The sequence below is a fragment of the Nonomuraea sp. NPDC050547 genome, assembly GCF_044457345.1.
Taxonomy (GTDB): Bacteria; Actinomycetota; Actinomycetes; order Streptosporangiales; family Streptosporangiaceae; genus Nonomuraea.
On the sequence record NZ_JBITGW010000016.1, the window covers coordinates 1 to 56,148 of the forward strand.

The following is a 56,148-nucleotide window of genomic DNA, read 5'->3' on the forward strand; positions in this document are numbered from 1 at the left end:
AGTTCTCAAGAAACGGACGCGTTTTCCAGCGGCTCATTTCGTTGTGTCTTAATTCTTTCAGCCGGTCCGCTTGGTGTCAAATTGACACTCGCGGGCTGACCTGCGGGAATTTCGACCACCCCGTCTCCGGGGCAACCCCTCTAACTTACTCGCTCCGAGACCGACAAGCAAATCGATCATCAGAACCAGCGCGTTGCAAGGGGATACCGACTCAGCACACGCCAGAGCCACCCGAGAGAGGTGGTTGGTTGCGCCGCACTGCGTCGGCTTTAGAAGATTAGCAGCGCCCCAGACCACTCGGGACACCTTCCGCAACACAGAACGATCACAGCCGAACATAGACTCCCCCCGTGAGCAGGAACACGCCGCCGACGGCGAAGAGGATCCCGACTGAGCGTCTCCATCACGGCGACACCGTGATCGACGAATACGCGTGGCTGACCGACAAGGAAGATCCCGACACGGTCTCCTATCTGGAAGCCGAGAACGCGTATCTCAAACAGGAGACCGCTCACCTGGCCGACCTCCAGGAGCAGGTTTTCCAAGAGATCAAGGGCAGGACCCAGGAAACCGACCTGTCCGTGCCCAGTCGTAAGGGCGCGTGGTGGTATTTCACCCGTACCGAGGAGGGCAAGCAATACGCCGTCTCCTCCCGGGTCCCCGCCACCGGCGACGAACCTCCGGAGATCCAGCCGGGCAAGGTTCTCGACCACGAGCAGGTGCTGCTGGACGGCAACGCGCTGGCCGGCGACAGCCCGTTCTTCTCGGTCGGCACCAGCGCGGTCTCCCCCGACGGCACGATGCTGGCCTACTCCACCGACTACAAGGGCGCCGAGCGCTTCACCCTGCGCTTCAAGAACCTGACCACCGGCGAGACACTCCCCGACGAGATCGAGGACATCTTCTACGGCGGCGCCTGGTCCGCCGACGGCTCGACGTTCTTCTACACCCGGGTCGACGACGCCTGGCGCCCCCACCAGGTCTACCGCCACACCCTCGGCACCCATGACGACGTCCTGGTGTACGAGGAGTCCGACGAGCGGTTCTGGGTCGGCATCGGCCTGACCCGCAGCGAGCGCTACCTGGTCCTGGGCGCCGGCAGCAAGATCACCAGCGAGGTGCGCCTCCTGGCCGCCGACGACCCTTCCGGCGAGTTCCAGCTGGTACGCCCCCGCGAGACCGGCGTCGAATACGGCGTCGAGCACGCCGGAGACTTCTTCTACGTGCTGCACAACAAGGCCGCCGAGAACTTCGAGATCGCCACCGCCCCCCTCGGCTCCCCTGGCGACTGGACGCCGCTGATCGAGCACCGCGAGGACACCCGCCTGCTGGAGATCGACGCCTTCGAGAACCACGCCGTGGTGCACTTCCGCCGCGAAGGTCTCACCGGCCTGCGGATCCTGCCCAAGGACGCGGACGCGTACGAGATCGACTTCCCCGAGCCCCTCTACGACGTCGGGCCCGCGGGCAACCCCGAGTTCTCCACCGGCAGGCTCCGGCTGGCCTACACCAGCATGATCACGCCGCCCAGCATCTACGACTACGACCTGGCCACGCACGAGCTGATCCTGCTCAAGCAGCGTCCGGTGCTCGGCGGCTACGACCCGGGCGACTACGAGCAGGTCCGGGAGTGGGCCACGGCCGAGGACGGCACCCGCGTCCCGATCTCGATCGTCAAGCGCAAGGACGCCGCCAAGCCCGCCCCCACCGTCCTGTACGGCTACGGCAGCTACGAGACCTCCATCGACCCGAGCTTCTCCGTGGCCAGGCTGTCCCTGCTCGACCGCGGGTTCGTCTTCGCCATCGCGCACGTGCGCGGCGGCGGCGAGATGGGCCGCCGCTGGTACGAAGAGGGCAAGATGACCCGCAAGAAGAACACCTTCACCGACTTCGTGGCCGCCGCGAAGCACCTGAAGGCGGCGGGCTGGAGCGAACGGGTGGTCGCCAGGGGCGGTTCGGCCGGCGGCCTGCTGATGGGCGCGGTCGCGAACCTGGCTCCGGAGGAGTTCGCGGGCGTGGTGGCCGAGGTGCCGTTCGTGGACGCGCTGAACACGATCCTCGATCCGTCGCTCCCGCTGACCGTGATTGAGTGGGACGAGTGGGGCGATCCGCTGCACAACCCCGATGTCTACGCCTACATGAAGAGCTACACGCCTTACGAGAACGTGGACGGCCGGCCGTACCCGCCGATCCTCGCGATCACGAGCCTGAACGACACGCGCGTCCTCTACCACGAGCCGGCGAAGTGGATCGCCAGGCTGCGGGCGGTCGCGAACGGCGGGCCGTTCCTGCTGAAGACGGAGATGGGCGCCGGGCACGGCGGCCGCAGCGGACGTTACGACGCGTGGCGCGAGGAGGCGTTCGCGCTCTCCTGGATCATCGAGAGGGGCACCGCATGACCTACCAGGCCGACGAGGGCCGGTATCAGGACCGCATGCCGTACAACCGGAGCGGGCGCAGCGGGCTCAAGCTGCCCGCGGTCTCGCTGGGGTTGTGGCACAACTTCGGCGACGACCGTCCGCTGGAGAACTCGCGCTCGATCCTGCGGCGGGCCTTCGACCTGGGCGTGACGCACTTCGACCTGGCCAACAACTACGGCGTGCCGTACGGCTCGGCGGAGCGCAACTTCGGGACGATCTTCGCCCAGGACTTCGCGCGATACCGGGACGAGCTGATCATCTCGACGAAGGCCGGCTACGACATGTGGCCAGGGCCGTATGGGGAGTGGGGCTCGCGCAAGTACGTGCTGGCCAGCCTCGACCAGTCGCTCACCCGCATGGGGCTTGACCATGTCGACGTCTTCTACAGTCACCGGCCCGATCCGGAGACGCCGTTCGAGGAGACGATGGGCGCGCTGGACCACGCGGTGCGGTCGGGGAAGGCGCTGTACGCGGGCATCTCCAACTACTCGGCCGAGCAGACCGCGCAGGCGGCCAGGATCATGCGCGAGCTGGGCACGCCGCTGCTGATCCACCAGCCGTCCTACTCGATGATCAACCGGTGGATCGAGGACGGGCTGCTGGACGCTCTGGAGGACGCGGGGATGGGCTGCATCGTCTACTCGCCGCTGGCCCAGGGGCTGCTGACCGACCGCTACCTGAAGGACGTGCCGGCGGACTCGCGGGCGGCGACCAGCAGGTTCCTGTCGGCCGAGCGGGCGGAGCGCGATCGCGAGCTGGCCCGTGGTCTCAACGGCATCGCCGAGCAGCGCGGCCAGACGCTCGCCCAGATGGCCCTGTCCTGGGCCATGCGCGACCCCCGGGTCACCAGCGTGCTGATCGGCGCGAGCAGCGTGAAGCAGTTGGAGGACAACGTGGCCTGCGTGAACGGCCCAGCCTTCACCGAGGACGAACTGGCCCGGATCGACAAGCTTGTTTAGAGGGCCTCGTGCTTCTGCAGCCACGTGAAGGCCGCCCAGCCGGGGAGGACGGGGAGCCAGAACGTGAGCAGGCGGTAGAGCAGGACGGCGGAGGTGGCCACGGCGCTGTCGACGCCGGCCACCGTGAGGCCGCCCGCGAGCGCGAGTTCGACCGCGCCCAGACCACCCGGTGTGGGCGCGGCCGAGCCGATCGCGTTGGCGGTCAGGAAGACCACGGCGACGGCGGTGAAGGAGATGTCGCCGCCGAACGCGGAGACGCAGGCGTCGAGGCAGGTCACGAACGCGATCGTGATCATCACGGTCCCGGCGAAGCCCTCGAACATCTTCCGAGGCGACTGCAGCACGTCCAGCAGGCGCGGCAGCACGTTCGAGAAGAGTGAGCGCAGCCGCTTGGTGAGCATCCTGCGCAGCGGCGGCACGCCGAGCACGGCCACGATCAGCACCGCGACGGCCAGCATCACCAGGACCAGCCCGCGCGTGGGCGTGAACGAGGTGGCGGTGTTGGACCCGGTGATGTAGGCGAACAGCAGCAGCAGGCTGATGTGCGCGATCAGCATGACGAGCTGCGAGGCGCCCACGCTGGCCACGGCCGAGGCGGGCGGGATGCCGCGCTTCTGCAGGTAGCGGGTGTTGATCGCGACGGCGCCCACCGCGGGCGGCGCGACCAGCTTCACGAACGACGAGGCGAACTGCACCAGCACCGTCCGCCGCAGCGGCAGCGGCTCCGGCACGAACCCGCGCAGCATGAGCGCGGCGGCGATGAAGCTGACGAACGAGGCGGCCAGCGCCAGCAGCGACCAGGCCCAGTTGGCGGTGGTGATGACGGTGACGAGGTTGACCTGGCTGAGCTGGGACAGCAGGAAGTAGGCGGCCAGCGTGCTGGCGATGATCGTGACCAGCGTGCGCGGACGGAACCGCTCCAGCCGGATCTCCTCGATCTTGGCCTGCGGCTTGAGCGCCTCGATCTGCTCCCGGATGGCCGACAGCAGGCCCTTGTCCTTGGCCAGCGCGGACCGTGTCTGGCGGGTCAGCGCGATCTTCTGCAGCAGCGGCATCGCCCCGGCCAGCGCGTCCTCGCCCACGACCCGGGCGGCGGAGGCGACCGAGCGTTCGGCCCCGACGCGCAGCGCGAGATAGGTGAGCAGCTGGACGACGTCGAGCCGCAGCAGCAGGTCGCCGGCGGCGATCTCGCCGCTTCTGGCGTCGGTGAGCACGACCCGGCCGTCGGCGTCGACGTGGATGCTGTCGCCGGTCAGCCGCCGGTGGGCCAGTCGCTGCAGGCGCAGCAGTTCGAGCTGCTCCCAGATCTGGGCGAGCAGGTCGTCGTCGATCTCGGAGTCGGGCAGCGCGTCGAGGGGGCGGGTGCTGAGGTGCTCGTAGGCGAGGAGCGCGGCTTCGGTGCCGACCTCGCTGGTGCCGAGCAGGCGCGGGGTCGAGGCCCCCGCCGCCTGCGCGGCGTAGGCCATGAGCGCCTCGCGTTCCAGCTCCGCGCGCAGCGACCTGATCGCCCTGCGCCTGGTCTCGGAGTTGAGCCTGATGCGCCGCCACAGCCGGTACGGCAGGCCGGCCACCTGCCGGTCACGGTCGAGAACGGTGACGTCGAGGCTGCTGCCGTCGTGCAGCCCGATGGCGTAGCGGCGGCTGCCCTGGTGGTCGTCTTCGATCCGCCGGGCGCTGACCGGCTGGAAGGAGAGCTTGCGCAGGGCGGCGATCACCGCGGTGCCGGGGGGCCTGGTGTTGGGGCTGCCGACGCCGTACAGCGTGCCGTAGCCGATGGCCATGCCGGCCACGATCGTCACCATCGCGCTGGGCAGCGTGAGCTGCTTGCTGGTGAACAGCGAGAGCACGTCGAGCGCGATGACCGTCCAGATCAGCGCCCGCCAGGTGGGTCTGCGTGAGATGCGTACGGCGGTGCTGTAGGCGACCACCGAGGCGAGCAGGGTGTTGAACGGCTCCACCCCCGGCCGGTTGCCGGTGAGCAGTTGCCGCAGGTCGCCGGCGGCGTCGGAGGACATGACCCATTCGCCGATGAGGAACGAGCCGACCAGGCCGATGATCGCCGCGATGAGGCCTTCCGCCACGCGCAGGCCGTCGCGGTGGAAGACGCGCTCGACCGCGAAGGCGACCGGCACGACGAGCACCGCGCCGCCGCCGAGGAAGGCGGCGACCCGGCTGAGCAGGTTGGGGACGAGGTTGGCGCCCTCGGCCACGTCGCCGGCCAGGCCGTTCAGCGTCTGCTTGGCGACCAGTGACAGCAGGACGACCGCGGCGAGCGCGAGCAGGGCGGCGATGAAGCGCAGCAGGTCGGAGGGGCGGCGCAGGCGTTGCGGGAGGAGCGGTTCGACGACGTAGACCTCTGGGTCCCTGTCGCCGGCCTCCGTTTCATGGCGCGGCTCAGCCACGGCCGGTTCCCTCTCCGAGAGGCCCGCCGCGTTGTCGCGTTCTCTGATTTCCGCCACCGTCCGCGATTCTGCACCTTCCAGGCCAGACCGTACGATCTTTGGCCTCTAGTGTCCCCAATCGTCACCTGAGTCAACGCCCCGGGTAAGGACTCGACCAGCGACGACGCGTCTAACCCCGGTGCGCGGCCAACGTTGGCATCCTCAGGCCATGATCACTCATACGATGCTGATCCTGGCCCTAGCCGCGCCGGGCGAACCGCTCGTAGATGCGGTCAAGGTGGACAACGTACTAGGACATCTCCAGGCCTTCCAAGCCATCGCTGACGCACATGGGGGCACCCGGGCAGCCGGCACGCCCGGATACGACGCATCTGCAGCCTATGTGGCCGCGCGGCTACGTGACGCGGGTTACACCGTGCGGCTTCAGCCGTTCGCCTTCGACTTCTACCGGGAGCTGGCGCCGGCGGTGGTGGAGGGCGGCGGGAGGCGCCTCACCGGAGTGACCACATTGAGGTACTCCGGCGGCGGCGACGTGAACGCGGCGCCGCAGGAGGCGGGCGAGGGGTGCTCGGCCCGTGACTTCAAGGGTTTTCGCGCCGGGCGGATCGCGGTGACGCGGCGCGGGACGTGCATGTTCGAGGTGAAGGCGCGCAACGCGGCGGCCGCGGGGGCCAAGGCGCTGATCGTGGTCGACCAGAAGGGTTCCTTCGCGGGGAGCGCGGGGACGCCGCAGCCGATCCCGGTCGTGGGGGTGCCGCCGGAGGCGGGCGCGCAGGTGACCAGGCTGAAGAAGGTCCGGGTCACGACGAAGACCGTGAGCGAGGAGCGCATCACGCACAACGTGCTGGCCGAGACGCGGGGCACGGGCAAGGCGGTGATGGTCGGGGCGCACCTGGACTCGACGCTGGACGGGCCGGGCATCAACGACAACGGCTCGGGCAGCGCGGCGATCCTGGAGATCGCGCTGCGGGCGGCGCGTACGCCGTTGCGGCAGCCGGTGCGGTTCGCCTGGTGGGGCGCGGAGGAGGTGGGCCTGCTCGGGTCCGGCCACTACGTGCGGAGCCTGCCGGAGACCGATCGCAAGAAGATCGAGGCCTACCTGAACCTCGACATGATCGCCTCGCCGAACCACACGTTCGCGATCTTCGACGGCGACGACTCGGAGCGCACGGGCGCGGGCGCGGGGCCGAAGGGCTCGGCCAGGGTGGAGCGGGCGTTCCAGCGGTACTTCCGCGAGCGCGGGCTGCCGTTCCGCGCCGCCGATCTGACGGGCCGTTCGGACTACGGGCCGTTCATGGCGGCCGGGATCGCCTCCGGCGGGCTGTTCACCGGCGGCGAGGAGAAGAAGATGGAGAAGGAAGCCGGTCTGTTCGGCGGTACGGCGGGCCAGCCGCTCGACAAGTGCTACCACCAGGCCTGCGACACGTTGCGCAACGTCAGCGTGAAGGTGCTGGAGGTGACGGCGGACGCGGTCGCGGCGGTCGTCAGCCGCCTGGCCGCATAACAACTCCGGGGCAACATCTTCCCCAATAACCCCCCTTCAGAATACTTTTCACGCTATCGGGGGGATCGTTTCATCTTTACCGAGGAGCCATATGCGTCGTCGCCTGTCCGCAGGCGTGCTGGGTGCGGCCGCGCTCGCACTCGTCACCCCCCTGGCCCTGTCCGCTCCCGCGTACGCCGACCACGGCCGCGATCCCGCCCGCCAGCTCGTCCAGGCCGTCAAGGGCAAGCACGTCGAACGCCACCTGCGGGTGCTCGACCTGATCGCCAAAGCCGGCGGCGGCACCCGCGTCTCCAGCAGCCGCGGCCACGAGCTGTCGCGTGACTACGTGGCCACGCTGCTGCGCGCCGTCGGGTACAAGGTGACGGTCCAGCCGTTCGAGTTCACCTTCGACGGCTACCGGACCAAGCCCGTGCTCGAACGGCTCTCGCCCAGTCCCAAGGCCTACAAGAACGGCTTCTTCAACGACTACGTCGCGATGGGCGACTCCCCCGCCGGCGGCGTCACCGGGCAGATCCAGGCCGTGGACCTGGTGCTGCCGCCGACGCCCCAGCCGTCGTCCACCTCGGGCTGCGAGCCGGCCGACTTCGCCGGCTTCGTCAAGGGCCGCGTGGCGCTGCTGCAGCGCGGCACCTGCAACTTCGGGGTCAAGGCGAAGAACGCGCAGGACGCCGGAGCCAGTGCGGTGATCGTCCTCAACGAGGGCCAGCCCGGACGCACCGACGTGGACCTCAACCCGGCGCTCAGCGACCCGTCGATCACGATCCCGTCCTTCTTCACGAGTTTCGCCGTGGGCTCAGACCTGGCCGCGACGCCCGGGGCCACCGTGAAACTGAACTGGGACCCGCTGGTCGAGCAGCGCACCACCTACAACGTGATCGCCGAGTCGCGCGGCGGCCGGGCCGACAACGTCGTGATGATGGGCGCCCATCTGGACAGCGTGCAGGAGGGGCCGGGCATCAACGACAACGGCTCGGGCTCCGCCGGAGTGCTGGAGGTGGCGCTCCAGATGGCCAGGTTCCAGCCGGTCAACAAGGTGCGGTTCGGGTTCTGGGGCGCGGAGGAGTTCGGGCTGCTGGGGTCGAAGCACTATGTCGAGTCGCTGTCGCAGGAGCAGAAGAACGCGGTCGGGCTCTACCTGAACTACGACATGATCGGCTCGCCGAACTTCGCGTACCACATCTACGACGGTGACGGCGATGCGTTCGGGGTGCCGGGTCCGGCCGGGTCGGCGCAGCTGGAGAAGGACTTCCAGGGGTTCTACGGGGCTCGCGGCCTGCCGTTCAAGCCGAGTGAGTTCGACGGGCGCTCGGACTACAAGGCCTTCATCGACGCCGGGATCGCCGGCGGCGGGTTGTTCACCGGGGCCGAGAAGAAGAAGACCGAGGAAGAGGCCAAGCTCTTCGGCGGTACGGCGGGCGAGCCGTACGACCCGTGCTACCACGGCGAGTGCGACACGATCAAGAACGTCGACGCGACCGCGCTGGACGTGAACTCCGACGCGATCGCGGCCCTGGCCGCCAAGTACACCTACAGCAAGGCGGCGCTGGACGCCATCCACGAACCGGGGGCGCCGCACACGCCGCCCGCGGCGCGGATGGCCGCCACCGTCACCCACGACGGGGTGCCTTCGGCGACGAGCTGACGGTGCGGGAGCGCCTCGGGGGAACCTCCGGGGCGCTCTTTCGTAAGCTGTGCGTTATGTCGGGAAATCTGCAGGTTTTGGGGGCGTGTCCGCTGGACTGCCCCGACACGTGCTCCTGGGTCGTCACCGTCGAGGACGGCGAGGCCGTCAAGATGCGCGGGAATCCCGACCAGCCGTACACGCGGGGCGCCCTTTGCGTGAAGGTCAACCGATATCTGGAGCACACGCGGGCGGCTGACCGGATTCTCCATCCGCTGCGCCGTACCGGGCCCAAGGGGTCGGGGCAGTTCGAGCGGATCAGCTGGGACGAGGCGCTCGACGAGATCGCCACCCGGTTGCGGAGCATCGTCGACGAGCACGGCGGCGAGGCGATCTGGCCCTACAACGGCACCGGGTCGCTCGGCTACGTGCAGGGGTGCGAGGGCGTGGCGGGGCGGCGGTTCTGGAACATGCTCGGCGCCTCCCGGCACTGGCTCAACATCTGCTCCTCCGCGGGCTCCTCCGGGCTGCGGCGCGCCAACGGCACCGCGGGCGGCATGGACCCGGAGAACCTCGCGCGGTCCAAGCTGATCCTGCTCTGGGGCACCAACACGCTGACCAGCGGGCACCACCTGTGGAAGTTCATCCAGGACGCGCGGGCCGACGGCGCGCACGTGGTGGCGATCGACCCGATCAGGACCCGTACCGCCGACCAGGCCGACGAGCACATCGCGATCCGGCCCGGCACCGACGCCGCGCTGGCGCTCGGCCTGCTCAACGTGGTGCTGGCCGAGGGCACACAGGACGAGGAGTACCTGGCCGCACATACCGAGGGCTGGGACGACTTCCGCGAAGAAATCCTGAAACATCCGGTGGAACGTGTGGCCGAGATCACCGGCATTCCCGCCGCGACCGTCCACAGCCTGGGGACGAGGCTCGCCCACACCCGCCCCACCGCGATCCGCGCCACGATGGGCATCCAGCGCCACGCCGGCGGCGGTACGGCCATGCGCACGATCACCGCCATCCCCGGCGTGACCGGCGACTGGCGACACCCGGGCGGCGGCGTGGCGTACTCGACCAGCGACCACGTGCACTTCACCATCGACACCCGCGAGGACCTGCTGGCCCAGCCGGTGCGCACGCTGGCCATGACCCGCCTGGCCGCGGAGCTGCCGTCGGTGAAGTGCCTGTTCGTCTACGGCGCCAACCCGCTCGCCTCGACCTCCGACACCAACAGGATCCGCGGCGAGATGCTGCGCGAGGACCTGTTCACGGTGGTCATGGAGCACTTCCCCACCGACACCGCCGACTACGCCGACATCGTGCTGCCCGCGACCATGCAGACCGAGCACATGGACCTGCACGCCGGCTACGGCCACCTCTACCTGCTGTGGAACGAGCCCGCCGTCCCGCCGCCCGGCGAGTGCCTGTCCACGACGGAGACCTTCCGCCGCCTGGCCGAGCGCATGGGCATGACCGAGCCGTCGTTGTTCGACACGGACCTGGAGCTGGCCGAGCAGCTTCTGTCGAGCGGACATCCGTCGCTGGAGGGCGTCACGCTCGACCGGTTGCGCAAGGAGGGATGGGTGCGGATGAGCTACCCCAAACCCTTCGCGCCCTTCGCCGACGGCTTCCCGACCCGGTCGGGACGGCTGCGCTTCCCGCCGCCCGGCAAGGCCTACGTGCCGCCGAACTCGGCGGGCAAGGACGGGCTGACGCTGATCACCCCGGCCGCGCACACGTTCCTCAACACGATCTTCGGCAACAATCCCGAGCTGCGGAAGAGGTCGAAGGAGCCGGTGGTCCTGGTCAACGCGGCCGACGCGGCGGCGCGCGGGCTGGCCGACGGCCAGCGGGTGCGCGTGCACAACGCCAACGGCGAGTTCCTGGCCGACGTGGAGATCAGCGACCGGGTGGCCGCCGGGGTCGTGGCCTCGCCGAAGGGCCGCTGGCCGAAGTTCTCGCCCGGCGGCTCCGGCCCGAACGCCGTGGTGGACGAGCGCGACGCCGACATGGGCAAGGGCGCCGTCTACCACGACAACATCGTCGAGCTCACGCCGGTGTGAGCGGCAGCTTGAACCCTTCGTGAGACTGGGCGTAGCCGAGGGAGCGGTAGAAGCGGTGCGCTTCCTCGCGCTGCTTGTCCGAGGTGAGCTGCACCATCACGCAGCCGCGTGCCCGGCCCTTGGCGTGGGCCCACTCCATCATCTTGCGGCCCCAGCCCTGGCCGCGCAGGTGGGCGGCGACGCGTACCGCCTCGACCTGGAGGCGGGTGGCGCCGTTGCGGGAGATGCCGGGGATGTAGGTGAGCTGCATCGTGCCGACGATCTCACCCTTCAGCTCGGCCACGATCAGCTCGTTGTTCGGGTCTGCCTGGATGGCGGCGAAGGCGGACTCGTGGGCGGGGCCGTACGTGCCGGTGCGGCGGGCGGCGACCGCGTCGTCGGCGATGAGGGCCACCACGGCGGGGACGTCCTCGGCCCGCGCCTCGCGGAACACCAGCGACAGCACGTACTGGGAGTCCTGGAGCGACGGGTTGGACGGCAGTCCCATGACCTTGCCCGTGGGCACGAAACCCTTGCCCGCGTACAGGGCGCGGGCGGCGGTGTTCACGTCGACGGCCCAGAGCTCGACCTCCTCGGCCTGCCTGCCGCGCGCCCAGGCGATCACCTCGTCCACCAGCCGCGAGCCGACCTTGGCTCCCCTGGCCTCAGGGGCGACCCACATGGACAGCAGGTGCACGTGCTCCGGCCGCTCGGCGAGGCCGTAGACCATGCCGTGGATCGCACCGTCCGCCGTGGCGGCGAAGAACACCGAATCCGGATTCTCCAGGCGTTCGATCCATTTCTCCGCGGGGAAGGCGGCCTCGCGCTCATAGGTGGATCCGAACGCGTCGGGAGAGTCGGCGAGGGCGCGCAGCCGTACCTCGCGCAGGCGCTCGGCGTCGGCCGTGGTCAGGCGTTCAATGGTGAATTCAGGCATGTCCGCATCATGTCAGGGACGGGTCAGGGTCCATCCCCGATGTGAACAAGGGCCGTGAAAGGGCAACCTGAGGCCATGAACGAAATCAGCCGACGCGACGAGATGTCGCTTTCCGGCGCCGCCCTCCGCGGCGCCCCCTGGAAGGCCGCCGTGGTCGGTGGCGGCGCCACCGCCGCCATCGCCTGGGTGTTCTCCGGGTTCGACGACATGGCCTGGGCGCTCGGCCTGGGCATCAACCTGTTCGCGCTGATCGCCGCGATCGGCGCGGTCGCCAAGCCGGACGTGAGTGACCGGGTGACCCGGCAGGCCAGGATGTGGTCGCTCAAGCACCCGTGGAAGTTCGCGCTCCTGCCGGCCGGAATCTCGGCCGTCCTGGACTACCCGGTGCAGTTGGTGCTCGACGGCGAGGGCGTCTTCGGGGCCGCGTGGGGCGCGCTGTGGCACGGTGCGCTGGTCTACCTGATCGCGGCCGTCCTGACGTTCGTCATGCAGGGACGAGCACGATCTTCCCAGTGACCCGCCGCTCCACCAGATCCGCCATGGCCTGCCCCGCCTGCTCCAGTGGCCGCACCTGCGGCGCCACGGGATCGATGCCCGGCATGGCCAGCAGTTCCTCCAGCATCGCCCGGTTCTCCGCCGCATGGGTCATGGACCACGCGCCCCAGTCCAGGCCCATGACGGACCGGCTGCGCAGCAGCACCTGGTTGGCGGGGAGCCGCGGGATCTCCCCGGAGGCGAAGCCCACCACCAGCAGCCGCCCGCGCTCGCGCAGCGCGCGCAGGGCCTGCTCCGACAGCGCGCCGCCGACAGGGTCGACCGCCACGTCCACCCCCCAGGCGCGCGCTGTGACCTTGAGGTCGTCGTAGCCGACGGCCTCGTCCGCCCCGGCCGTGATCGCCACCTCGCGCTTGGCCGCGCTCGACGCCGCCGCCAGTACGTCCGCTCCCAGCGCCTTGGCCACCTGAACCGCCGCCAGCCCGACCCCGCCGCCCGCGCCCAGCACCAGCACGCGCTCGCCCGGCCGCAGCCCCGCCCGCTCCCGCAGCGCGAACAGCGCCGTGCAATGGCTCTGCGCGAAGGCCGCCGCTCGCGCGGCGTCGAGATGATCAGGCAGCGGTACGGCCTGCGCCGCGTGCACCAGCACATGGCTGGCGAACCCGCCGAGACCGGTGATGGCCAGGACCCGCGTGCCGTCGGGAGTGCGCCCCGCCACCTCGTACCCGGGGGTGAACGGCAGCGGCGGCCTGATCTGGTAGCCGCCGCGCACCATGAGCCCATCGACGAAGTTCACCCCGGCCGCCTCGACCTCGATGAGCACCTGCCCGGGGCCCGGGACGGGGTCGGGGGCCTCGACGAGTTCGACGGGCTTGCCGTACTCGGTGCAGACGACCGCCTTCATCGGCGCTCCGCCACGCGCTTGAGGTTCTCCAGCGTCGTGGCCATGTTCGCGGTGTTGTGGCTGACCCGGTCGGGCACGTTGGTGGCCCAGCCGCCGACGACGCGCATGAACGCGCCGCGGGTGTCCCACGTCTTCTGTTCGACCAGGCAGCCCTCGTCGGTCGGTGTCAGGTCGAAGCGCCATACGGCCACGTCGAGCACTCCCCCGGCGCGGACGTGGTAGGCGAAGGCGCGGCCGGGTTCCGCGGCGGTGACCGTGCACCGGGTGGACCAGCGGCGGGCGCCGTTGCGGTTGCCGCCGACGAAGCGCGCGCCTCTTCTGGGCTCCTTGATCTCGCCGACCCAGCGGGCCCTGCGGCACTCGGCGTTCCAGGTGCCGAGGTTGGCGAGGTCGGTGATGAGCTCGTAGACCCGCTGTGCGGGGGCGGCGATCTCGATGCGTGCGGACGCGCTTGGCTCGCTCATGCCGCCAGTCTGGTTGACCGAACTTTATTCGGGCAAGCCTCTCTCGGCCTGGCTTCTGCAGACGTCGAACTCGTTGCCCTCGGGGTCGCGCATGACGACCCAGCCGACGCCGTCCGCGGTGCGGCGGTCGTCGAAGATCGTGGCGCCGAGGCCGAGCAGGCGCTCGACCTCCTGGTCGCGGGTGCGGCCCTCGGTGCCGTTGACGTCGAAGTGGATGCGGTTCTTGATCGTCTTGCCCTCGGGGACCTTGACGAACAGCAGGTAGGGGTCCTGTTTGGTGCGCAGCATCACTTCGTCGTCGCCGGGGACGTCGCCTTCGCCGAGCGGCAGGCCGGTGGCCTCCGACCACCAGACGGCCAGCTCGTAGGGGTTGGCCGCGTCGATGGTGACGGCATGGATCTCAATCATGGGGCCCAGTCAACCGAACACCACCAAAGCCGTCAAGGAGGTTATGCGGCCGTGCGGCAGGGGAACAGACCGCACGGCCGAGCCCGTGAGGGGGGTCAGTGGGCGGCGCCGCCCGCCAGGTTGAGGCCGACGACGCCGATGACGATGAGCGCGATGCTGGCGACCCGTGCGAACGACACGTTGTCCCCCATGGCGAGCATGCCCACGATCGCGGTGCCCACGGCGCCGATGCCGGTCCAGACGGCGTAGGCGGTGCCGACTTCAAGCGATTTGAGGCTGTAGGCCAGCAGGCCGAAGCTCAGGACCGCGAAGCCCAGGAACGAGATGGTCCACCACAGATGCGACAGCCCGTTGCTCATCTTGAGCGACAGGGCCATCACCACCTCGAAGGCGCCGGCGATGATGAGCAGGATCCACGCCATGACGATGCACTCCCTTGCGAACGAGTCGACAATGTCGTGCGTCGTCTTGGCGAACCGGGTACGGCGCGTCTCGTCCGGGAGCTTTGTCGCTCATTTCGTCTAACGGCGGGCGTTCTCCGATGATTCCCACCAGATCGTGACCCAGCGGTCACGCGGCACCGGCCACATGCCGAGCTCCATCGCGGTCTCCGCCACCTCGGGGGCGCGGGCGGGGTCGAGGCAGATGCGGTGGCAGGCGGAGGCGGCCAGTTCCTCCAGCGTGCCGAAGCGTTCCAGCGGCGACTCGCGCTCCTCCACCCGCACGCCGAAGCCCATGGCCGCGGCCAGCGCCACCACGTCTTCCGCGACGGGCCGCACGGGGCGGCGTACGTCGTGGAAGTGCTCCCATAGCGGAGCGAGCCAGCTCATCGGGTGGCGGTGGGTGAGCTCCAGCACGACGCGGTGGCGGGCGTGCGCGTCGAGTTCGCGCAGGAAGCCGGTGAGGTCGGGCACGTTGTAGACGACGTGCGCGGCCACGGCCACGTCGGCGACGGGCACCTCGGGCGCCACGTCGGGCCAGCGGCCCTCGACCCGGATGACCTCGACGCCGAGCTTGTCCGCCTTGGGGCCGAGTGCGGCCAGCATCTCGGGTGAGGTGTCCACGGCGATCACCGCGCTCAGGTGCTCGTGCAGCGGCAGCGAGGCGGCGCCCGCGCCCGCGCCGACGTCCAGGACGGTGCCGCCCTCTGGCAGGGCCTCGGCCAGGCGCGTCATCGTCGGGCCATGGTCGGGCTCGGCCAGCGCGCGGTCGGCGCGCGTGGCGAATCTGGCGGGATGGTGGCCCCACGGATCGGCCGTGGCGTTCTCCAGGATTTCCGGAGGAATGGCCCACGAACCCAGGCGCTCCCGCCACAGGGCGGAGAGCTCTTCGGCGTTCATGCAGACGAGCATGCCACGCATACCAGTGGTTACCCGCGGGTAGCATTTCTAGTAAGGTTACTGGCCAGTAGACTAACGCCGCGGTTCAAGGAGATCAGCAGCCATGGGCCACTACAAGAGCAACGTGCGCGACCTGGAGTTCAACCTCTTCGAGGTGTTCGGCCGCCGTGACATCCTCGGCACCGGGCCCTATGCGGAGGTCGACGAGGACGTCGCCCGGAGCATTCTCGACGAGGTCAACCGACTGTCCACGACCGTCCTTGCCGATTCGTTCGAGGAGGGCGACCGCACCCCGCCGGTCTTCGACCCCGCCACGAGCACCGTGACCGTCTCCGACGGCGTCAAGAAGTCCTACAAGGCGCTCGTGGACGGCGGCTGGGCGCATCTTGACCTGCCGGTCGATCTGGGCGGCCCCGGCATCCCGCGGACCCTCGCGTGGGCCACGGCCGAGATGGTCCTGGGCGCCAACCCGGCGCTGTACATGTACGCCGCCGGCCCCAATTTCGCCTACACCCTGTGGAAGACCGGCACCACCGACCAGAAGCGCTTCGCCGAACTGGCCATCGAGCGCAACTGGGGCGCCACCATGGTGCTCACCGAGCCCGACGCCGGCTCCGACGTCGGCGCGGGCCGCGCCAAGGCGATCCAGCAGCCCGACGGCACCTGGCACATCGAGGGCGTCAAGCGCTTCATCACCAGCGCCGAGCACGACATGTCGGAGAACATCTTCCACCTCGTGCTGGCCCGCCCCGAGGGCCACGGCCCCGGCACCAAGGGCCTGTCGATGTTCCTGGTTCCCAAGTACCACGTGAACCTGGAGACCGGCGAGCTCGGCGAGCGCAACGGCGCCTACGTCACCAACGTCGAGAAGAAGATGGGGCTCAAGGTCTCCACGACCTGCGAGCTCACCTTCGGCGACAAGCACCCGGCCATCGGCACCCTGGTCGGCGACGTGCACGAGGGCATCAAGCAGATGTTCATGGTCATCGAGCACGCCCGCATGATGGTCGGCACCAAGGCCATCGCCACCCTGTCCACCGGCTACCTGAACGCGCTGGAGTACGCCAAGTCCCGCGTCCAGGGCGCCGACCTGACCAAGATGACCGACAAGGCCGCCCCCCGCGTCACCATCACCCACCACCCCGACGTACGCCGCGAGCTCATGCTGCAGAAGGCCTACGCCGAGGGCATGCGCGCGCTGGTCATGTTCACCGCGACCTTCCAGGACGCCATCCAGATCAACCCGGACGACCAGGCCGCGCACGCCATGAACGACCTGCTCCTCCCGATCGTCAAGGGCGTCGGTTCCGAGCGCTCCTACGAGCTGCTCTCCCGCTCGCTGCAGACCCTGGGCGGCTCCGGCTACCTGCAGGACTACCCGATCGAGCAGTACATCAGAGACGCCAAGATCGACTCCCTCTACGAGGGCACCACCGCGATCCAGGGTCTCGACCTGTTCTTCCGCAAGATCCTGCGCAACCAGGGCGCCGCCGTCGGCTCCCTGCTGGCCGACATCAACGCCTTCGCCGCCTCCGAGGCGGGAAACGGCCGCCTGAAGGAGGAGCGCAAGCTCCTCGCCGAGGCCGCGGCCGGGGTCAAGGCCATGGGCGACACGATGGCCGGCTGGGCGCTGGGCTCGCTGGAGGCGCCGGGTGAGCTCTACAAGGTCGGCCTGAACTCCACCAGGTTCCTGCTGGCCCTCGGCGACCTCATCATCGGCTGGCTGCTGCTGCGCCAGTCGGAGGTTGCCCTGGCCCGCCTGTCCGAGGGCGAGGACGCCTTCTACCAGGGCAAGGTCGCCGCCGCCTCCTTCTTCGCCGGCACCGTCCTGCCGAGGATCGCCACCGAGCGGCGCATCCTCGACGCGACCGGGCTGGAGCTGATGGAGCTGCCGGAAGAGGCCTTCTGACCCAGGGGTCCGTGAAGACCGCCCGCCGCATCGGCGGGCGGTCTATTTTCGCTCCATGAGCTCATCGCGGCACGATCACCCCCTGCCCCCGGCCCGTGCGCACGAGGTCTCGGACGGCGTCCACGCCTACGTCCAGCCCGACGGCAGCTGGTGGATCAACAACACCGGCTTCCTCGTCGGCCGGCGCGGCGTGGTCAGCATCGACGCCTGCGCCACGGAACGCCGGACCAGGGCGCTGCGCGACGCGGTCGCGCGGGTGACCGACCGGCCGATCACCACGCTGGTCAACACCCACTACCACGGCGACCACACGTTCGGTAACTACCTCTTCCCCGAGGCCACGATCGTCGGGCACGAGCTGGCCAGGGCGATGATCCTGGCCGAAGGCATCCCCGACTACCGCGCGGCCTGGTCGGCCGAGGTGGAGTGGGGCGAGTTGGAGGCGGTGCCGCCGTTCCTCACCTTCACCGACCAGATCACGCTCCATGTGGATGAGCTGAGATGCGAGGTCAGGCATCCGGGGATGGCGGCGCACACGACGAACGACGTGTACGTGTGGATCCCGGAACGCCGGGTGCTGTTCTCCGGCGACCTGGTGTTCAACGGCGGCACGCCGTTCATGCTGACGGGCTCGGTGGCCGGGACGGTCGAGGTGCTCGACCAGATCAGGGAGCTCGGCGCGGAGACGATCGTCCCGGGGCACGGCGAACCGTGCGGGCCCGAGGTGATCGACCGGGTTCAGGAGTACGCGCGGTTCGTGCTGGCCACGGCCGAACAGGGGCGCGCGGCCGGGCTGACGCCGCTGGAGGCGGCCAGGGAGACCGACCTGGGGCCGTGGGCGGAGCTGCTGGATCCCGAGCGCGTCGTGGGCAACCTCCACCGCGCCTACGCCGAGCTGGACGGCCTGCCCAGAGGCGGACAGATCGACGTCGTGGCCGCCGTCATGGACATGATCACTTACAACGGCGGCCAGCCACTTACCTGCCTCGCGTGACGATCACCCATACTCGGGTATGACCGAGTGCGTACGCGCTCATTCCCTCCGGAGGTCGCCATGGGTGTCGGGGTCAGCATCTTCTTCCTCACGCTTGGCGCGATCCTGAGATTCGCGATCGATCCCAACGTGTTCGGCAGCGCCGTCCGCATGGACGTCATCGGCCTGATCTTCATGATCGTCGGCGGCGTGGGGGTGGTGCTGAGCATCGTGCTCGCGCCCAAGCGGGGCCGTACCTCCGACGACCGGCTGATGCACCGGGAGAACAACCCGCCGGAGGTCTAGAGCTCGACCTGGAGCGCCGCGCGGGCGGCGAGGATCGGCTTGATGCGCTCGGCGATGACGGCCTGGTGCACGGGGTGGTCCCGGTAGACCTCGTAGTCGGCGACCGAGTCGAACTCGGCCACGACCGCGAAGTCGGAGTTGCCCGCGCCCAGGCCGAGGTCGGTGCCGAGGTCGTAGCGGCGCAGCTGCGGGATCGCCGCGGGCAGCGCCGCCAGTCCCTCGGCCACGGCGGCCTTCTGGTCGTCGGTGGCCTCTTCTGACCAGGTCAGCAGCACGATGTGACGGATCATGCCGGTCAGCCTAGGGGCCGATCGACAACCGGTCGACGTTGGGTCCTCCGTTCGCGGTGGTGGCGGTGGCCCTGATCTTGTTGACCCCGGCCTGGAGCTGGACCGGCACCGTCTTCGTCTGCCACGTCGTCCAGGCGCCGGTGCCGGGGAAGTCGGCCGTGGTGCCGTTGACGTTCAGCGGGCGGTTGACCGTGGTGCCGTTGGCGTAGCGGATCACCGCGTTCACGGTGCCCGCGGTGGCGGCGGTGACCGTCCACTCGACGTAGGAGCCGGTGACGTTGTCGTAGTTGACGAACCCGGTTCCCGTGAATCCGGCGTGGTTCGACTCGACCACGCCCTGCGAGATCACCGCGTCCTCCGCCTGGTGGTCGGAGCCCGGCTGCCGCGGGGTCACGATGAGGCGGTCGAGGTTCGGGCCGCCGTTGGCCGTCGTCGAGGTGGCCCGGATCTTGTTGACGCCCGCCTGGAGCTGGATCGGCACCGTCTTGGTCTGCCAGGAGCTCCAGGCGCCGGTGCCGGGGAAGTCGGCCGTGGTGCCGTTGACGTTCAGCGGGCGGTTGACCGTGGTGCCGTTGGCGTAGCGGATCTCCAGGTTGGCCGGGCCCGCGGCGGCGGCGTTCACGGTCCACTCCACGTACGAACCCACCACGTTGTCCAGGTTGACGAAGCCCGTGCCGGTGAAACCGGCGTGGTTCGACTCCACCGCGCCCTGCGAGATCACCGCGTCCTCCGCCTGGTGGTCGGCGGGGCCGCTGCCGGTGGTGGCCTGGACCTCGTTGGAGGGGTCGGAGACGAGACCCGCCGCGTCGCGGGCGCGGACGTCGAAGGTGTACGGCGTGCCCGGCTGGAGCCCGGAGACCGTGGCGGTGGTGCCGGTCACCGAGGGGCCGCCCCGCACGTCGTAGCCGGCGACGCCGACGTTGTCGGTCGCCGGGTCCCAGGCCAGGGAGACCGACGACGAGGTCGCGCCGGTGACGCGCAGGTTCCCCGGCGGGGTGGGCCGCTCGACGTCCGGCGGGCCGGTGGGGACCGTGACCGTGGCGGTGTTCCAGCCCGAGACCCTGGCGTTCGCGCCGGTGCCACTGGCCGTCAGCGTCTTCGACTCGCCGGGCCACAGGCTGATCGCGTTGTCGGACCAGGTGACGGGCAGGACCGGCGTGCCGGCGGCGTCGACCATCCTGACGTCCAGGTAGAGGGCGGGGGCGGCGCCGGTGTTGGTGATCGTGACCGTGTTCGTGGTAGCGGTGACGCTCAGGGAGGTCCTGGGCATCGAGTTGAGGCCGGTCAGGTTGGCGTAGCTGGAGGTCGGCACGTAGTACCAGGTGTTGCCGGACCAGTCGATGACGTCGTCGGAGGTGGACAGCCAGTAGACGTTGCGGTCGATCTCCGCGCCGCCGCGCAGGAGCGTCAGCCGTACCAGGTAGGTGGAGCTGAGGCCGGAGATGGACGGGATCGTGACCGCACTCGCCTTGCCGCCGTCGGCGGGGACGTTCACGGTGGCGGTGCTGGAGTACTTCGCGGTGCCGTCGAGGTTGAAGACGTCGGTCTTGACCTGGAGGTTCTGGGCGGCGGTCGGCGTGGAGTTCACCACGACGACCGAGTCGTCGTCGTAGGAGTACTGGACGTGTAGCGGCTTGTTGGCCTCGCGGGCGCCCCAATAGGAGCCGCCCTGGTCGAGGTAGTAGTCGAACAACTGCCAGTGCAGCGAGGACCAGCCGCTGTTGAGCATCCAGTAGATGACGCCGGTGGAGGGGTTGGTGGAGTCGGTGAAGTTACGGCCGTAGGCCTCGAACTGGGCTCTCACCGCCTCGTACTGGGCCAGTTGCGCCTTCTTCACGTAGTCCTCGCGGCCGGAGGGCACGCCGTATCGGCCTCTGAGGGCGTTGTGGTAGATCGACAGGTTGTTGAAGGTGCTGGAGGGCGAGCGGTGGTACTGCGTCGCGCCCGGGTTCTGCCAGAGCGAGTCGATCTGCGCCGGGGTCATCATGCGCTTGAGCGAGTCGAGCGTGGGCACGTCGGGCCCGGCGCCGGTCTCGGAGTTGAAGCCGAACGCGCCGCCTTCGCGCTTGTTGTACCAGTAGTTCGGCGGCACCCAGTCGTACGGCCCCGGCATCTTCATGCCCGAGTTGCCCAGTTGCGGGCTGGACTTGTCGCTGGCCACCGGGACGATCGGCAGCTGCCACTCGGCCTGGTTCAGCGCGTCCAGGTAGCCGGTCTCCTTCTGCGCGGGCGGAGGGTTGTCCGAGCCGATGAGAAAGGAGATCACGCTGGGGTGGTTGCGCAGCCGTACGGCTTCGGCCAGCATCGACGCCTTGGCGATCGGGTAGTCGCCGCTGGAGAAGGAACCCTCCCACTTGTTGCAGCACTCCCAGCCGGGCAGGGTCAGGATGCCGTGCTTGTCGGCCAGGTCGTAGAGCTCGTCGCCCTCCAGGTGTCCCTCGACCCGGATCGTGTTGAGGCCGAGGTCCTTGACGTAGCGGAGCTTGTCCTCGAGGTAGCCGATCTTGGGCCGCAGGAAGATGTCGGGTGACCAGCCGCCGCCCCTGATGAGGAGGTTCCGGCCGTTGATCTTGTAGTAGCGGCGGCCGGAGGCGTTCTTGGCCGACTCGACCTTGCGCACGCCGAAGCGCTCGCTGACGACGTCGCTGGTGACGCCGCCGACGACCGCGGTGAGGCCGAGGTCGTAAAGCGGCTGGGCGCCCATCGCGTACGGCCACCAGACCTGCGGGTCGCCGATCGTCTGGTTGAACGTGATCCGCTTGGTCTCGCCCGCGGCCAGGGAGACGTCCTGGCCGAACGTGAGCGCGCCGATCGTGCCGCGGACCGTGGTGGTCACCGGGCTCGTGGTGTGGTTGCGTACGTCGGCCTTGATCGTCAGGTCGGCGCGGTCCAGGGCGGGCACGGCGAGGTTCGTGATCACGTGCGGGTTGTTGAGCGAGACCGCGGCGGTCCGCTTGATCAGCACGTCGCGGAAGATCCCCATGTTGTCGTCGCGCGGCAGCTGCACCCAGTCGATCCAGCCGATCGTCAGATGGCTGTTCGGGTTGTTGGGGTTGATCCGGAAGGCGATGGAGTTGACGCCCGCGCGTACCTGGGCGGTGATGTCGCGCTCGTGCCGCGTGTACGCGCCGGCCGCGCCGCTGACCACCTGGGTTCCGTTGACCCAGACGTCGGCGCCGGAGATCACCCCGCTGAAGTCGAGCAGGGTGCGCATGCCGCTCTCGGCGCCGAGCGTGAAGTCGGCCCGGTACCACCACGCCACGTCGAAGTCGGCGGTGGGGATGGACTGCATGTTCGTGGAGAAGAACGGGTCGGGGTAGACGCCGTTCTCCAGGAGGCCGGCGAGGACCGTGGAGCGCGGGCCGACCGGGTACCAGCCGGTGGCGGCGTACCCGGGAGTGGAGATGGCGGCGCCGGAATCGCTCACCTTGGCCGAGGACTGGATCTTGTAACCGGGCAGTGCGGTCACTGACGGCGCCTCGGCATGGGCGGGAAGGGAGATTCCGAAAGCGGCCATGAGCAGCGACAACACGACGAGTAATCGGGCCATGGGGCACCCCGCTGGGATGAGTCCGTTTGTTAATAAACCTTCTTAACAACCAAATCGGATCTCGTAAATCCCCTTGAAGCCACAGAACACAACAGGCCGCCACCCTTCGCGGGCGGCGGCCTGTCGCGTGGCGTCAGCTCCAGGCGAGCATCCGCAGCGGATCCTCCAGCATCGCGCCCACGTCACGCAGGAACAGCGAGCCCAGCTCGCCGTCGATGATCCGGTGGTCGAACGACAACGCCAGCGTCGTCACCTTGCGCACCGCCAGCTCGCCGTCCACCACCCACGGCATGTCGCGCACCTGGCCGAACGCCAGGATCGCCGACTCGCCCGGGTTGATGATCGGCGTACCGGTGTCGACGCCGAACACGCCCACGTTGGTGATCGTGAACGTGCCGCCGGACATCTCCGCCGGCTGGGTCCTGCCCGCCCGCGCCGTCTCCGTGAGCTTGCCGAGCGCCTCGGCCAGCTCGGGCAGCGACAGCGTGTGGGCCGACTTGACGTTCGGCACCACCAGGCCGCGCGGCGTGGCCGCGGCGATCCCCAGGTTCACGTAGTGCTTGACCACGATCTCCTGGGCCCGCTCGTCCCAGGCAGAGTTGATCATGGAATAGCGGCGGGCGGCCACCAGCACCGCCTTGGCCACCAGCAGCAGCGGCGAGACCTTGACCTCGGCGAAGTCCGGCACCTCGCGCAGGCGCCGGACGGCCTCCATGGTCGCGCTCACGTCGAGCTGCAGGAACTCGGTGACGTGCGGGGCGGTGAACGCGCTGGCCACCATGGCCTGCGCGGTCATCTTGCGCACGCCCTTGATCGGAATGCGCTCTTCCTGTACGGCCGGCCGCCCGGCCACCTCCTGGGTGGCGCCTCCGGCGGCGGCGTGGATGTCCTCCCTGGTGATCGAGCCCTGGGGACCGGTGCCGCTGAGCGTGGTCAGATCGACACCAAGGTCCTTGGCCAGCTTCCGTACCGGCGGCTTGGCCAGCACCATCACGCGGCCGCTCTCCGATGCGGGCGCGCCCGCCGGAGCGGGGCCGGTGACCTCGGTGCGGGCCGGGTTGGCCACAGGCGCCACAGGTGTGGGCGCCGCGCTTGACGGAGCGGCGCTTGACGGAGCGGTGGTGGCGGGTTGCTTGCGCGGGCGGCGCTGGGCGGCGCCGGTCTTGACGCCGTAACCCACCAGGACGGCCTGGCGCTCCTCCTTGGGCGCCGGGCTCCCGTGGACGCCCGGCTCCACGGCGGCCTCCGCCGGCGGGCTGGGCACCATGTCGTCGGCCAGCGCCTCGACCCGCTCGCCGGCCTGCCCGCCGGCCGTGTCGATGGCGATGATGGGCAGGCCCACGTCGACGGTCTGGCCCTCCTCGGCCATCAGGTCGGCGACCACCCCGTCCCACGGGATCGGCAGTTCGACGATGGACTTGGCGGTCTCGATCTCGACCACGATCTGGTCGACCTTGACCGCGTCACCCGCCTTCACCTTCCACCGGACGATCTCCGCCTCGGTCAGTCCCTCGCCGACGTCGGGGAGCTTGAACTCGCGTCGCATACGGGATCCCCCTCTCAGTAGGCGTAGGCGCGGTCGACGGCGTCGAGCACCCTGTCCAGGTCGGGCAGGTAGTGCTCTTCGAGCTTCGACGGCGGGTAGGGGGTGGAGAATCCGCCGACGCGCAGCACCGGCGCCGCCAGGTGGTAGAAGCACTGCTCGGTGATCCGGGCGGCGAGCTCGGCTCCGAAACCGCTGTAGACGGGCGCCTCGTGCACGATGACGACCCGGCCGGTCCTGCGTACCGAGTCCATGAGGCGCTGGGTGTCCAGGGGGTTGAGCGAGCGCAGGTCGATGACCTCCAGGGAGCGGCCTTCCTCGGCGGCGGCGCCGGCCACCTCCAGGCAGGTCTTGACCATGGGACCGTAGGCGACGAGCGTGAGGTCGGTGCCCTGCCGTACGACGGAGGCCTGGTCGAAGGGGGTCCACCAGTCGGTGGTGCTGGTGTCGACCTCGGCCTTCTCCCAGTAGCGGCGCTTGGGCTCGAAGAAGATGACCGGGTCGTCGCTGCTGATGGCCTGCTGGATCATCGAGTAGGCGTCGAGCGGGTTGGAACAGGCGACGACGCGCAGCCCGGCGGTGTGCGTGAAGTACGACTCGGGCGACTCGCTGTGGTGCTCGACCGCGCCGATGCCGCCGCCGCAGGGGATGCGGACCACGATGGGCAGCTTGATCGCCCCGAGCGAGCGCATGGGCATCTTGGCCAGCTGGGTGATGATCTGGTCGGCGGCCGGGAAGACGAAGCCGTCGAACTGGATCTCGCACACCGGGCGGAAGCCGCGCAGCGCCAGGCCGATGGCGGTGCCGATGATGCCGGACTCGGCGAGCGGGGTGTCGATGACCCGGTCGTCGCCGAAGTCCTTCTGCAGGCCGTCGGTGACGCGGAAGACGCCGCCGAGCTTGCCGACGTCCTCGCCCATGATGAGGACCTTCGGGTCGTCCTCCATGGCCTTGCGCATGCCCTCGTTGAGCGCCTTGGACAGGCTGAGCACCGTCATGCCTCGAACCCTTCCAGGTAGGCGGCGAACTGGGCGCGCTCCTCGTCGATCAGGGCGTGCGGCTCGCGGTAGACGTGGTCGAAGATGTCGAGCGGCTGGGGGTCGGGCATCTCCAGGCAGCGCCGGCGCACGTCCGCGCCGAGCTGCTCGGCCTCGGCGTCGATGGCGTCGAAGAACTCCTGGTCGGCCATCTCCTGCTTGAACAGGTACGCCTTGACCCGCTCGATGGGGTCCTTGAGCTTCCAGGCTTCGAGCTCGGAGGCGACCCGGTAGCGGGTGGGGTCGTCGGTGGTGGTGTGGGCGCCCATGCGGTAGGTGAAGGCCTCGATCAGCGTGGGGCCCTGGCCGCTGCGGGCGTCGGCCAGCGCCTTGCGGGTGACCGCGAGGCAGGCGAAGACGTCGTTGCCGTCGACCCGGAGCCCTGGGAAGCCGAAGCCGGAGGCGCGCCGGTAGAGCGGGATGCGGGACTGCTTCTCGATCGGCTCGGAGATGGCCCACTGGTTGTTCTGGCAGAAGAAGACGACCGGGGCGTTGAAGACGCTGGCCCACACGAACGACTCGTTGACGTCGCCCTGGGAGGAGGCGCCGTCGCCGAAGTAGACGATCGCGGCGCCCTCGCCGCCGTCGCGCTGGATGCCCATGGCGTAGCCGACCGCGTGGAGCGTCTGGCTGCCGATCACGATCGTGTAGAGGTGGAAGTTGTGCTCGACGGGGTCCCAGCCGCCGTGGTTGACGCCGCGGAACAGACCCAGCAGCTTGACGGGGTCGACGTCGCGGCACCAGGCCACGCCGTGCTCACGGTAGGTCGGGAAGGCCATGTCGGCGTCGGTGAGCGCCCGGCCTGAGCCGATCTGAGCGGCTTCCTGGCCGAGCAGCGATGCCCAGATGCCCAGTTCGCCCTGGCGTTGCAGCGCCACCGCTCCAAGGTCGATGCGGCGGACGAGCACGAGATCGCGGTAAAGCGACCTGACCTCTTCCGGTGTCAGGTCGATGTCGTAGTCGGGGTGCTCGACTCGCTCGCCCTCGGGGGTGAGCAACTGGACGAGCTCTGGGGGTGCTTCAGCACCACGAGAGGCGTCGACGGTCACGTGCCGCTCCTGTGCGTTCGGGGCCGGGGTGGGTGGGGTTGCCACCGGCGGCCGGCCTTCTGGGCGTCCAAACCACTTGGTGGTGATTCGTCCACATATGGGGACATGGTGGCAGAAGTCACAGCCCTCCGCGCAAGCCCCATGTCGTCCAAGTTCCCCACGTAACGGGCGTGAACCCTTTCGACAACAGACGGCAAGAAGAGGTAAACGACCGCCAAAGGAGCCGACGTGATATCGACATCACGTGTCTTTGCGCTGCCCGGAAACCACTGGTTTCTGCTCGCGGCACTGGTCCCGGCCGTGGTGTTGCGCGTTCTGACCATGGCCGGACATCCCCCGGCCCTGCTGTTCTTCGCCGACTCCTTCACCTACCTCCGCGAACCTGCCCCTGGAACGTTCCGACCTGCGGGTTACTCCATCTTCCTGCACCTGCTCCGCCCGGCGCACAGCCTGGCCCTGGTCACCGCGGCGCAGCACGTGATCGGGCTCGTCCTGGCGGTTTCGGTCTATGCATTACTACGCCGCCGCGGCCTGCCCGGGTGGGGCGCCACGCTGGCCGTCACGCCGCTGCTGTTCGATGAGTTCCTCATCCTCATGGAGCACATGGTGATGGCCGACGCGCTGTTCGCCGCGCTGCTGACGGGCGGCGTGCTCACCCTGCTCGGCGGCCGGTACGGCACGGCCGGCCTGCTGCTCGGAGCCGCCGCGCTCACCAGGACGATCGGCCTGCCGGTGCTCGTCCTCGGCGTGGCCTACCTGGCGGCGCGCAGGGCGGGCCCGCGGCCGGTGCTGCGGCTGGCGGCGGCCGGGCTGGCGCCGCTGCTCGTGTACTCCGCCTGGGCATTCGCCGAGACCGGATCACCGGCCCTGACCAGGGCGGACGGGATGTTCCTGTGGGCGCGGACCATGAGCTTCGCCGACTGCCGGGTGATCAGGCCCTCCGACACCCGGCTCTGCACCGACCAGCCCGCCGGGAAGCGGGCGGCGCCGCCGTTCTGGCTGTGGGGCGGGACGCTCGATCAGATCCCGGTCAAGGAGCGCAACGCGGTGGCCGGGCGTTTCGCCCGCGAGGCGATCGCCGCCCAGCCCGGGGCGTACCTGGTGGCCGTGGGCAAGGATCTCGGCGAGTTGCTGCGCTGGGAGCGCACCTCTTCGCGGGTGGTGCCCGGCAAGCACAATCCGTACCAGTTTCCACGCGAGGAGCGGCGGGTGAAGGACCCCGGGCCCGCGAGCTACGAGCGGGGCCCCGCGGACACGCGCCTCGTCGAGCCGTACGCCGGGTGGATGCGCGCCTACCAGCGCTTCGGCTACCTGCCGTATCCGCTGCTCACGCTGGCCCTGCTCGGCTCGCTGGCGGTGGCGGCGATCAGGCGGCGGCCCGAGGCGCTGCTGCCCGGACTGGCGGCCGTGACGCTGGTGGCCGGCCCGCCGTTCGTGAGCGGATACGACATCCGCTACGTGCTCGCGGCCCTCCCGCTGACCTGTCTGGCGATCGGGATGGTGACATTTCCCATTAGCCTGGATCGCGGTCTCCCTAGGAAGAGAAGTTCCCGTGTCAGCACACCGCGCCCTGATCGTCACCCTGATACCCGCGATCGCGCTGCGCCTGCTGGCCGTCCTGGGCTATCCCCCTTCACTGCTGTTCTTCGGCGACTCCTTCGCCTTCCTGAGTGAGAAGCTCGCCCCCGGCACCACCCGCCCGTCGGGCTACTCCCTGCTGCTGGCGCTGCTGCGCCCCGCGCACAGCCTCACGCTGATCACCGTCGCGCAGCACCTGCTCGGCCTGGCTCTCGCGGTCGGCGTCTACCTGCTGCTACGCCGCCGCGGCCTGCCCGGCTGGGGCGCCACGCTGCTGGTCACGCCCATCCTCTTCGACGAGTTCATGGTTCTGCTCGAACACATGGTCATGGCCGACCTCGTCTTCATCGTGCTGGTCTGCGGCGCGATCACCCTCATCGTCTGGCGGGTGACCCCGGCCACCGCCGCCGTGGGCGGGCTGCTGCTCGGTCTCGCGGGCATCACCCGCACGGTCGGCCTGCCGCTGCTCATCCTCACCGCCGCCTACCTGCTCATCCGCCGGTATGGCTGGCGCCCCCTGGTGGCCCTCGTCGTGGCCGGGGCCGTCCCGCTCGGCGCGTACGCCACCTGGACCAAGGTCGAAAAGGGCAAGTTCGCCCTGACCGAGGCGGACGGCAACTTCCTGTGGTCCAGGACCATGAGCTTCGCCGACTGCGCGGTGATCAGGCCGCCGGAGCGCCTGGCCGTGCTCTGCCCGAACATGCCCGTGGAGCAGCGCCCGTACCCGCCGTACTGGCTGTGGGAGAGCTTCTCGCCCCTTCCCAAGGTGCCCGGCACCGCCAACCGCAACCAGCTGGCCGGCGAGTTCGCCAGGAAGGCGATCCTCGCCCAGCCCGGCCCCTACCTCGGCGCGGTGGCCACCGACCTCGCCAAGCTGCTGCGCTGGGAGCGCACCGCCGCGGCGGAGAAGACGCCCTACAAGTTCCCCGCCGCCGAGCGCCCGCTGAAGGGCTCGGTGAAACAGATCGCCGAGTCCTACGAGAACGGCCCGGCCGCCACCCGCGTCGTCGAGCCGTTCGCCGGATGGCTGCGCGCCTACCAGCGCTTCGGCTACCTGCCCTTCCCCGTGCTGATGCTCGGCCTGGCCGGCGCGCTGGCCGCGGCGCTGGTCCGGCGGCGCTGGGACGCGCTGCTGCCGGGGGTGGCGGCGCTCGCGCTGGTCGTCTCGCCGCCCTTCCTGGCCGCCTACGACGTGCGTTACGTCATCCCGGCGATTCCGCTGGTCTGCCTGGCACTAGGCTTGACCCTCGGTACCCGACCACCATCGCCATCGCAGGAGGACCCAAGTGGCGCGCGTCATCGTCGACGTCATGCTGAAGCCGGAGATTCTCGACCCGCAGGGGCAGGCGATCGCCCGAGCCCTGCCTAGGCTGGGCTTCGCCGGGGTCTCCGCGGTCCGTCAGGGCAAGCGCTTCGAGATCGAACTGGACGGCCCCGCCGACGAGGCGGCACTTGCGGACGTCCGAAAGATGGCCGAGACGCTCCTGGCCAACACCGTCATCGAGGACTACGTCGTGCGGGTTGAGGGGTAGAAGCGTACGTTTGGCACCAGAATTGCCCCTGGCGGCTTAAAGCCGGGTTTTGCTGTGTCACAATCCCACGGGCTTACCAATACTAAATAACAACAACGTGATTTTGCGGTTAGCCCTGATTTCTCGGGGAAACCTACTCCAGGTGACGTTCTGGCGCCGGGAGGGGTCCGGTGGATATTGAGTTCTCGTTGGCACTGCCTCGGGATGCGATCGGCATACCGATGGTCAGGCGAGTGCTCGGCGATGCTATGCGCTCACTCAGCGTAAGCGAAAGCTGCATCGCCGACATGCTGCTCGCCGTCTCCGAGGCATGTTCCAACGCGGTGCGGCACGGGGGTCCCGCCAACCGCTACGAGGTCACGGCCGCCATCGGCTACGGCCGGTGCGACGTCCGCGTCGCCGACAACGGCGGCGGACTGCCCTCGATGCCCCTGCACTTCCCGCCTCCCGAGACCGAGAACGGCCGCGGCCTGCTGATCATGCGCTCCGTCGTGGACGAGATCTCCTTCGGCGTCACGCCCGGCCAGGGCACCACGGTCCACCTGCGCAAGCAGCTGGCGTGGGACGAGGCCGACACCCGGCCGCGCGAGCTCGCCGCCGTCTGACAATCCCCCCATTCCGTACGGCAGGCCGCGGCCTCGCCGTACCAGCGGCATGTCCGCATCCGGAGGCCCTCACAGAGGCACGCCCGCGCACCCGATAGATTGTGGGCACCGCCGCAGACCGCCATCCGCCAGCAAGAGATGGTGGCGCGCGCGTGCGCATCCTCGGAGGGACGAAGTCATGAGCGCTGCCCGAGTGGGCATTGTCACGTTTCCCGGCACACTCGACGACCAGGACGCGGCGAGAGCCGTGCGCCTGGCCGGTGCCGAGGCCGTTCCGCTGTGGCACGCCGACCACGATCTCAAGGGAGTGGACGCCGTCTTCCTGCCCGGCGGCTTCTCCTACGGCGACTACCTGCGGTGCGGGGCCATCTCCCGGTTCGCGCCGCTGATGGACGAGCTGATCCCGGCGGCGAGGGCGGGCCTGCCCGTGCTCGGCACCTGCAATGGGTTCCAGATCCTGTGCGAGGCGCACCTGCTGCCCGGGGCGCTGACCCGCAACGCCTCGCTGCACTACGTCTGCCGCGACCAGCGGGTGCGCGTGGAGTCCGACCGGACCGCCTGGACCCACGACTTCGCGGCCGGCCAGGAGATCGTGCTGCCGGTCAAGCACGGCGAGGGGCGCTACGTCGCCTCCGACGAGACGCTGGCCGAGCTGGAGGCGAATGGTCGGGTGGTCTTCCGCTACCTCGGCAACCCCAACGGCTCGCTCAACGACATCGCGGGCATCACCAACGAGGTCGGCAACGTCGTCGGCCTCATGCCCCACCCCGAGCACGCGGTCGAGGACCTGGTCGGCGCCCCCTCCACCGACGGGCGCGGCTTCTTCACCTCGATCCTGAGGAAGCTGGTGAACTCATGACCGATTCGGTGAAGCGGGCCGCTGTGAGCCCCGATGAGGCGATGCCGTTCGCCGAGCTCGGGATGAAGCGGGACGAGTACGACCGGGTCAAGGAGATCCTGGGGCGCCGGCCCACCGGGTCCGAGCTGGCCATCTACTCCGTCATGTGGTCGGAGCACTGCTCGTACAAGTCCTCCAAGGTGCATCTGCGGCAGTTCGCCACCAAGGCGCCCAAGTCAGAGGCGCTGCTCGTCGGCATGGGCGAGAACGCCGGCGTCGTCGACATCGGCGACGGCTGGGCCGCCACGTTCAAGATCGAGTCGCACAACCACCCGTCCTACGTCGAGCCGCACCAGGGCGCGGCCACCGGCGTCGGCGGCATCGTGCGCGACATCATGTCGATGGGCGCGCGCCCGATCGCCGTCATGGACGCGCTGCGCTTCGGCGGCGCCCATCAGCCCGACACCAAGCGGGTGCTGCCCGGCGTCGTCGAGGGCATCTCCTCCTACGGCAACTGCCTCGGCCTGCCCAACATCGGCGGCGAGGTCGTCTTCGACCCCTGCTACATCGGCAACCCACTGGTCAACGCCCTCTGCGTCGGCCTGCTGCGCAAGGACCAGATCAAGCTGGCCACCGCGCCGGGCCCCGGCAACAAGGTCGTGCTGTTCGGCGCCTCCACCGGCCCCGACGGCATCGGCGGCGCGTCGGTGCTGGCCTCGGCGACCTTCGAGGACGAGTCGCAGGCCAAGCGGCCCGCCGTACAGGTCGGCGACCCGTTCATGGAGAAGCTGCTCATCGAGTGCTGCCTGGAGCTCTACGCGGCCGACGTGGTCGTCGGCATCCAGGACCTCGGCGCGGCGGGCGTCTCCTGCGCCACCACGGAACTGGCCGCCAAGGGCACCGGCGGCATGCACGTCGACCTCAACTTGGTCCCGCTCCGCGATCCCTCGCTCCGGCCCGAGGAGATCCTGATGAGCGAGTCCCAGGAGCGGATGATGGCGGTCGTCACGCCGTCGGACATCCCGGCCTTCATGGCCATCTGCGAGAAGTGGGACGTGCCCGCCGTCGTCATCGGCGAGGTGACCGACACCGGCCGCCTGATCATGACCTGGGACGGCGAGGTCATCGTGGACATTCCGCCGGGCACCGCGGCCGACGACGGCCCGGTGTACGAGCGGCCCTACCACGAGCCGGTCGGCCAGCCCGCGCTCAACGCCGACACCCCCGACCGCCTGGAGCGCCCGGACAACCTGCGGGCCGCGCTCCTGCAGCTCCTCGGCTCGCCGAACCTGGCCTCCAAGGAGTGGGTGACCTCCCAGTACGACCGCTACGTGCGCTCCAACACCGTGCTGGCCCAGCCGGCCGACGCGGGCATGCTGCGTATCTCCGAGGTGATGGCGGGCTCGGAGCCCACCACCCGCGGCATCGCGCTGGCCACCGACGGCAACGGCCGCTACGCCAAGCTCGACCCGTACGCGGGGGCGCAGCTGGCGCTGGCCGAGGCCTACCGGAACGTGGCCGTCACCGGCGCCAAGCCGCTGGCCGTCACCAACTGCCTCAACTTCGGCTCCCCCGAGGACCCCGAGGTGATGTGGCAGTTCGCCGAGGCGGTACGCGGCCTGGCCGATGCCTGCAAGCTCCTCGGCGTACCGGTGACCGGCGGCAACGTCTCCTTCTACAACCAGACCGGCAGCACCGCCATCCACCCGACGCCGGTCGTGGGCGTGCTCGGCGTCATCGACGACGTGGCCAAGCGGGTGCCGTCCGGGTTCCCCGCCGAGGGGCTGCGGGTGGCGCTGCTGGGTGAGACGAAGGCCGAGTTCGGCGGCTCCGAATGGGCGCACGTGGCGCACGGCCACCTGGGCGGGCTGCCGCCTGAGGCCGACCTCGTCGCGGAGGCCGCGCTGGCCACCGTGCTGGTCGAGGCGGCGCGGCGCGGGCTGCTGCAGGGCTCGCACGACCTGTCGGACGGCGGCCTCGGGATCGCGCTGGCCGAGGCGTGCCTGGCCGCCGGGGTCGGCGCCACGGTGTCGGCTTCGCTGACCGGGGACGCGTTCACCGACCTGTTCAGCGAGTCGTCGGCGCGGGCGCTGGTGGCGGTCAGGCCGGAGGCGTTCGACGAGTTCGCGGCGCTGTGCGCGCGGCACGAGGTGCCCTGTTACGGGCTCGGTGTGACCGGCGGGCCGGCACTGGTCGTGGAGGGCGTGTTCGAGGTGCCGCTCGCGGAACTGCGCGAGACGCACGAGGGGACGCTGCCTGAGCTCCTGGGCTAGATAGCTGGGTCTGAGGGGCCGGTGGCTGTTCACCGGCCCCTCAGCGCGTGTCAGACCTTCTTCAGGCAGACCACGTAGACGGTGCCCTTGCTGCCATGGCCGCCGCTCTTGTCGTTGTCGTTGTCCAGCTTCTCGACCGAAACCGACCAGCCGGAGCCGGAGGGCATGCTGCTGGTCACGGTGTAGCGTGAGGAGACGCCGGAGAAGCCGCCGCCGGTGACCGCGTCGTTGCCGTTGCACGAGACGCTGCCGGTGCCGTAGTTGCCGATGGAAGCGGACTTCGTGTAAGTCGTGTAGGTGCCGCCACCGCCGGTGCCGGGGTCACCCTTGGGACCCTGGGGACCCACCGGACCGCGCTCGCCGTCCTTGCCGTCCTTGCCGTCCCGCCCGTTCTGCCCAGGCTTGCCCGGCAGACCGTCCTTGCCGTCGGCACCCGGCTTGCCCGGCAGGCCGTCCTTGCCGTCGGCGCCCTTGGGGCCGGTCGCGCCGTCCTTGCCGTTCAGGCCGTCCTTGCCGTCGGCGCCCTTGGGGCCGGTGGCTCCGTCCTTGCCCGGGGCGCCGTCGGCGCCCTTCGGGCCCTGCGGGCCGGTGGCGCCCTTCAGGCCGGGCACGCCCTTGGGGCCCTGAGGGCCGGTCGGGCCCGTGGCGCCGGTCGGGCCGGCGGGGCCCGCGGGGCCGCGCTCGCCCTGGGGTCCCTGGACGCCGGAGGTGCTGTGCCCGCCGCCGCCTCCGATGAGCACCCGGATCTCGGTCTTCCTGCAGGGCGTGGCCGGGTTGACGATGCGGGCGTACCGCGTCTTCTTGTGCACGCACGCGTGCACCTCGGCCGCCGAGGAGGTGGAGGCGGTGGCGACGCCACCGACGGTCAGCAGTGAGGCGGCCAGCGCGCCTGCGGCGGCGAGCGGGAGCACGCGAGTCTTGAGGGCCACGGTTGTCCTTCCAGGGGAATCTGATGCTCATGGTGAGCATGAGGTTCACGCTTCAACCGTTCCAACGGATGACAAGAACCACATAACGTGTTCATAACTGACAGAGAGTGACGAACTGGGCTTACCAACTCTGACTGACGGACTGCGTAAAACGACGCACCGCTCGACGCCGGACTTAGGGATAATCAGGACTGTTCGGGGCCCACGTCACTGCGGAGGCCGCACGTTGCCTACCGACCGTCCCTACCTCCCGCCAGCCACCCAGCCGGTCAGAGCCGTCGTCTGGGCGATCCATCTAGCGCTGCCCCTGCTCGGACTCTGGCTTCTCCTCGCGCAGGAGAAGCTGAACGTCATGTGGCAGCACAATCCCAGCCACTTCTGGATGATCCTCGCGGTCGCCGGGCTCAACGTGACGCTCGGCCTGATGGTCAGCGAGGCCTCGCGCCGGAGGCAGGACGCACGGCTGTTCCTCGTGTCCATGGTGTTCCTGACCAGCGCCGGGTTCTTCTTCCTGCACGGCCTGGCCACCCCGCAGGTGATCCTGCCGGTCGGCTCGCTCGGGTTCGACATCGGACAGCAGGTCGGGCTCACCCTCGCGGCCGGGTTCGCGTTCGCCTCCGCGCTGCCGCTGGGTGAGCGGGCGGCGGCGCGCGTCCTGGAGGCGCAGCACGTCATCCGCGGCGCGCTGATCGGCTTCATGATCCTGTGGGGTCTCGCCTCGCTGCTGCCCGGCCTCACCCCGCTCAGCGACCCGCCGCTCGGCGAGCACGCCGGCTGGCTGGTCTGGGGCTCCGTTCCGGGCGTCCTGCTGTACGGCGCCGCCACCGTCATGATGTTCCTGATCCACCGCAGACGCCCCGCGGCCATGCTGATCAGCCTGATCACCGCCTACGCGCTCCTAGGCGAGGCGATGCTGGCCGGGATGTCGCAGCTCAACTGGCACCTGACCTGGTGGCTCTGGCACATCCTGCTGACGCTGGCCTTCGTCTTCGTCGGCTACAGCTCCTACCTGAAGTTCCGCCGCGAGGGGTCCAGCGCGGGCCTGTTCGACGCCGTCGCCCTGTCGGCGACGGTGGCGCGCATCAAGGCCGACTACGACCGCGCCCTGGAAGAGGTCGTCGAGCACGTACGGCGCGGCGAACCCCTGGCCGCCACCCGCCTGGCCGGCAAGTTCGACCTGACCGAGAGCCAGGCGGCCGTCCTGGACCGGGCAGGCGAGGCCCTGGCCAACGAGCGGCGCCTGTCGGAGCGCCTGGCCGCACTCGTGGACGTCAGCGCCCAGACCCGGGTCGGCCTGCCGGAGACGGAACTGCTGGCCACCGCGCTGGAACGGGTCCGGCAGGCGTACGGGGACGTCAGGATAGGCCTGGTCTCCGACGGGCAGGTGGACATCGGCTCACGCGAGTACGTCTTCGAGGGGCACGCCCCGGTTCACCGCGACCAGCTCGTCGCCTACCCGCTGACCGTGAAGGGGCATCTGGCCGGGGCGCTGGAGGTGCCGCTGGGCCGTACCGCGCAGGATGAGGCGCTCGCGGCCACGCTGGCGGGACAGCTGTCGATCTCGCTGGAGAACGCCCGCCTCTACCACGAGCTCAACACGTTGTTCCGGCAGTACATGTCGCCCGACGTGGCCAACGCGCTGCTCGCCGATCCGGACCAGGCGGCGCTCGGCGGGCAGCTGAAGCAGCTCACGGCGTTGTTCGCCGACCTCAAGGGGTTCACGACGTTCTCCGAGCGGGTCACGCCCGGCGAGATCGTGGAGATGCTCAACCGCTACCACACCGCCGCGGTGCCGTGCATTCTCGACAACGGCGGCACGATCGTGCAGTTCGTCGGGGACGCGCTGCTGGCGTTGTTCAACGCGCCGGCCACCCAGCTCGACCACGCGGCGGCGGCCTGCCGGGCGGCGCTGGCGATGCAGGAGGCGGCGGAGGTGATCGCGGCGGAGAGCCGGGGCGCCGATGTGGAGTGGCCGACTTTCCGCGTCGGAGTCAACACCGGTCCCGCGCTCGTGGGCAACATCGGCAGCCCGGAGCTGCGCGGCTTCAACGCGATGGGCGACTGCGTGAACGTGGCCGCGCGACTGCAGGGCGTCGCGGAGCCGGGCTCGGTGGTCATCGGCGCGACCACGCTGGCCCAGCTGGGCGCCGGCGCGGCGACCCGGCCTCTGGGAAGGCTGGAGCTCAAGGGCAAGGATGAGCGGGTGGAGGCCCACGTTCTGCTGACAATGCCATAGAAGGGGCGGCGGCCGTACAGTCATAATCGCGGCATGAACCCAGAGCCTGGCGAGTTCACCTCCTTGCTCACCCCGGAAGAGATCGCCGCGCTGCGCGCGGCGGGCCGGCCGCGCCGGTGGGAACGCGGCACGACCGTCATGACCGAAGGCGACACCTCCGACTGGGTGCTGGTGCTGACCGAGGGCCGGGTCAAGTGCTCATCGCACACCAGCAGCGGCACCGAGGTCGTGCTGGCCATCCGCGGGCCGGGCGCGCTGATCGGCGAGATGTCGTCGATCGACGGCTGGCCGCGCTCGGCCACGGTGACGGCGCTGGAGCCGATCGAGGGCATCGTGGTGCGGGACTTCCCCGCCTACCTGCGCGAGCACGGGCGGGTGGCGGTGCTGCTCATGCAGTCGGTCACCGAGAAGCTGCGCGACGCCGACCGCAAGCGCATCGAGTACGGCGCGTTCGACACGACGGGGCGGGTGGCGACCCGGCTGATCGAGCTGGCCGAGCGCTACGGAGAGAAGACCAACAGCGGGGTACGCGTGGCGCTGCCCCTGTCCCAGGACGAACTGGCCGGCTGGACCGGCGCCTCGCGGGAGGCGGTCAGCAAGGCGCTGCGTTCGCTGCGTGACCGCGGGCTGATCGAGACCGGGCGGCGGCGGGTGATCATCCACGACCTGGAGGGGCTGCGCAAGCGGGCCAGGTGAAAGCGGACGTACGTCGTACGTCATAGTGGGGGGCATGGTCGCGGTCTCCCCCGATTACGCCAGCCGCCTCCGGTATGCCTGGAAGGTGGTGTCGGTCACCAGTCTCGGGCTTGTCCTGATCGGCATCGCCGGGAGCACGCTCAACGTGGCGCTGCCCGCGGTCGTCCGGCACTTCCGGGCGGGACCGTTCGAGTCGGGCTGGATCCTGCTGGCGTTCCTGCTGGTCAACACCGCCAGCCTGGTCTTCTTCGGCCGGGTCGCCGACCTGCTCGGGCGGCGGGAGATCTATCTGGCCGGGTTCGCGCTGTTCACGGTGGCCTCGCTGCTGGCCGGGTTCTCGCCGAACGTGTGGTTCCTGGTGGCGATGCGGGTCGTCCAGGCCGTCGGCGCCGCCATGATCCTGGCCAACGGGACCGTCATCATCACCGACGCCTTCCCGCCCGACCGGCTCAGCCAGGGCATGGGCGTCTACATCGGCACCCTCTCCGTCGCCCAGCTCGCCGGCCCCACGCTGGGCGGCCTCATCGCCGACACCGCGGGCTGGCAGTGGATCTTCTGGGTGAACGTGCCCGCCGGGGTGATCGCGCTGGCGTGGGGTGCGGTGACGCTGCGCAAAATGCCGCGCGGGCCGCGCGAGCCGGTGGACGCGCTGGGCAACGTGCTGGTGTTCGCCGCTTTGTCCGCGGTACTGCTGGCGTTGTCCGAGGCCGGTTCCCGTGGCCTGTCCAGCCCCGTCGTGCTCACCGGCGCCGCCGTCTTCCTGGTGCTGGCCCCGCTGATCGTGGTCGTGGAACGGCGGGCCTCGCACCCGGTGCTCAACATGGGGTTGTTCGCCGGGCGGATGCTGGCCTGCGCGAACCTGGCCTCGTTCTGCAACGCTCTGGCCCGCTCGGCGCTGATCCTGGTGGTCGCCCTGTACTTCCAGTCCGCCAGGGGCCTGGACGCCTTCACCGCCGGTCTCAGCGTCCTGCCGGTGCCCGTGGGCATGGCGCTCGCCTCGCCCGTCGCCGGGGCGCTCGGACGCCGCCTGTCGCCGCACGCGCTGTCGATCGGGGGGTCGGTGTTCAGCGCCCTGGGTCTCGGGACGCTGATGCTGACGGCGGATCCGGCGACGCCGTACTGGATCATCGGGGTGGGGCTCTTCCTGGCCGGGTGCGGGAGCGGGACGTTCCTGACCGGCAACACCACGCAGGTGATGTCCGCGCTGCCCGCCGGCAGCCTGGGGGTGGTGAACGGCTTCCGCATCATGATCATGAACGTGGGGGTGGTGCTGAGCGTGGGCATGTCGCTGAGCCTGATCACCAGCTCGGTGGGCCCGGAACTGCGCGACCAGGTGTACGCGGCCACGCTGTCCAAGCTGTCACCCGTGGCCGTGGACCAGCTCATGACCGGCTTCCAGCGCGCCTACACCGTCCTGTTCGCCGTCGCCCTCCTCGGCACCCTCCTGGCCGTCCTCGCACGCGACCCCAGGCCGTAACACAAAACGTGTTACAATCGGCGGCATGGGCACTCTCAACGTGCGGACCGACGAAGCCATGGAAACCGCGCTCCGCGCACTCGCCGGCGACCATCGCAGCCGGTCGGAGGCCGTTCGCTACGCGATCCTGCGAACGTACAGGGAACTCCTGCTCGAACAGGCCGGCGAGGATGCCGAGCGACTGCGGAACGACCCCGACGACCAGGCTGAGATGCTGGCGATCCAACGGTTCATGGGAGTCACGGAGTGATCTTCCGCGGCGCGATCTGGGAGGTAAAACCTCCCGCTGGAGCCCGCGGCCACGAGCAGCAGGGCAAGCGCTACGGGGTCGTGATCCAATCCGACAGGTTCGCGACCAGTACCGTCACCATCGCACTGACCTCGACGCGTGCCGGACCTGCCATCTACCGGCCGGAGATCGAGTTTGACGGCGTCAAGACCCGCATCCTGACCGACCAGATCTACTCGGTGGATCCGGCACGGCTCGGCGCCTTCAAAGGCGGGCTGGAGTCGCAGGAGATCGCGGACCTTGATCGCGCGATCATGCTGAAGCTCGGGCTCATCTGAGTTCGGCGGACAGGCGGGACTCGACGTCGCGGTAGCGGGCGACCGGGATGAGGTGGACGCCGTCGTACGCGCCGGAGTCGCGGATGGCCTGCACGTGTTCGCAGGCCGCCTCGACGCCGGCCATGCGGTCGGCGGCCAGGGCGGTGAACATCGACTCCGGGATCGCGATGTCGGGGATGGCGCCGGCCAGGCGGCGGGCGTGCGACTCGCTGGCCAGGACCATGACGCCGGCGTAGACGGGCACGTCGACGGGGTTGGCCTCGCGCCAGCGCAGCAGCGTGTCCAGGTCGAAGCTGACCTGGACGAACAGGAAGTCGGCCGCGCGCTTCCACGCGGGCAGCGGGCGGTGACCCGCCGCCGCGCCGACCTTGAAGTCCGGGGAGAACGCCCTGGCCTCGTCGATCATCGAGCGGACCGTCAGGTCGCTGGTGCGGTTGCCGCTCGTCGGTTTGTCGCCGAAGACGAACAGAAACTGGTCGACCCCGTACGCGGCGGCCGTCAGCAGGTCGCGGCGGAAGCCGAGCAGGTTGCGGTCGCGGGAGTTCAGGCAGGCGATGCTGCGCCCGCCCATGGCCTCCACCTCGTGCGCCACCGCGACCGAGGAGACCGTGGCGCGGCCGATGTGGTTGTCGGGGATGAGGAAGGAGTGCGCGATCTTGCTCAGCGTGCCGATCTGGTGCCTGACGTGCTTCAGGTCGGGCTTGGTGGGCGGTTCGATCTCGCAGATCAGCTCGAAGGTCATGACCGTGATCCTGCCAGGGCGGCGATGCCGCTGAGGATCAGTTCGACGCCGAAGGAGTCGTAGAAGCCGGGGTCCAGGTCGCCGACCATGGGCGCGGCCATCGCCACGATGTTCGGGTAGCGGTCGGCGGGCAGCGACTCCAGGCCCACCCGCTTGACCCTGAGCATCTCGCTCGCCTCCTCGGGGGTGCAGGCGGCGCGGAAGTGCACCGGGGCGTCGGCGATGGCGATGGCGCTCTGCAGGATGTACTTGGTGATCAGGCAGCTCTCCTCCACGCCGAACCCGCCCTCGCGGGCCAGGCCGAGCGCCAGGTCCCAGACGGCCAGGAACCGCGGCACCCGGGTCTGGTCGGTCTGCTCCAGCACGTTCTTGGCGCACGGGTGCCGGCGCAGCGTCCCGATCAGGCCCTCCACGAGGTCGCGCAGTTGGTCGAGCCAGGGCCGCCCGTCGTCGTGGCCGACGTGGAACCCGGCGATCAGGTGGTCGGCCATGCCGATGAGCAGCAGTTCCTTGTTCTTGAAGTGCCAGTAGAGCGCCATCGGCGTGACACCCAGGTCGGTGGCCAGCCGCCGGATCGTGACCGCGTCGAGTCCTTCGTCGTCGCCGATCTCCAGGGCGCGTTCGACGATCGCCTCGGCGCTCAGTTTTCCCATCACGGTTGACAACTATACGCCGTACAAGGTCTCCTGTACGTCGTACAAGTACGGCGTACAGGAAGGAAGGATCATGCGCAGATGGTGGGCCCTGGGCGCTGTGACGCTCGGGACGACGATGACCTACCTGGACAACAACATCCAGAACACGGCGCTGCCGACGATCCAGCGGGAGCTCGGTCTCACGATCTCCGGGCTGGAGTGGATCACGACCGCGTACATCCTGGTCTTCGCCGGACTCATGCTGGTCGGCGGGAGGCTGGCCGACCTGTTCGGCGCGCGGCGGATCTTCCTCGTCGGACTGTCGCTCTTCACGCTCTCGTCCCTGGCGGCGGGCCTGTCGGAGTCCGGCGGCACGCTGATCGCCGCCCGCGCCGCCCAGGGCGTCGGGGCCGCGCTGCTCACGCCGACCTCGTTGGCGCTGCTGTCGCAGATCTTCCGCGACCCCGCCGAACGCGGCAGGGCCGTCGGCATCTGGAGCTCGGCCGGCGCCCTCTCGATGGCGCTCGGCCCGGTCACCGGCGGCTTCATCAGCGAGCACCTGCACTGGGGCTGGATCTACCTGATCAACGTGCCGCTCGGCGTCGCCACGTTCTGGCTGGCCTGGTGGGCGGTGCGCCCCGCCTTCCAGCCGGTACGGCACAGCCTCGACCTGCCCGGCCTGGCCGCCTCCACGATCGCCCTGTTCGCCCTGACCTTCGCGCTCATCGAAGGTTCGTCGGCCGGCTGGACCTCGCCTCTGATCCTGGCCGCCTTCGCCGTCGCCCTGGCCGGCGCCGTGTTCTTCGTGCTCGTGGAGTCCCGCTCGGCCCAGCCGATGATCGACGTGTCGCTGTTTCGCGACCGGGTCTTCAGCGGCGGCATCCTGAGCATGGGCGTCTGGTCGTTCGGCGTGTTCGGCATCTACTTCTTCAGCGCGCTGTGGCTGCAGAACGTGCTCGGGTTCTCCCCCACCGAGGCGGGCGCGGCGTTCGTGCCGATGGCGCTGGTCATGGCCGTCGTCGCCCTCCTGTCACAGCGGCTGGCCCGGCTCATCGGCATCGGCCCCACCGTGGCGCTCGGCCTCGTGCTGATGGCGGCGGCCATCTTCATGCTCTCCGGGGTGGGGGCCGACGGCCGCTACCTCGACGTGCTGCCCTGGTTCCTGGTCTACGGGCTCGGCGGCGGCATGCTGGTTCCGCTGACCACCGCCGTCCTCGACACGCTGCCGGAGGGACGCTCGGGCGTCGCCTCCGGCGTGCTGAACGTCTCCCGGGAGGTCTTCGGGCTGCTCGGGATCACCGTGCTCGGCGCGATCCTGACCTCCCGGCAGAGCGGCAGCGGCCTGGCCCCGCTGCCCGCCTTCCTCGACGCCTACCAGTTCACGCTGGTGATCGCGGCGGTCATCGTGCTCGTCGGGGTGCCGGTGAGCCTGTCGGCCATGCGGCGCCGGCCTCGTACGCCCGATCACGCCGCGGTGGAGATGGCCGGGTCGGCGAACTGAGTGCGGTAAAGCTCCTCGTAGCGGCCGCCCGCGGCCAGCAGTTCCTCGTGGGTTCCGCGCTCGGCCACCCGGCCGTCCTCGATCACCAGGATCTGGTCGGCGGCGCGGATCGTGGACAGGCGGTGCGCGATCACCACGGCGGTCCGGCCGTCGAGCGCCTCGGCCAGCGCCGCCTGCACGGCCGCCTCGCTCGTGGAGTCGAGCGCGGCGGTGGCCTCGTCCAGGATCACCACCTGCGGCTTGGCCAGCAGCAGGCGGGCGATGGTCAGGCGCTGGCGCTCGCCGCCGGACAGGCGGTAGCCGCGTTCGCCGACCACGGTGTCCAGCTTGTCCGGCAGCGACTCGATGAGGGTGGACAGGCGGGCCCGGCGCAGGGCGTCCCAGATCTCCTCCTCGGTGGCGTCCGGGCGGGCGAAGAGCAGGTTGCCGCGGATGGAGTCGTGGAAGAGGTGGCCGTCCTGGGTGACCATGCCGAGGGTCTCGCGGATGGAGTCGGCGCTCAGGTCGCGTACGTCGACGCCGCCGAGCCGTACCGTGCCTTCGTCGACGTCGTAGAGGCGCGGCAGGAGCTGCGCGATCGTCGACTTGCCCGCGCCCGAGGAGCCCACCAGGGCGATCATCTGGCCGGGCTCGGCGGTGAAGGAGATGCCGTGCAGCACCCGCTCGCCGCCGCGGGAGTCGAGGGTCGCGACCTCCTCCAGCGAGGCGAGGGAGACCTTGTCGGCCGAGGGGTAGGCGAAGCGCACGTCGTCGAACTCCACGGTCACCGGCCCATCAGGTACGGCCCGCGCCCCCGGCCTGTCCTTGATCAGCGGCTCCAGGTCGAGCACCTCGAAGACCCGCTCGAAGCTGACCAGGGCGCTCATGACGTCCACGCGGGCGCTGGCCAGGCTGGTCAGCGGCGCGTACAGGCGGGTCAGCAGCAGCGCCAGAGCCACCACCGAGCCGGGGTCGAGACTGCCGCTCAGGGCGTAGAAGCCGCCGAGGCCGTAGACGAGCGCCAGGGCGAGGGCGGAGACGAGGGTGAGGGCGGTGACGAAGAAGTACTGGGTCATCGCGGTGCGCACCCCGATGTCGCGCACCCGCCTGGCCCTGGCGGAGAACTCCGCCGACTCCCTGGCCGGCCGCCCGAACAACTTCACCAGCGTCGCGCCGGGCGCCGAGAACCGCTCGGTCATCTGGGTGCTCATGGCCGCGTTGTGGTCGGCGGCCTCGCGGCGCTGATCGGCGATCCTGAGGCCCATCCGGCGGGCGGGCAGCACGAAGACCGGCAGCAGGAGCAGCGCCAGCAGCGTGATCTGCCAGGAGATGCCGATCATGACCGTGAGAGTGAGCACGAGCGTGACCACGTTGCCGGCGACGCTGGAGAGCGTGTCGGTGAAGGCGCGCTGGGCGCCGATGACGTCGTTGTTCAGCCGGCTCACCAGCGCGCCGGTGCGCGTCCTGGTGAAGAAGGCGATCGGCATGCGCTGGACGTGGTCGAACACCGCGGTGCGCAGGTCGAGGATCAGCCCCTCTCCCAGCCCAGAGGAAAGCCAGCGGCTGACCAGGCCGAGCGCGGCCTCGGCCAGCGCCAGGCCGGCGATGAGCACGGCCAGCCAGATCACCACGCTCAGGGGCTGCGCCTTGACGATGGCGTCCACCACCCGGCCCGCCAGGACGGGGGCCAGGACGGCCAGGCCCGCCATCACCACGCTGAGCACCAGGTACACGGCGATCCTGCGGCGGTGAGGGCGAGCGAAACCGGCGATCCGTTTCAGCGTGTCCTTGGACAGGCGTCTTCGGTCCTGCTGGTTGTTGTTCATCGAGTACAGCTGGTGCCAGGCGGTCATCTCCATGCTCATGGGTAGACCGTACGAGCTCAACCAAACTTGAGGTCAAGCCGTTTTTCAGGAGCCGATCTTGCGGCCCTGGCCGTGCCAGACGACGGCGACCGACGGGCGGGGCTGCTCGCCGTCGGGCCAGCGGCTGGCGGGGTTGTCCGGAGTGGCGCCGTCGATCTCGCCCGGATGCTGGACCGCGACGAAGACGCTGCGCTGGTCGTCGGTGACCATCGGGCCGCAGGTCTCGGCGCCCACCGGCACCGTGAGGAACTGGCGGACGTGCCCGCGCTCTCGGCCGCGCATCGGCGTGACGAACAGTCCGTCGTTGGCGCCCAGCGCGTTGCCGTCCGTGGAGATCCACAGGTTGCCGTCGCGGTCGAAGGCCAGGTTGTCCGGGCAGGAGATCGGCGAGACCTTCGTCTTGTCGTATCCGGCGAAGTAGGTCGAGGCGTCGTTCGGGTCGCCGCAGACCAGCGGAAGCGACCAGGCGAAGCCGTTGCCGCGGCCCTCGACGATCTCCAGCACGTGGCCGTGCTTGTTCGACGGGCGCGGGTTGGCCTCGTCCACCTGGGCGGGGGTACGGGCGGTGTTGTTGGTCAGCGCCACGTAGACCGCGCCGGTGACCGGGTTGCGCTCCATGTCCTCAGGCCGGTCCATCTTGGTCGCGCCCACCTTGTCGGCGGCGGTACGCGTGTAGATCAGCACCTCGGCCGCGCTCATCCCCTGCACGTGCGACTCGTCGCCGGACACCAGCGCGATCCACTCGCCGGACCCGTCGAAGGCGCCGTCGGCGGGCAGCTTGCCGGAGCCGTCGATCTCCTCCTTGGGGCTGTCGCCGGTGAACTTGGCCACGTACAGCGTGCCCTCGTCGAGCAGCCCGCGGTTGTGCCGGTCGAAGCCCGGGATGTAGCGCTTCTTCGAGACGAACTTGTAGATGTACTCGAAGCGCGAGTCGTCGCCCATGTACACCACAAGCCGGCCGTCACGCGAGATCGAGGTGGTGGCGGCCTCGTGCTTGAAGCGGCCGAGCGCGGTGCGCTTGAGCGGCGTCGAGTCCGGGTCGAACGGGTCGATCTCCACGATCCACCCGAACCGGTTGGCCTCGTTCGGGTGCTTGGCCAGGTCGAAGCGCTCCTCGACCTTGTCGAAGCGGCGGTTGCTCGCCTGGATGTTCGTCGGGATCGTGTAGCGGGCGATGTTGGGGTTGTTCTTGTCGCCGTTGACGAAGTACTGGTCGAAGTTCTCCTCGGCGGTCAGCACGGTCCCCCAGGGGGTGGTGCCGCCGGCGCAGTTGTTCAGCATGCCGACCGGCTTGCGGCCGGCCGGGTCGGCCGCCGTCTTGAGCAGGTCGTGGCCCGCGGCGGGACCGGTGAAGCGCATCGGGGTCTGCGCGGTGACGCGCCGGTTGTAGCGCCGCCGGCCCCTCGTCACCAGCTTCCACTCGCCAGTGCTCCGGACGCGCTCGACCTCCACGACCGAACCGCCGTGAGCGGCCAGCGCGATCTTGATCTGCTCGGGTGTCGCCGTCGCCGCCGTGTACCCGCGGAACATCAGCGACTCGTCGGTGTACTCGTGGTTGACCCAGAGCAGCCCGCGGTTGCGCCCCATCTCGAAGAGCGTCACGAAGTCGCAGTTGTAGCCGAACTGCTTGGCCTGCGCCTCGGCCGTCTGGTTGTCGAAGTCGAAGTCGGGGGCGTCGGGCAGCACCGGGTCGCCCCAGCGGACCACGACGGAGGAGCGGTAGCCGTCCGGGATGCGCAGCGCGTCGTCCTTGTTCGGCGGCACCGGTGTGAAGCGCAGGTCACCGTGGTGCCGGCCGGCCGCGGACAGCTCTCCGTCCGGCTCCGCGGGATCCGCCATCGCGGGTACGGCTCCCGCCGCACCCGCCCCGACCACCAGCGCGCCCAGGGCGCCCGCGCGCAGGGCGCCGCGACGGGACAGGGCTTCGGCGGCGATGTCGCTGAAGTAGGCGTTGCCGCTGCGGTTGGCGACGTCGTGCGCGCACGCGTTGCCGCATCGGAACATGCACGTCAGGGCCGATCGGCCGCCCTTGTGCGAGTCGTTGAGCAGGGGCAGCAACACGGGGTTCCTCCAAGGTGGTGCGCAATCGTTCCGCCGGGACGCTACGGCCGCATTCGGAACCGCCGGTGAACGACGGTCACCGCCTCGATGAACGCTGGCTGGGGGTACGTGGGAGTCGGGGCTGGAGAATGGGGGGATGGCAGCCAGGAAGATCGACCCCGACAAGCTGAGGGCCGCGCTCGACGCGCAGCTGATCGCCAACGACCAGCCGGAATACGACGGCCCGGCGGCCGGTCTCGCCGACACGTTGGTCGGGGCCGTGGTGACCGCCTACGACCGGGGCGCCGCTCCCGAGCGGGCCGCCGAGCGGCTGGCCGTGCGGTATCTGCTGGAACGGCTGGCGTCCGGGGCACCGGGGCGTACCGTCGAGGTCAGGGTGCCGCCGCACGCCGCCGTGCAGGCGATCGAAGGACCCAGGCACACCCGGGGGACCCCGCCCAATGTGGTCGAGACCGACGCGCGCACGTGGATCGACCTGGCGCTCGGCCGGATCGGGTGGGACGAGGCAATGGCGAAGGGCGCCGTCTCAGCGAGCGGCGCCCGTGCCGACCTATCCGAATTCCTCCCCCTCTGACGTCAGGGGGTGCCCCACGGGAGCTTGCTCTGCACGCAGCGCTCGCTGAGCTGCGGCGGCAGGTTGGCGCACTCCGAGAAGTAGGCGCGGATCGCGAAGAACCCGCACACCGCCAGGACCAGCGTCGCGATGCCCAGGCCGATGCCGGTCCAGGACATGCCCTTGCCGCCGCCCTTGGACAGCGCGACCGCGCCCAGCACGATCGCGATGATCGCGGTGAGCACGCCGGTGAAGCACACCAGCAGCAGGAACACGCTCGCCACACCCAGCACCAGCGACGCCACCGCCAGGCCGTTGCCGGGCTTCTTGGGCTGCCAGTCCGGCTGGTACGGCCCGGGGCCGCCGGTGGGCGGGGTGTAGGCGCCGCCTCCCGAGGGCGGATAGGCGGGGCCGCCCGGGGCGCCGCCGTACGGGCTGGACGGGGTGGAGCCGGGGACCGACGGGTCGGCGCCGCCGTACGGGGAGGCGCCGGGGACCGGGCCTTCCGCCGGGCTCTGGGCAGCGGCCGCATAGGGATCCCGAGGCGGTCCCGCCCCATAGGGCACCTCCCCCGCACCCGCTCCTTGCCCGCCCGCACCCTGGCCACCGGTGCCTTGACCGCTGGCGCCTTGCCCCTGACCGCCTTGACCGCTTTGGCCGCTCTGACCGCCTTGACCGCCTTGACCGCCTTGGCCGCCTTGGCCGCCTTGGCCACCTTGGCCGCTCTGGCCGCCTGGAGCCGCGGCGCCGAAGGCCGCGCCTGCCGCCGCACCCGCGGCGGCGGCACCCGCCGCGCCCGCCGCACCTGCCGCGCCTGGACCGCCGGGTGTTCCGCCGCCCGGGGTGCCGCCTTCAGCGGGCTCGCCGTAGGTGGCGCCGGTGCCGTACTCCTTGGGTCCGCCCTCGTAAGGGCCGGCCGGAGCGAACGTCGGGCGTTCCGGCGGCGTGGGCGGGTCGTAGCGCGACGGCTGCGGGCCCGATGACGACGAGCCGCCCGGACCCTCCCAGCTCGACGCCGGCGAGGAACTCTCCCAGCCCGGGTAGGACGGCGTGGAACCCGGGACTTGGTACGCCTGCGTCTCCCCCGCGCCCGGCTGCTCGGAACCCTGCGGCTCCGGCGCGTCCCAGGACCGGGTGGGCTCGGGCGTCCCGGCCGGAGGCGTGTCGTCGCGCGCCCACTCCGGGATCTCGTACGCGGTGGTGCGCTCGGTGTCCTGCGGCGCGGGCACGTCCGGCTCGTTCCACGGGGACGGCTCCGGCGCGGGTGGCGGCGGCGCGGTCGGCGGCACCACGGGCGGAACCGGTGTGATCGGCTCCTCCGCCGCCGCACCTCCCCACGCCTCGGGCTCCCCCGCCCCGCGCTCTTCCCGTCCGCCGTCGCCCTGCCCGGCCGCGCCGGTCTCGTCCTCGCCCGGCACCGTCTCCTCCACCCACCACGAGGCGGGCGGCTCTTCGGAGTCGGGCGGCTCGGGCAGGTCGTCGTCCGGCCCGGCCGCGCGCGGCTGCGAGGGCGGCGGCGTGGGCGGCGGCGTGGGCGGTGCGGGTGGTGGTGCGGGCGGCGGCGACGGCTGGTCTGGCGCGTCTGGTGCGGGACGGCCGTGCGCAGGTGGGCGCGGCTCGTCCGGGTCCCCAGGTGTGGTCACGTCTGCGTCTCCCGACGGGGTCGTCATAGCCGGATACCCCACCTTCGCGCGCGCCCTGTCCCCGCAACCGCGCGACACGGTAAGAGTCCGCCCACGGTTGCCTCATGTTGCGCCAAAACCGCTGGCGGCGGGCAAGATGAAGGCATGCTCGACGAGACCCTCACCTACGCGCTCATCAAGATCACCAAGGTGCACCGCTACCGGGTGGCGGCGGAACTGACCGAGCTGGGCCTGCACGTGGGCCAGGAGATGCTGCTCAACCAGTTGTGGCGCGAGGACGGGCTGTCGCAGAGCGAGCTGATCGCCCGGCTGGGCGTGGAGCCGCCCACGGTGACGAAGACGATCCAGCGCCTGGAGCGGGCGGGGTTCGTGCGCCGCACGCCGGACTCGAAGCGGCCCCGGCTGAGCCACGTCCATCTGACGGAGGCGGGCAAGGCGCTGCAGGGGCCGGTGGAGGAGATCTGGGAGCGCAACGACCGCGAGGTGCTGGCCCAGCTCGCCCCGGAGGACCGGGCGACGATGGTGCGGTTGGTCGGCCAGTTGTGGGCCTGCCCTTCCGCCGAGGGCGAAACTCCCTTGCATCCTTGCGATTAGCCGACTAATTAGTTGGCTAATAGCAAGGGATGGAGTTCACATGCATGTTCTCGTCACCGGCGGCTCTTCCGGCATCGGCGCCGCCACCGCCCGCGCGTTCGGCCGCGCCGGGCACCGTGTCACGCTGACCTACAAGTCCGGCCCCGACCGTGCCGAGCGGGTCGTGAAGGAGATCGAGCAGGCCGGCGGGACGGCCGCGGCCGTCCATCTGGATCTGGGTGAGCACGGGAGCGTCCGGGCGGCGGTCGCCGCGGCGGGGCCGTTCGACTCGGTGATCGCCAACGCGGTCATGTGGGGCGGGGACGCGCCCAGGACCGAGAGGTTCGAGGAGATTCCGATCGAGCACTGGAGCGAGATGCTCCATGCCAACGTGCTCGGCAACGTGGTGCTCGCGCAGTCCGTGGTGCCCGCGATGCGGGAGCGGGGTTTCGGACGGGTCGTTCTGGTCTCCTCCGGGATCGCCGAGGAGGGCACGCCCGGCGCCGGCCCGTACGGCACCGCCAAGATGGCCCTGCACGGCCTGGCCCGCACGCTGGCCTGGCAGGCGGGCATGGACGGCGTCCTGGTGAACGTGGCAGCTGTCGGCCTGACCAGGACGGACAGCAGTCCGATCCCCGGGCAGGTGTTCGACGCGGTGGCCGACCGTACACCCAGCAAGAGGTTGTCCACCGCGGACGACGTGGCGGCGCTCCTGCTCTTCCTCGGTTCCGCGGCCAACCACAACCTCACCGGCGAGATCATCCGAGAAGGGTCGAACGCGGCACGATCCGCCCATATCACCTGATCTCGCACCCGGGTGTGCGAGCACGGAAGTGGCCGACCTAAACTGAGGTACGTGCTGAAGGGCGACGGCCGACTCGGCCATGACCTGGACCCCCAAGACCGTGCTCCCAAGGATGCCTGCGGTGTCTTCGGCGTGTGGGCCCCAGGCGAGGAAGTATCCAAACTCACCTACTACGGGCTGTACGCGTTGCAGCACCGCGGCCAGGAGTCCGCGGGCATCGCGGTCAGCGAGGGCAGCAGGATCCTCGTCTACAAGGACATGGGGCTCGTCGCCCAGGTCTTCGACGAGTCGGTGCTCGGAACCCTGCGCGGTCACCTGGCCATCGGCCACTGCCGCTACTCCACCACCGGTTCCAGCGTCTGGGAGAACGCTCAGCCGACGCTGAGCTCCACCGACCAGGGCGGGCTCGCACTCGCCCACAACGGCAACCTGATCAACACCCCGGTCCTGGCCCAGCGCCTGGAGCCGGGCACCACCAGGGCCACCACCGACACCGAGGTGCTCACCACCCTGCTCGCGCAGGACCGCAGCCGCTCCATCGAGGACGCCGCCGCGGAACTGCTCCCGCAGGTGCTCGGCGCCTACTCGCTGGTGTTCATGAACGAGAAGACCCTCTACGCGGCCCGCGACCCGCAGGGCATCCGCCCGCTGGTCCTGGGCCGCCTGGAGCGGGGCTGGGTCGTCGCCTCGGAGACGGCCGCGCTCGACATCGTCGGCGCCACGTTCGTGCGCGAGGTCGAGCCGGGCGAGCTGCTCACCATCGACGAGCGCGGCGTGCGCTCGCGCAGGTTCGCGGTCGCCGAGCCGAAGGGCTGCCTGTTCGAGTACGTCTACCTGGCCCGCCCCGACACCACGATCGCCGGGCGCGGCGTGCAGGTCACCCGCGTCGAGGTCGGCAGGGTCCTGGCCCGCGAGCACCCGGTCGAGGCCGACCTGGTCATCCCGACGCCCGAGTCGGGCACCCCCGCCGCCGTCGGCTACGCCGAGGAGTCCGGCATCCCCTACGGCCAGGGCCTGGTCAAGAACTCCTACGTCGGCCGCACGTTCATCGAGCCGTCGCAGACCATCCGCCAGCTCGGCATCCGGCTCAAGCTCAACCCGCTGCGCGAGGTCGTGGAGGGCAAGCGGCTGGTCGTCGTCGACGACTCGATCGTGCGCGGCAACACCCAGCGCGCGATCGTCAAGATGCTGCGCGAGGCGGGCGCGCGCGAGGTGCACGTGCGCATCTCCTCCCCGCCGGTCTCCTGGCCGTGCTTCTACGGCATCGACTTCGCCACCCGCGCCGAGCTGATCGCCGGCTCGCTGTCGGTGGAGGAGATCCGGGCCTCCCTGGGCGCCGACTCGCTCGGCTACATCTCCCTGGAAGGCCTGACCGAGGCCACGACCATCCCCGCCGACCGCCTCTGCCGAGCCTGCTTCGACGGCAGCTACCCGATCCCGATCGACCAGGACAACGTCGGGAAGTACGTGTTGGAGAGCACCAAGTGACCACCTACGAGGCCGCGGGCGTCGACATCGCGGCGGGCGAGCGCGCCGTCGAGCTGATGAAGGCCAAGGTCGCGCGCTCGCGGCGGCCCGAGGTGGTCGACGACGCCAGCGGCTTCGCCGGGTTGTTCGACGCCTCGTTCCTGCTGCGCTACAAGCGGCCGCTGCTGGCCACGTCGACCGACGGCGTGGGCACCAAGGTCATGATCGCGCAGCAGTACGGCAAGCACGACACCATCGGCATCGACCTGGTCGGCATGGTCCTCGACGACCTCGTGGTCTGCGGTGCCGAGCCGCTGTTCATGACCGACTACATCGCCTGCGGCAAGGTGGTGCCCGAGCGTGTCGCGGAGATCGTCGGCGGCGTGGCCGAGGGCTGCCGCCTGGCCGGGGCCGCGCTGGTCGGCGGCGAGACCGCCGAGCACCCCGGCGCCATGGGCGCCGACGAGTACGACCTGGCCGGCGCCGGCACGGGCGTGGTCGAGGCCGCGGACATGCTCGGCCCCGACCGGGTGCGCGCGGGCGACGTGGTGCTGGGCCTGGCCTCGTCGGGCATCCACTCCAACGGCTACTCGCTCGTGCGGCACGTGGTGAAGAACGCCGGGCTGTCGCTGGACGACGAGCTGCCCGAGCTCGCCCGCCCGCTGGGCGAGGAACTGCTGGAGCCCACCCGCATCTACTCCCTCGACTGCCTGGAGCTGGCCCGCTCGGTCGAGGTGCGCGCCTACTCCCACATCACCGGCGGCGGCATCGAGGGCAACATCGCGCGTTCCCTGCCGCCAGGGCTGGACGCGGTGCTGTCGCGGGAGTCGTGGACGGTGCCCGCCGTCTTCCAGGTCCTGGCCGGGCACGGTTCGATCGAGCGGCAGGCCATGGACCGCACGTTCAACCTGGGTGTGGGCATGGCCGCGATCGTCGCCCCCGAGGCGGCCGACGCGGCACTGCGCCTGCTGGAGTCGCGCGGGCTGCCCGCGTGGGTCCTGGGCGAGATCGTCCCCGGCACCGGCGCCGCCCGCTACTCCTAACCCGCCATCCGGCCCACTCCCGCGTCGATGAGCACGTGGGGTGGGCCGTCCAGCAGCGGTACGGCCGGCACCTCGTCCTCCGGCATCCGCCAGTCCTGCACGGGCACCAGTCCCGGCCCGATCAGCTCGAACCCGTCGAAGAAGCCGAGCACCTGCTCGCGCGTGCGGAACACCGACTGGATCGGCGAGCCGGCGGTGGCGACGCCGAGCTGCCGTTTCGCCTCGGGGTGGCTCTCGTCCATGGCGTGGGTGAGCACGAGATGGCTGCCCGGCGCCATCCGCTCGCGGAAGCGCTTGACGATGCCGTGGGGGTCCTCGCCGTCCAGGACGAAGTGGAGCAGCCCGACCATCAGCACCCCGACCGGCTGCTCGAAGTCGATGAGGCCGCTGACGTGCGGGTCGGCGAAGATGGCGTCGGGATCTCTGGCGTCGGCCAGGATGCCGGCCACGCCGGGGGCGCTGGCCAGCAGCACCTCGGCGTGCAGCCGTACGACGGGGTCGTAGTCGACGTAGACGACCCGGCAGGCGGGGTTGGTCCTCCTGGCGACCTCGTGCACGCTGGGCGAGGTCGGGATGCCGGTGCCGAGGTCGATGAACTGCCGTACGCCCCGCTGGGCCATGTGGTGCACGGCGCGGGTGAGGAAGGCCCTGGAGGCGCGGGCGACGAGTCTCGTGTCCGGCGCGAGCGCCAGTAACTTGTCGGCGACCGCTCGATCCACCGCGAGGTTGTCCTTGCCACCGAGCAGGTAGTCGTAGACCCGGGCGGAGCTGGGGACGGTGGGGTCGACGCCGGGCGGAACACGTTCGAGCTCGGTCACAGGAACCATCGTATGTCGCGCAGGTCCCATGATCGTGGGATGATCCCGGATATTCAGCCCATGGCCTCCGTGCCGTCAGAACACTGACATACGGCACTACCCGCGTGCATGGCCCGTCGAGCAGCCTCTTTCCATGGCAAACGCCCTGGAACTCACGGCCGTCAGCAAACGCTACGGCCCGGCCAGAGCCCTCGACGGCGTCGATCTGACCGCCGAGCAGGGCCAGACGATCGCGGTGCTCGGCCCGAACGGCGCGGGCAAGAGCACCCTGCTCTCCATCGCCCTCGGCCTGCTCCCGCCCACCTCGGGCACCGCCGCGGTGTTCGGACACCCGCCGGTCGAGGCCCTGCGCAAGGGCCTGGTCGGCGTCCTGCTGCAGGAGTCCGGCCTACTGGAGGACGTCCGCGTGAACGAGCTGGTCACGGCGACCGCCGGCATGTACCAGAAGCCGATGCCGGTCGAGCGGGCCCTGCGCGCAGCCCGCGTGGACGGCTTCGCGGCCCAGCGGATCGGCAAGCTGTCCGGCGGACAACGGCAGCGGGTGCGCATCGCCCTCGCCCTGATCGGCGACCCGCGCCTGCTCGTGCTGGACGAGCCCACCGTCGGACTCGACGTGGACGGCCGCCGCGCCCTGTGGCAGGAGGTACGGGCGCGCACCGCCCAGGGCCGCACCGCCGTCTTCGCCACCCACTACCTCACCGAGGCCGACGACTACGCCGACCGGGTGATCCTGCTGGCCAAGGGCAAGGTCGTGGCCGACGGACCGGTCGAGAAGATCAAGGAGCTGGTCGGCGGCAGCGAGGTGCACGTCACGCTGGACGCCGCCGAGGTGGGGGTGCTCCAGGCGTTGCCCGGGGTGCGCCAGGTCCGGGTGGAGGGCGGCGCCGCCGTACTGCGGACCAATGACTCCGACGCGACGCTGCGCGCGCTGTTCGCGACGTTCGCCGACGCCAGAGACGTCCGCACGGCCGGGACCGACCTCGAAAGCGCCTTCGTGAGCCTGACGGGAGGCAACTGATGGGCTCCTACGTCAAGCTCGAACTGCTGCGGTCCGTTCGCAACACCACCAGCCTCATCATGCTGACCGTCTTCCCCCTCGTGCTCTACCTGGTGTGGACGAAGGTGCTGCGGGTCGTTCCGGCGGGGCCGCAGCAGGTCGACTTCGCCGCGTACACGATGGTCTCGATGGCCGTCTACGGCGCGATGGGCGGCGCGCTGTTCATCGGCGGCGCGATCGCCATGGAGCGCTCGAAGGGCTGGCTGCGGCAGCTCGCCGTCACGCCGCTGCCCGCCCACGGCTACATCTCGGCCAAGCTGATCGCGGGCGCGACCGGGGTTCTGCCGAGCATCTTCGCCGTGCTCGGCGGGGGCGCCCTCATCTCCGGTGTACGGCTGCCGCCCGGCACCTGGCCCGCGCTCGTGGTGCTGATCTGGGTGGGCGTGGTGCCGTTCGCCGCTCTGGGAGTCACCTTCGGCTACACGATGAACGGGCAGGCTGCGAACCTGGCCATGATCGCCGTCTTCTTCGGGCTGTCCGTCCTGGGCGGGTTGTGGCTGCCGGTTCAGCTCATGCCGGAGTTCATGCGGACCCTGGCCGAGTACAGCCCCGCCTACCAGGCCGGATCCCTCGGCTGGCGGGCCCTGGCGGGCGACTGGCCGACGGTCAAGTCGCTGGTCGTGCTGGCCGGGTGGACGTTGCTGTTTTCCGGGCTGGCCGCCTGGCGTTACCGTCGGGCCTTGTGAAGGTGGCGGCACGCGGCGAGTTCGGCAAGGGCCGTAGCCAGGTCAGGGCGGGCTCGGTGGCCTGGCTGCTGGTGACGCTCTGGCCGCTGTGGACGTTCCTGTCCACCGGTCCGGCCCTGCCGCGCGTCCTGTGGGCCGTCGCCGGGCTCGCGGTGCTGTCGGGCTGCTGGATGGCGATCATGTGGCGGATGCTCGGCGAGAACAGCGGCGTGCCCCGGCGGTGGCCCATGGCCGGGCTGGCCGCGGCCGCGATCGCGCTCCTTCCCGTGCTCGGGCCGCCCTGGGCGTTCGTCGCCTTCATCTACGTCATCACCGGACTGGCCGCGACGACCGGCGGCGCCGGGTTCGTCGCCGGGGTGCTGCTGACCATCGCCGTGACCATGGGCGTCCTGCTCGCGCACGGGCTGCGGGTGTGGTGGCTGGTGCTCGTCATCCTGGCCCAGGCCGGCGCCGTACACGGCATGAAGCGGATGGGCCACCTGCTCGCCCGGCTGGCCGCCGCCCGCGCCCAGGTGGCCCAGCTCGCCGTGGACAACGAGCGGCTGCGCTTCTCCAGGGACCTGCACGACACGCTCGGCCACACCCTGACCTCGATCACCATCAGAAGCCAGCTCGCCGCCCGGCTGGCCCGCACCGACCCCGACCGCGCCGCGCGGGAGATGGGCGACGTGGAGGCCGCCGCCCGCCAGGCCCTCGACGAGGTACGGCACGCCGTCGCCGGATACCGGGTCCCGGCGTTGTCGGAAGAACTGGAGAAGGCGGCGCGGGAGCTGGAACTGGCCGGGATCGAGGTGGAGATCTCCCCCGCCGGCGGCCCGATCCCCGGGGCCGCGGAGACACTGCTGGCGTGGGCGGTGCGCGAGGCCGCCACCAACGTCCTGCGCCACAGCGGTGCCCGGCGCTGCCGGATCACGTTGCGTGTGGACACGAGCTGGGCGGATCTGGAGGTCCGCGACAACGGCCCCGCGACGGCGCCTCCCCCCACGCCCATACCTCCGGCCGCGCGTCTGAACGGATCGGCAGGGCTTCAGCACGGAGCGGGCAAGCTTCTCGACGGAACGGACGGGCTTCTGGACGGAGCGGCCGGGCGGGGTCACGGGTTGACCGGGCTGGCCGAGCGGGTGGCCGGGGCCGGTGGGTCGCTGGATGTGGGTGCGCTGCCGGAGGGCGGATACCGCCTGTATGCCCGCGTCCCGCTGGAGGCCGCGTGATCCGCGTGCTCATCGCCGACGACCAGGACCTCGTCAGGGGCGGGCTGGCCGCGCTGCTGGGCCTGGAGGCCGACATCGAGGTGGTGGCCCAGGTGGGCCGGGGCGACCTGGTCGAGGCCGCGACGGCGGAGCACCGGCCCGACGTCATCCTGCTCGACATAGAGATGCCCGGGATGTCCGGGCTGGAGGTGGCCGAGCGGCTGCGGGGCCGGCGGGTGGTCATCGTGACCACGTTCGGGCGCCCCGGCTATCTCAGCCGGGCTCTGGACGCCGGGGTGGCCGGGTTCGTGGTCAAGGACGCGCCGGCCGCGGAGCTGGCGGCAGCCGTACGGCGGGTGATGGCGGGTGAGCGGGTGATCGACCCCAAGCTGGCCGTGAGCGCGAGCGCCGTCGGGCCGAGCCCGCTCACACAGCGGGAACGCGAGGTGCTGCGCACGGCCCGCGACGGCTCGACCGTGGCCGACATCGCCCGCCGCCTGTTCCTGACCGAGGGGACGGTACGCAACTACCTGTCGTCGGCGATCGGCAAGACCGGCGCTCGAAACCGTGCCGAAGCGGTGCATGTGGCCGAGTCGCGGGGCTGGCTGTAGCTGTACAGTGCCACGCATGACTGAGG

The 56,148-nt window shown here is 70.3% G+C and carries 50 protein-coding genes and 1 riboswitch (1 of these 51 only partly in view); of the genes, 31 read left to right on the plus strand and 19 right to left on the minus strand.

The genetic code is table 11. The features are described from left to right. Positions 1 to 350: 350 nt before the first annotated feature. Complete coding sequence (locus ACIBHY_RS34770) at positions 351 to 2,399, plus strand: S9 family peptidase (RefSeq protein ID WP_397308909.1); 2,049 nt, start codon at positions 351 to 353, stop codon at positions 2,397 to 2,399. Then, a complete protein-coding gene (gene mgrA / locus ACIBHY_RS34775; protein WP_397254301.1) occupies positions 2,396 to 3,379 on the plus strand; it encodes an L-glyceraldehyde 3-phosphate reductase in 984 nt (327 codons plus the stop codon). Before ACIBHY_RS34770 ends, mgrA begins: the two co-directional genes overlap by 4 nt. Here the strand turns inward: mgrA and ACIBHY_RS34780 are convergent. Further along, the gene (locus ACIBHY_RS34780; protein WP_397308910.1) at positions 3,376 to 5,781 is read right to left on the minus strand and encodes a flippase-like domain-containing protein; all 2,406 of its coding nucleotides are present in this window, start codon (positions 5,779 to 5,781) and stop codon (positions 3,376 to 3,378) included. The genes mgrA and ACIBHY_RS34780 overlap by 4 nt on opposite strands. A gap of 415 nt (positions 5,782 to 6,196) precedes the next feature. Between ACIBHY_RS34780 and ACIBHY_RS34785 the strand changes: the two genes are divergently transcribed. The 3 genes from ACIBHY_RS34785 to ACIBHY_RS34795 all read left to right on the plus strand — a co-directional run bounded on the left by ACIBHY_RS34785 (position 6,197) and on the right by ACIBHY_RS34795 (position 10,978). Beyond that, complete coding sequence (locus tag ACIBHY_RS34785) at positions 6,197 to 7,285, plus strand: M28 family peptidase (protein ID WP_397308911.1); 1,089 nt, start codon at positions 6,197 to 6,199, stop codon at positions 7,283 to 7,285. A gap of 91 nt (positions 7,286 to 7,376) precedes the next feature. Next, the gene (locus tag ACIBHY_RS34790; RefSeq protein ID WP_397308912.1) at positions 7,377 to 8,930 is read left to right on the plus strand and encodes a M28 family peptidase; all 1,554 of its coding nucleotides are present in this window, start codon (positions 7,377 to 7,379) and stop codon (positions 8,928 to 8,930) included. A 56-nt stretch (positions 8,931 to 8,986) separates the two neighbouring features. Further along, positions 8,987 to 10,978: a molybdopterin-dependent oxidoreductase gene (locus tag ACIBHY_RS34795; protein WP_397308913.1), complete on the plus strand. Its 1,992-nt coding sequence runs from the start codon at positions 8,987 to 8,989 to the stop codon at positions 10,976 to 10,978. On the opposite strand, the gene ACIBHY_RS34800 is transcribed toward ACIBHY_RS34795, so the two are convergent. Continuing rightward, positions 10,965 to 11,894 carry a GNAT family N-acetyltransferase gene (locus tag ACIBHY_RS34800; protein WP_397254309.1) on the minus strand — a complete coding sequence of 310 codons (930 nt, stop codon included), beginning with the start codon at positions 11,892 to 11,894 and terminating at the stop codon, positions 10,965 to 10,967. The genes ACIBHY_RS34795 and ACIBHY_RS34800 overlap by 14 nt on opposite strands. A 75-nt stretch (positions 11,895 to 11,969) precedes the next feature. Here ACIBHY_RS34800 and ACIBHY_RS34805 point away from each other — a divergent pair, with 75 nt between their 5' ends. After that, positions 11,970 to 12,410, plus strand: coding sequence for a hypothetical protein (locus tag ACIBHY_RS34805; protein ID WP_379613964.1), 441 nt, complete (start codon positions 11,970 to 11,972; stop codon positions 12,408 to 12,410). On the opposite strand, the gene ACIBHY_RS34810 is transcribed toward ACIBHY_RS34805, so the two are convergent. The 5 genes from ACIBHY_RS34810 to ACIBHY_RS34830 form a co-directional block, all read right to left on the minus strand. Then, a complete protein-coding gene (locus ACIBHY_RS34810) occupies positions 12,379 to 13,293 on the minus strand; it encodes an NADPH:quinone oxidoreductase family protein (protein WP_397254310.1) in 915 nt (304 codons plus the stop codon). The two genes, ACIBHY_RS34805 and ACIBHY_RS34810, sit on opposite strands and share 32 nt — an antisense overlap. Continuing rightward, on the minus strand, positions 13,290 to 13,757 hold the full coding sequence (locus tag ACIBHY_RS34815) for an SRPBCC family protein (RefSeq protein ID WP_397254312.1): 468 nt from the start codon (positions 13,755 to 13,757) through the stop codon (positions 13,290 to 13,292). Before ACIBHY_RS34815 ends, ACIBHY_RS34810 begins: the two co-directional genes overlap by 4 nt. Positions 13,758 to 13,781: 24 nt before the next feature. After that, complete coding sequence (locus ACIBHY_RS34820) at positions 13,782 to 14,165, minus strand: VOC family protein (protein WP_379613970.1); 384 nt, start codon at positions 14,163 to 14,165, stop codon at positions 13,782 to 13,784. A 95-nt stretch (positions 14,166 to 14,260) separates the two neighbouring features. After that, positions 14,261 to 14,587, minus strand: coding sequence for a DMT family transporter (locus tag ACIBHY_RS34825; protein ID WP_397308914.1), 327 nt, complete (start codon positions 14,585 to 14,587; stop codon positions 14,261 to 14,263). A gap of 35 nt (positions 14,588 to 14,622) precedes the next feature. After that, a riboswitch (guanidine-III (ykkC-III) riboswitch) is annotated at positions 14,623 to 14,682 on the minus strand. Between the two features lie 4 nt (positions 14,683 to 14,686). Then, positions 14,687 to 15,505 carry a class I SAM-dependent methyltransferase gene (locus tag ACIBHY_RS34830; protein WP_397308915.1) on the minus strand — a complete coding sequence of 273 codons (819 nt, stop codon included), beginning with the start codon at positions 15,503 to 15,505 and terminating at the stop codon, positions 14,687 to 14,689. 103 nt (positions 15,506 to 15,608) lie between these two features. Between ACIBHY_RS34830 and ACIBHY_RS34835 the strand changes: the two genes are divergently transcribed. From ACIBHY_RS34835 to ACIBHY_RS34845, 3 genes are read left to right on the plus strand one after another with little or no spacing between them, the layout of a single operon-like run. After that, positions 15,609 to 17,414: an acyl-CoA dehydrogenase gene (locus ACIBHY_RS34835; RefSeq protein ID WP_397308916.1), complete on the plus strand. Its 1,806-nt coding sequence runs from the start codon at positions 15,609 to 15,611 to the stop codon at positions 17,412 to 17,414. 55 nt (positions 17,415 to 17,469) lie between these two features. Beyond that, a complete protein-coding gene (locus ACIBHY_RS34840; protein WP_397254316.1) occupies positions 17,470 to 18,408 on the plus strand; it encodes an MBL fold metallo-hydrolase in 939 nt (312 codons plus the stop codon). A 60-nt stretch (positions 18,409 to 18,468) separates the two neighbouring features. Then, positions 18,469 to 18,693, plus strand: a complete 225-nt coding sequence (locus tag ACIBHY_RS34845) for a hypothetical protein (RefSeq protein WP_184970254.1) — start codon at positions 18,469 to 18,471, stop codon at positions 18,691 to 18,693. Here the strand turns inward: ACIBHY_RS34845 and ACIBHY_RS34850 are convergent. The 5 genes from ACIBHY_RS34850 to pdhA all read right to left on the minus strand — a co-directional run bounded on the left by ACIBHY_RS34850 (position 18,690) and on the right by pdhA (position 26,162). Beyond that, positions 18,690 to 18,983, minus strand: coding sequence for a Dabb family protein (locus ACIBHY_RS34850; RefSeq protein ID WP_397105504.1), 294 nt, complete (start codon positions 18,981 to 18,983; stop codon positions 18,690 to 18,692). The two genes, ACIBHY_RS34845 and ACIBHY_RS34850, sit on opposite strands and share 4 nt — an antisense overlap. Before the next feature lie 10 nt (positions 18,984 to 18,993). After that, a complete protein-coding gene (locus ACIBHY_RS34855; RefSeq protein ID WP_397308917.1) occupies positions 18,994 to 22,533 on the minus strand; it encodes a glycosyl hydrolase 2 galactose-binding domain-containing protein in 3,540 nt (1,179 codons plus the stop codon). A 133-nt stretch (positions 22,534 to 22,666) separates the two neighbouring features. Continuing rightward, positions 22,667 to 24,079 carry a dihydrolipoamide acetyltransferase family protein gene (locus ACIBHY_RS34860; protein WP_397308918.1) on the minus strand — a complete coding sequence of 471 codons (1,413 nt, stop codon included), beginning with the start codon at positions 24,077 to 24,079 and terminating at the stop codon, positions 22,667 to 22,669. Between the two features lie 14 nt (positions 24,080 to 24,093). Beyond that, positions 24,094 to 25,074, minus strand: a complete 981-nt coding sequence (locus ACIBHY_RS34865) for an alpha-ketoacid dehydrogenase subunit beta (protein ID WP_397308919.1) — start codon at positions 25,072 to 25,074, stop codon at positions 24,094 to 24,096. Next, positions 25,071 to 26,162, minus strand: a complete 1,092-nt coding sequence (gene pdhA / locus ACIBHY_RS34870) for a pyruvate dehydrogenase (acetyl-transferring) E1 component subunit alpha (protein ID WP_397254321.1) — start codon at positions 26,160 to 26,162, stop codon at positions 25,071 to 25,073. The genes ACIBHY_RS34865 and pdhA overlap by 4 nt, the downstream gene beginning before the upstream one ends. Before the next feature lie 228 nt (positions 26,163 to 26,390). Between pdhA and ACIBHY_RS34875 the strand changes: the two genes are divergently transcribed. The 6 genes from ACIBHY_RS34875 (at position 26,391) to purL (ending at position 32,988) form a co-directional block, all read left to right on the plus strand. Next, positions 26,391 to 27,836: a hypothetical protein gene (locus ACIBHY_RS34875; protein WP_397308920.1), complete on the plus strand. Its 1,446-nt coding sequence runs from the start codon at positions 26,391 to 26,393 to the stop codon at positions 27,834 to 27,836. Next, positions 27,772 to 29,109 (plus strand): hypothetical protein, encoded by a 1,338-nt coding sequence (locus ACIBHY_RS34880; protein ID WP_397309055.1) that lies wholly within the window; start codon positions 27,772 to 27,774, stop codon positions 29,107 to 29,109. The genes ACIBHY_RS34875 and ACIBHY_RS34880 overlap by 65 nt, the downstream gene beginning before the upstream one ends. Further along, a complete protein-coding gene (purS, locus tag ACIBHY_RS34885) occupies positions 29,027 to 29,272 on the plus strand; it encodes a phosphoribosylformylglycinamidine synthase subunit PurS (RefSeq protein ID WP_379613994.1) in 246 nt (81 codons plus the stop codon). Before ACIBHY_RS34880 ends, purS begins: the two co-directional genes overlap by 83 nt. Before the next feature lie 221 nt (positions 29,273 to 29,493). Beyond that, positions 29,494 to 29,877 (plus strand): ATP-binding protein, encoded by a 384-nt coding sequence (locus ACIBHY_RS34890; protein ID WP_184970239.1) that lies wholly within the window; start codon positions 29,494 to 29,496, stop codon positions 29,875 to 29,877. A gap of 178 nt (positions 29,878 to 30,055) precedes the next feature. Further along, the gene (gene purQ / locus ACIBHY_RS34895; protein WP_397308921.1) at positions 30,056 to 30,736 is read left to right on the plus strand and encodes a phosphoribosylformylglycinamidine synthase subunit PurQ; all 681 of its coding nucleotides are present in this window, start codon (positions 30,056 to 30,058) and stop codon (positions 30,734 to 30,736) included. After that, a complete protein-coding gene (gene purL, locus ACIBHY_RS34900; protein ID WP_397254326.1) occupies positions 30,733 to 32,988 on the plus strand; it encodes a phosphoribosylformylglycinamidine synthase subunit PurL in 2,256 nt (751 codons plus the stop codon). The genes purQ and purL overlap by 4 nt, the downstream gene beginning before the upstream one ends. Before the next feature lie 50 nt (positions 32,989 to 33,038). On the opposite strand, the gene ACIBHY_RS34905 is transcribed toward purL, so the two are convergent. Next, on the minus strand, positions 33,039 to 33,917 hold the full coding sequence (locus ACIBHY_RS34905; protein WP_397308922.1) for a hypothetical protein: 879 nt from the start codon (positions 33,915 to 33,917) through the stop codon (positions 33,039 to 33,041). A 226-nt stretch (positions 33,918 to 34,143) separates the two neighbouring features. Between ACIBHY_RS34905 and ACIBHY_RS34910 the strand changes: the two genes are divergently transcribed. The 5 genes from ACIBHY_RS34910 to ACIBHY_RS34930 are packed head-to-tail and all read left to right on the plus strand — an operon-like array spanning position 34,144 to position 38,893. Next, entirely contained in the window at positions 34,144 to 36,153 is a 2,010-nt protein-coding gene (locus ACIBHY_RS34910) for an adenylate/guanylate cyclase domain-containing protein (RefSeq protein ID WP_397254330.1), read from the plus strand. Positions 36,154 to 36,186: 33 nt separating this feature from the next. Next, positions 36,187 to 36,849: a Crp/Fnr family transcriptional regulator gene (locus tag ACIBHY_RS34915; protein ID WP_397254332.1), complete on the plus strand. Its 663-nt coding sequence runs from the start codon at positions 36,187 to 36,189 to the stop codon at positions 36,847 to 36,849. A 34-nt stretch (positions 36,850 to 36,883) separates the two neighbouring features. Then, positions 36,884 to 38,326 (plus strand): MFS transporter, encoded by a 1,443-nt coding sequence (locus tag ACIBHY_RS34920; protein WP_397254334.1) that lies wholly within the window; start codon positions 36,884 to 36,886, stop codon positions 38,324 to 38,326. A 25-nt stretch (positions 38,327 to 38,351) separates the two neighbouring features. Next, a complete protein-coding gene (locus ACIBHY_RS34925) occupies positions 38,352 to 38,576 on the plus strand; it encodes a hypothetical protein (protein ID WP_397254336.1) in 225 nt (74 codons plus the stop codon). Then, a complete protein-coding gene (locus ACIBHY_RS34930) occupies positions 38,573 to 38,893 on the plus strand; it encodes a type II toxin-antitoxin system PemK/MazF family toxin (protein WP_397308923.1) in 321 nt (106 codons plus the stop codon). The genes ACIBHY_RS34925 and ACIBHY_RS34930 overlap by 4 nt, the downstream gene beginning before the upstream one ends. Here ACIBHY_RS34930 and ACIBHY_RS34935 read toward each other — a convergent pair. Together ACIBHY_RS34935 and ACIBHY_RS34940 are read right to left on the minus strand one after the other, a co-directional pair. Next, positions 38,886 to 39,635: a methylenetetrahydrofolate reductase gene (locus tag ACIBHY_RS34935; protein WP_397308924.1), complete on the minus strand. Its 750-nt coding sequence runs from the start codon at positions 39,633 to 39,635 to the stop codon at positions 38,886 to 38,888. The genes ACIBHY_RS34930 and ACIBHY_RS34935 overlap by 8 nt on opposite strands. After that, positions 39,632 to 40,288 carry a TetR/AcrR family transcriptional regulator gene (locus ACIBHY_RS34940; RefSeq protein WP_397254815.1) on the minus strand — a complete coding sequence of 219 codons (657 nt, stop codon included), beginning with the start codon at positions 40,286 to 40,288 and terminating at the stop codon, positions 39,632 to 39,634. The genes ACIBHY_RS34935 and ACIBHY_RS34940 overlap by 4 nt, the downstream gene beginning before the upstream one ends. A 73-nt stretch (positions 40,289 to 40,361) precedes the next feature. Here ACIBHY_RS34940 and ACIBHY_RS34945 point away from each other — a divergent pair, with 73 nt between their 5' ends. Beyond that, the gene (locus ACIBHY_RS34945; protein ID WP_397308925.1) at positions 40,362 to 41,771 is read left to right on the plus strand and encodes an MFS transporter; all 1,410 of its coding nucleotides are present in this window, start codon (positions 40,362 to 40,364) and stop codon (positions 41,769 to 41,771) included. Here the strand turns inward: ACIBHY_RS34945 and ACIBHY_RS34950 are convergent. Together ACIBHY_RS34950 and ACIBHY_RS34955 are read right to left on the minus strand one after the other, a co-directional pair. Continuing rightward, complete coding sequence (locus ACIBHY_RS34950; RefSeq protein ID WP_397254343.1) at positions 41,735 to 43,615, minus strand: ABC transporter ATP-binding protein; 1,881 nt, start codon at positions 43,613 to 43,615, stop codon at positions 41,735 to 41,737. The two genes, ACIBHY_RS34945 and ACIBHY_RS34950, sit on opposite strands and share 37 nt — an antisense overlap. A gap of 45 nt (positions 43,616 to 43,660) precedes the next feature. Beyond that, complete coding sequence (locus tag ACIBHY_RS34955; RefSeq protein WP_397309056.1) at positions 43,661 to 45,619, minus strand: PhoX family protein; 1,959 nt, start codon at positions 45,617 to 45,619, stop codon at positions 43,661 to 43,663. A 193-nt stretch (positions 45,620 to 45,812) separates the two neighbouring features. Here ACIBHY_RS34955 and ACIBHY_RS34960 point away from each other — a divergent pair, with 193 nt between their 5' ends. Continuing rightward, the gene (locus ACIBHY_RS34960; RefSeq protein WP_397254344.1) at positions 45,813 to 46,250 is read left to right on the plus strand and encodes a sterol carrier family protein; all 438 of its coding nucleotides are present in this window, start codon (positions 45,813 to 45,815) and stop codon (positions 46,248 to 46,250) included. Positions 46,251 to 46,252: 2 nt separating this feature from the next. On the opposite strand, the gene ACIBHY_RS34965 is transcribed toward ACIBHY_RS34960, so the two are convergent. Continuing rightward, positions 46,253 to 47,872: a hypothetical protein gene (locus ACIBHY_RS34965; RefSeq protein ID WP_397308926.1), complete on the minus strand. Its 1,620-nt coding sequence runs from the start codon at positions 47,870 to 47,872 to the stop codon at positions 46,253 to 46,255. A gap of 144 nt (positions 47,873 to 48,016) precedes the next feature. Between ACIBHY_RS34965 and ACIBHY_RS34970 the strand changes: the two genes are divergently transcribed. Genes ACIBHY_RS34970 through purM form a run of 4 tightly spaced genes read left to right on the plus strand, consistent with a single transcriptional unit; the run spans position 48,017 to position 51,760 of the window. Further along, a complete protein-coding gene (locus ACIBHY_RS34970; protein WP_397254347.1) occupies positions 48,017 to 48,466 on the plus strand; it encodes a MarR family winged helix-turn-helix transcriptional regulator in 450 nt (149 codons plus the stop codon). A gap of 40 nt (positions 48,467 to 48,506) precedes the next feature. Further along, the gene (locus ACIBHY_RS34975; RefSeq protein WP_397308927.1) at positions 48,507 to 49,250 is read left to right on the plus strand and encodes an SDR family NAD(P)-dependent oxidoreductase; all 744 of its coding nucleotides are present in this window, start codon (positions 48,507 to 48,509) and stop codon (positions 49,248 to 49,250) included. 51 nt (positions 49,251 to 49,301) lie between these two features. Continuing rightward, entirely contained in the window at positions 49,302 to 50,738 is a 1,437-nt protein-coding gene (gene purF, locus ACIBHY_RS34980) for an amidophosphoribosyltransferase (RefSeq protein ID WP_379614022.1), read from the plus strand. After that, positions 50,735 to 51,760: a phosphoribosylformylglycinamidine cyclo-ligase gene (purM, locus tag ACIBHY_RS34985; protein ID WP_397308928.1), complete on the plus strand. Its 1,026-nt coding sequence runs from the start codon at positions 50,735 to 50,737 to the stop codon at positions 51,758 to 51,760. Before purF ends, purM begins: the two co-directional genes overlap by 4 nt. Here the strand turns inward: purM and ACIBHY_RS34990 are convergent. Beyond that, positions 51,757 to 52,578: an SAM-dependent methyltransferase gene (locus ACIBHY_RS34990; RefSeq protein WP_397308929.1), complete on the minus strand. Its 822-nt coding sequence runs from the start codon at positions 52,576 to 52,578 to the stop codon at positions 51,757 to 51,759. The genes purM and ACIBHY_RS34990 overlap by 4 nt on opposite strands. A gap of 133 nt (positions 52,579 to 52,711) precedes the next feature. On the opposite strand from ACIBHY_RS34990, the gene ACIBHY_RS34995 reads away from it, so the two are divergent. The 5 genes in view from ACIBHY_RS34995 to ACIBHY_RS35015 are tightly spaced (at most 16 nt apart) and all read left to right on the plus strand, a layout consistent with a single transcriptional unit that may run on beyond the window. After that, positions 52,712 to 53,596: an ATP-binding cassette domain-containing protein gene (locus ACIBHY_RS34995; RefSeq protein ID WP_397308930.1), complete on the plus strand. Its 885-nt coding sequence runs from the start codon at positions 52,712 to 52,714 to the stop codon at positions 53,594 to 53,596. After that, complete coding sequence (locus tag ACIBHY_RS35000; protein WP_397254357.1) at positions 53,596 to 54,321, plus strand: ABC transporter permease; 726 nt, start codon at positions 53,596 to 53,598, stop codon at positions 54,319 to 54,321. The genes ACIBHY_RS34995 and ACIBHY_RS35000 overlap by 1 nt, the downstream gene beginning before the upstream one ends. Further along, complete coding sequence (locus ACIBHY_RS35005) at positions 54,318 to 55,532, plus strand: sensor histidine kinase (RefSeq protein ID WP_397308931.1); 1,215 nt, start codon at positions 54,318 to 54,320, stop codon at positions 55,530 to 55,532. The genes ACIBHY_RS35000 and ACIBHY_RS35005 overlap by 4 nt, the downstream gene beginning before the upstream one ends. After that, complete coding sequence (locus ACIBHY_RS35010) at positions 55,529 to 56,122, plus strand: DNA-binding response regulator (protein WP_397254361.1); 594 nt, start codon at positions 55,529 to 55,531, stop codon at positions 56,120 to 56,122. Before ACIBHY_RS35005 ends, ACIBHY_RS35010 begins: the two co-directional genes overlap by 4 nt. Positions 56,123 to 56,138: 16 nt before the next feature. Further along, positions 56,139 to 56,148, plus strand: the start of a protein-coding gene (locus ACIBHY_RS35015) for a GNAT family N-acetyltransferase (RefSeq protein WP_397254362.1). 593 nt of this gene lie beyond the right edge of the window; 10 of the gene's 603 nt are visible here — the first part of the coding sequence; its start codon is at positions 56,139 to 56,141; its stop codon lies off the right edge, out of view.

Bases quoted from the DNA above. Each gene is read 5' to 3' on its own strand.
- ACIBHY_RS34795 (WP_397308913.1), top strand. From the start codon at position 8,987: ATGTCGGGAAATCTGCAGGTTTTGGGGGCGTGTCCGCTGGACTGCCCC.
- ACIBHY_RS34810 (WP_397254310.1), bottom strand. From the start codon at position 13,293: ATGAAGGCGGTCGTCTGCACCGAGTACGGCAAGCCCGTCGAACTCGTC.
- ACIBHY_RS34925 (WP_397254336.1), top strand. From the start codon at position 38,352: ATGGGCACTCTCAACGTGCGGACCGACGAAGCCATGGAAACCGCGCTC.
- ACIBHY_RS34995 (WP_397308930.1), top strand. From the start codon at position 52,712: ATGGCAAACGCCCTGGAACTCACGGCCGTCAGCAAACGCTACGGCCCG.
- ACIBHY_RS34955 (WP_397309056.1), bottom strand. From the start codon at position 45,619: ATGTTCCGATGCGGCAACGCGTGCGCGCACGACGTCGCCAACCGCAGC.
- ACIBHY_RS34890 (WP_184970239.1), top strand. From the start codon at position 29,494: ATGGTCAGGCGAGTGCTCGGCGATGCTATGCGCTCACTCAGCGTAAGC.
- ACIBHY_RS34820 (WP_379613970.1), bottom strand. From the start codon at position 14,165: ATGATTGAGATCCATGCCGTCACCATCGACGCGGCCAACCCCTACGAG.
- ACIBHY_RS34845 (WP_184970254.1), top strand. From the start codon at position 18,469: ATGGGTGTCGGGGTCAGCATCTTCTTCCTCACGCTTGGCGCGATCCTG.
- ACIBHY_RS34960 (WP_397254344.1), top strand. From the start codon at position 45,813: ATGGCAGCCAGGAAGATCGACCCCGACAAGCTGAGGGCCGCGCTCGAC.
- mgrA (WP_397254301.1), top strand. From the start codon at position 2,396: ATGACCTACCAGGCCGACGAGGGCCGGTATCAGGACCGCATGCCGTAC.
- ACIBHY_RS34850 (WP_397105504.1), bottom strand. From the start codon at position 18,983: ATGATCCGTCACATCGTGCTGCTGACCTGGTCAGAAGAGGCCACCGAC.
- ACIBHY_RS34975 (WP_397308927.1), top strand. From the start codon at position 48,507: ATGCATGTTCTCGTCACCGGCGGCTCTTCCGGCATCGGCGCCGCCACC.
- ACIBHY_RS34825 (WP_397308914.1), bottom strand. From the start codon at position 14,587: ATGGCGTGGATCCTGCTCATCATCGCCGGCGCCTTCGAGGTGGTGATG.
- ACIBHY_RS34940 (WP_397254815.1), bottom strand. From the start codon at position 40,288: ATGGGAAAACTGAGCGCCGAGGCGATCGTCGAACGCGCCCTGGAGATC.
- ACIBHY_RS34805 (WP_379613964.1), top strand. From the start codon at position 11,970: ATGAACGAAATCAGCCGACGCGACGAGATGTCGCTTTCCGGCGCCGCC.
- ACIBHY_RS34855 (WP_397308917.1), bottom strand. From the start codon at position 22,533: ATGGCCCGATTACTCGTCGTGTTGTCGCTGCTCATGGCCGCTTTCGGA.
- ACIBHY_RS34830 (WP_397308915.1), bottom strand. From the start codon at position 15,505: ATGAACGCCGAAGAGCTCTCCGCCCTGTGGCGGGAGCGCCTGGGTTCG.
- ACIBHY_RS35000 (WP_397254357.1), top strand. From the start codon at position 53,596: ATGGGCTCCTACGTCAAGCTCGAACTGCTGCGGTCCGTTCGCAACACC.
- ACIBHY_RS34815 (WP_397254312.1), bottom strand. From the start codon at position 13,757: ATGAGCGAGCCAAGCGCGTCCGCACGCATCGAGATCGCCGCCCCCGCA.
- ACIBHY_RS34915 (WP_397254332.1), top strand. From the start codon at position 36,187: ATGAACCCAGAGCCTGGCGAGTTCACCTCCTTGCTCACCCCGGAAGAG.
- ACIBHY_RS34935 (WP_397308924.1), bottom strand. From the start codon at position 39,635: ATGACCTTCGAGCTGATCTGCGAGATCGAACCGCCCACCAAGCCCGAC.
- ACIBHY_RS34860 (WP_397308918.1), bottom strand. From the start codon at position 24,079: ATGCGACGCGAGTTCAAGCTCCCCGACGTCGGCGAGGGACTGACCGAG.
- ACIBHY_RS34835 (WP_397308916.1), top strand. From the start codon at position 15,609: ATGGGCCACTACAAGAGCAACGTGCGCGACCTGGAGTTCAACCTCTTC.
- ACIBHY_RS34970 (WP_397254347.1), top strand. From the start codon at position 48,017: ATGCTCGACGAGACCCTCACCTACGCGCTCATCAAGATCACCAAGGTG.
- ACIBHY_RS34790 (WP_397308912.1), top strand. From the start codon at position 7,377: ATGCGTCGTCGCCTGTCCGCAGGCGTGCTGGGTGCGGCCGCGCTCGCA.
- ACIBHY_RS34840 (WP_397254316.1), top strand. From the start codon at position 17,470: ATGAGCTCATCGCGGCACGATCACCCCCTGCCCCCGGCCCGTGCGCAC.
- ACIBHY_RS34945 (WP_397308925.1), top strand. From the start codon at position 40,362: ATGCGCAGATGGTGGGCCCTGGGCGCTGTGACGCTCGGGACGACGATG.
- ACIBHY_RS34800 (WP_397254309.1), bottom strand. From the start codon at position 11,894: ATGCCTGAATTCACCATTGAACGCCTGACCACGGCCGACGCCGAGCGC.
- purL (WP_397254326.1), top strand. From the start codon at position 30,733: ATGACCGATTCGGTGAAGCGGGCCGCTGTGAGCCCCGATGAGGCGATG.
- ACIBHY_RS34865 (WP_397308919.1), bottom strand. From the start codon at position 25,074: ATGACGGTGCTCAGCCTGTCCAAGGCGCTCAACGAGGGCATGCGCAAG.
- ACIBHY_RS34920 (WP_397254334.1), top strand. From the start codon at position 36,884: ATGGTCGCGGTCTCCCCCGATTACGCCAGCCGCCTCCGGTATGCCTGG.
- purQ (WP_397308921.1), top strand. From the start codon at position 30,056: ATGAGCGCTGCCCGAGTGGGCATTGTCACGTTTCCCGGCACACTCGAC.
- ACIBHY_RS34950 (WP_397254343.1), bottom strand. From the start codon at position 43,615: ATGAGCATGGAGATGACCGCCTGGCACCAGCTGTACTCGATGAACAAC.